Here is a 57,671-nt window from a genome sequence, read left to right on the forward strand (position 1 = left end):
ACTATGTAATGGTCAGGCTACAGGTTCAGCTACAATTGCAGTAACAGGTGGAACAGGTTCTTATACTTATCTATGGAGTAATGGAGCGACAACAAATACAATTACAGGTCTTTTAGCCGGTACTTATACTGTTGATGTAACCGATGCTAATGGATGTGTTTTATCAAACAGTTTTACAATTACTGAACCGATAGCACTTACAGCTACTGCTGATAGTCAAACCAATGTTTTATGCTACGGTAATACTACAGGTTCAGCTACTGTTGCTGTAACTGGTGGTACAGGTGCATATACCTATAGTTGGGATACTACTCCGGTACAGACAACTTCAACTATCTCAAACCTTTCAGCTGGCACTTATACGGTAACGGTTACTGACGCAAACGGTTGTACAACTACACAGTCATTTGTTATCACTCAGCCTGCTCAGCCTCTTGCATTGACACCAAATACAACTCAAACCGACGTACTGTGTAATGGTCAGGCTACAGGATCGGCAACTATTGCCGTGACTGGCGGTACAGGTGCTTATACTTATTTATGGAGTAATGGTGCGACAACAAATACTATTATCGGCCTGATAGCAGGTACTTATACTGTTGATGTAACCGATGCTAACGGATGTGTTTTATCAAATAGCTTTACAATTACAGAACCGGCATTAGCACTTACCGCTACCGCTGATACTCAAACAAATGTTTTATGTTATGGTAATGCTACAGGTTCAGCTACTGTTGCTGTAACTGGCGGTACAGGAGTTTATACCTACAGTTGGGATACTACTCCTGTACAAACTACTATTACAGCTACAAACCTTTCAGCGGGTACTTATACCGTAACGGTTACTGATGCGAATAGCTGTACAACCACACAGTCATTTGTTATCACAGAGCCTGCTCAACCACTTGCATTAACGCCAAACACAACACAGACGAACGTATTGTGTAATGGTCAGGCTACGGGATCGGCAACTATTGCCGTGAATGGCGGTACAGGTGCTTATACATATTTATGGAGTAACGGTGCGACAACAAGTACAATTACCGGTCTTGTAGCCGGAACTTATAGTGTTGATGTAACCGATGCTAACGGGTGTACTTTATCAAATACCTTTACAATAACTGAACCTTCGGCATTAGTGGCTATTCCAGCTGCTCAAACGAACGTTTTATGTTACGGTAATGCTACCGGGGAAGCTACAGTAGCAGTAACAGGTGGTACAGGCGCTTACAACTATAGCTGGGATACTACTCCGGTACAGACTACAGCTACAGCTACCGGATTAATAGCCGGTACATATATAGTAACAGTTACTGATGCTAATCAGTGTGTTACAACTCAATCTTTCACCATATCACAACCTTCTCAGCCTTTGAGTACAACTCCAAATACTGCACAAACAAATGTATCTTGTTTTGGAGGTTCCAATGGTTCAGCTTCCATTGCTGTCAATGGGGGTACTGCTCCTTATACGTATTTATGGAGCAATGCAGCAACAACAAGTATTGTTACAGGTTTAACAGCTGGTACATATACTGTTGATGTAACCGATGCAAACGGATGTACATTGTCTCAAAGCTTTACGATTACTGAACCTACATTACTTGTAGCTTCTCCAGCATCGCAAACTAACGTGTCTTGTTTTGGTGCAGCTAATGGTTCGGCTACTGTTACAGTAACAGGTGGTACAGGAACATATACTTATAGCTGGAATACTACTCCGGTACAAACTACAGCTACAGCTACAGCTTTAGCACCGGGCAACTACACTGTGACAGTTACAGATGCTAATCAGTGTCAGGCTACTCAGATGTTCACCATAACCGAACCACAACAGCTAACAGTAGCTATAAACAATTATACAGATATACTTTGTTACGGAGCTGCTACAGGTTCGGCAAGTGCAACTGTTTCTGGAGGTACCCAGCCATATACATACTTATGGAATACAGGACAAACTACTGCTGTAGCAAATAATCTTACTGCAGGTGCTTATACCGTAGTTGTGACAGATGCTAATGGTTGTCAGACCAATGCAAGTATAACACTTACACAACCAGCTTCACCATTACAACTTACTACTTCACAAGTAAATGTTGATTGTGCTTCAGACAGTGATGGAGCGATAACTATAAACGCTACAGGCGGAACTGGTCCTTATACATATACATGGTCACCGGCAGTAAGTACAACAAATATTGCTGAAAATTTAGCTGTTGGTAATTATGATGTTGTAGTTACAGATGCAAACGGATGTTGGGATATTAGATATCTTACTATTACAGCACCAACAGCAGTAACAGGATACTTTACAGTAACAAATGCAGATTGTTATACAACAGGATCGGCTGTACTGCATGCTTCAGGAGGTGTAGCTCCATATACCTATTTATGGTCTAATGGTAATACAACTGCTAATTTAGAAAATGTACTTCCGGGAACGTATACAGTTACTATTACTGATACAAATGGTTGTACCTATACATTGAGTACCACAATTTATGGTACAGCACCAATAATTGTTACTTCGGCTCCGCAATCGGTTACGGTTGATGGTGGTGCAACAGTAGTATTTACGGTACAAGCTCAAAACGTAATGTATTATCAGTGGCAGTTAAGTACTGATGGAGGACAGACCTTCTCAAATCTTAATGCAGGTGGATCTACGCCGGGATATAGTGGTGTTGCAACTTCAACGCTTACTATTACAAATGCATATCAGTCTCTGGATGGATATAAATACAGGGTAATATTAATGCAGCAAAATGGTTGTTATATATTATCAGAAGCGGCAACACTTAATGTTAATCCATTACCACCTGTTGTGGGAGTTGATGATATAAAACATTTAGAGATGAACATTTATCCTAACCCAGCCTCAACTGAAGTGTTTGTTGAGATTCCGAATTTAGATTTATTTCAGAACGTGAAATTAGATTTGTATGATCTGAACGGAAGACTTATCAAGTGGGATAATCACATCAAATCTGATGAGTACAGACTAGATGTTTCAGGATTAGAATCGGGTGTATATATTATAAGCATAACTGCTGATAATTACAAGACTGATAAAAAATTGATAGTCAACAAGAAATTTTAATTGAAAGCCGTCCCCTTAAAAGGACGGCTTTTTTATTTGTAGTGTAATTAGGTAATGTTTTTCAGCTGTTTGAATTGTACAATTATTGCTTTGTAAACCACAATAACAGAGGAGTACTCCGTCAATACCTTTGTCTTGTCAAATTAAAACAATTAATTAAAAATAAGACAATGAAAAATTCAGAACAAAATGTATGGTATGTTACAGGCGCCTCAAAAGGATTAGGGCTTAGTCTTGTAAAAAAACTACTTAATGAAGGCTACAAAGTAGCAGCAACATCAAGAAGCCTTGAGGATCTTGAAAAAGCTGTAGGTGTAAATACTAATTTTTTGCCTATTGCCGTTGATATACTTAATGAGCAAAGTGTTGCCGATTCTATTCAAAAAACGATTGACAAGTTTGGTAGTCTTGATGTAGTAGTTAACAATGCCGGTTATGGACTGGTAGGAGCCTTAGAAGAGTTAAGCGATGCTGAAAGCCGTCAGAATTTTGATGTAAATGTATTTGGATCCTTAAATGTTATTCGTCAGACATTGCCTCAAATGAGAAAACAACAGTCTGGCCACATTTTTAATGTGGCTTCCATAGGAGGATTTACCGGTAATTTTCCTGGTTTCGGAATTTATTGCGCTACTAAGTTTGCAGTACATGGTTTTACCGAATCGCTTTCTGCTGAGGTTGCACCTTTTGGTATAAATGCGACGATAGTGTCTCCGGGTTATTTTAGAACCAACTTTTTGGAAGGTACTTCGCTCGTAACACCAAATAATGAGATTACTGATTATAAAACAGTAAGAGAAGTACAAACGGTTCATGAGAATGATATTAACAATAACCAACCGGGTGATCCTGATAAAGCAGCAACAGCAATTATCAAAGTTGCTTTGATGCCACAGCCACCGGTACATTTATTCCTTGGTCCGGATGCATATAATCTGGCAGAAGTAAAAATCAAGGATGTTCAGAAAGATATGGAAGCAGTAAGAGCAATTGCTACTGCCACTAATTTTGATAACTAAAAAACAAATGATGGCTTTTCGGAGCCATCATTTCAATTAACCAATATTTATGAAACTTATATATAAAATATTAAGCGGGCTTATATTATCGCTAATAGTAACCTTTGCTATAGCAGGCTTAGTGTCTTTTAGTAAATTAGTAAAGCCTGAAGTGAAGTCTCAAACCTATAGATTAAGAAATCAGCATACACAAATAAATGTTGTACACAAAAAGAGTATATGTCATCATCAGATTGAACAGTCAGAAGACAATATTTTATATGGTATGTAAATTAAACATTTGCTTTTGCTAAAGCAGCATATATTTCGTTGCTTAAAAGTCCGCTGCCTCCACCATAGTGTTGTATTACGGGGCATTCCGGATTTATGGCAGCAAAAGTATCTCGTAATTGCTTTTCTTCATCTTCAGGGATACCGCAGCCCAGTAACACTATTGTAAAATTTATAGTAGTAAACAGGTTTATAGCTTCTTCATTGCTGGAAGCACCAAACCCATTCCAGTTTTCGTTCTGGTTAATAAGGCGTACAACCGTTTCAAGAATTTCAGGATGCCTGCCTGTATATAGGATGTTTATCTTGTTCATGATGTTTCGTTTTACAATACAAAGTTGTACTATAAGAAACACTTTTGCATTGAACTAAGACAAGAAAACAGCTTTAAAGTAAATTTTCAGAATCTCATAACAAAGTTACCACCGGCCTGATTACCATTATAGAAAGGTAAAAGCATGGCAGTTTTTTTCTCCTCCTTTGAACTGAATAACAAATTGTTTATTGGATCTAAAAGCCAGTAAGCTGCTTTTGTACTGAGGATTCCTATTCCGGCCCCGGCAACGATATCACTTACCCAATGCCTGTCGTTAGTTAGCCTCATTATGCCGGTAGCTGTAGCGACAGTATATCCGGCTACACCATACCAAACAGATACATCTTTATATTCCTGCCATAAAAACTCTGCACCTAAAAAAGCTGCCGTTGTATGACCTGACGGAAATGAGTTATCTACAAGTCCGTTTGGACGGGTAACATCTGTTGTAGATTTTAATGTTTTAACAGTAAGATTAGATAATAAAAATGCTGTAGCATAAACAATGGTACGGTCTTTAAAGTTGTGTTTACCTTTCACGCCAAAGGCATTAAGAGCATATACGGCTGCAGCCGGGGCATAAAGAGTAAACTGATCAATATCAGTATGAGTATTATGTTTTAGATCTTCACGAACGTCTTTATCGAAGTTATCTAGCGACTTGCTGTTCAGTGCTGCGAAGCCATACCCAATAAGAACACCGGGAATAATTAATTGTTTGTAACCAAACTCTCCTTTAGATGTATCGGGATGAGTTGCAAGGGTATCTTTAGTTGCCTGGATAAAATCATTTTCGTTAACCTGTGCATTCATTAGCATGGTGGCAGCAAGAAAAGTCAGGACACAGCTTAGGGGTTTAAGCAACATAATATACTTGGAGGTTATTGGTTAATACCCTGTAAAGATAGAATCATGGAATCGAATTCCAAATGGATGGCACATTTTTTCCTTATTTAATAGTTTAAGTTTAGTAGTGGTCATTGTGACAATATTGTATTGAATTTCCCCAAATTAAATTTTAATATGTAATTTTCGGACTTATTACTATTCCAAACTTACTATTCTAATGAATTCAATTTTAAGAAACATTTTTCTTGCTACAGTCTTCTTTATGGCACCTTTATCTGCTGAAGGGAAAGCAGTATTACCTTCTTTCTTTTCTAATAATATGGTTTTGCAACAAAAATCTAATGTACCTGTATGGGGAACTACTGCTGCGGGCGCTACAGTAAAAGTAATCTCGTCGTGGGACAAAAAATCATATACATCTAAAGCTGATAAGGAAGGGAATTGGTCAGTTACACTTAAAACACCTTCATATGGCGGGCCTTACAGTGTTTCTATAAACGATGGTGATTATTTAGTTCTTGAAAATATACTAATAGGTGAAGTATGGCTTTGTTCCGGACAAAGTAATATGGAAATGCCCCTTGATGGTTGGGGAAAAATTAATAATTATGAAGAGGAAATCCGTAATGCGGCTTATCCTCAGATTCGTTTACTTCAGGCTACACATACTACAAGTGCAACCCCTTTAAATGATTTAAAAATTGATACTGACGGATGGCAGGTATGCAGTCCTTCAACAATCAGCAATTTTTCATCTACGGCTTATTTTTTCGCTAAAAAGATATATGAAGAAAAACATATCCCTATAGGATTACTTCATAGTTCGTGGGGAGGTACTGTTATCGAAGCCTGGATAAGCAAAGGAGCATTGAAAGAGATTCATGATTTTGATATAGCGATAAAAGTACTGGAATCAGTTAGCGATAAAGAAGCCTTAAAAAAGCAGTTTGATGCTGACAGTAAGGTATGGAATGCAACGATGGAAAAAGCTGAAAGAGGTAATAATGGCAAATGGGAAACCAAAGAATTTGATTATAGTAACTGGAAAACAATGCAGCTCCCTCAATTTTGGGAAAATGATGCGCTGGTAGGTTTTGATGGTGTTGCCTGGTTTAAAAAAGAATTTAATCTTCCTACAGCAATGAAAGGGAAAGACCTGCAACTTAATTTTTATGCTGATGATGATGATAAATTATGGGTTAACGGAGTTTATATAGGTACTACAAGTGGTTATAATGTGCTTCGTAACTATACTATTCCGGCAAATGTACTTAAGGAATCCGGCAATGTTATTGCTATCCGTGTTACAGATAATACAGGTGGAGGCGGTATATATGGTAAGGAAACAGATCTTATCCTTAAAGGAGGAAATGAATCTTTTTCGCTGGCTGGCAAATGGTATTATGCTGTTGGGGTAGATTTTACAGAGCTTCCGGTAAGACCTTATCTGCCTGCGGATCAAAATCAGCCTACGGTTTTGTACAATGCAATGATACATCCACTAATTAAATTACCGATCGCCGGAGCTATATGGTACCAGGGGGAAAGCAATGCCGACAGGGCATATCAATATCAAACTTTGTTTCCAATGCTTATTTCGGATTGGCGTAACAAATTTGGAATAAAAGATATGCCGTTCTATTTTGTGCAACTCACAAACTATATGAAAGCTAAAGATGAACCAGGAGCATCAGCCTGGGCTGAGCTTAGAGAAGCACAGTTTAAAACGTTGCTAAATCTAAAGAATACAGGGATGGCAGTGATTACAGACATAGGCGATGCCGGTGATATACATCCTAAAAATAAACAGGATGTAGGGTATAGATTGGCTCGTATCGCATTATCGAAAATATATGGTATTCCAATGTCCTATTCGGGGCCTTTATATAAATCTTTTAATAAAAAGGGAAGTGATATAATAGTATCATTTACTTTTAATGAAACATTAAAATCAACGGATTGTAGATCACTAAAAGGTTTCTCTATTGCAGGAAAAGATAAAGTTTTTCATTGGGCAGAGGCTAAAGTGGTGGGTAACACTATTGTTGTTTCTTCTGAAAAAGTGAAAGACCCGGTTGCTGTTCGTTACAACTGGGCGGATAACCCAGATGGAAATCTTACTAATTCGTCTGGACTACCGGCTTCTTCATTTCGAACCGATGATTGGCAGGGCATTACTTTTGGCAATAAATAGAAAGGCCTGAAAATCGGATTAGTCATTCTTACGTTACTATACTAAAACAGCTTTAATAGGCTGTTTTTTTATGGGGTTGTAAAAAGTTGTAAGAAAATAAGTGAAAACCTATAAACTGATTTACAGGGTGATATTTTAACTTTGAAAAGTGACTATAAAAATACTAACTATACCTTTAGACATAACTAATTACAATAGCCTGCAGCTTTTTAGATACACTCTTAAAAAGTCAGGTTATATTTGCATGTATTGTATTAAGTATATTAATACATCTCGAAAAACTAATCCGTTATTGTTATTTCCGGATATTATATTTCCTAATTTTAAAACGCAATCTTTTTTTTTATTGCTTTATATTGAAACTAAACTAATGGCGGGTTTTAACATTAGTTATAAAACGCCTTTTGCATTATGATATTAATTGTAGATGATATACGGGCTAATATACTAGCATTAAAAAAAGTATTACAGTTACATGGCCTGGAAGCTGATAGTGCTGAATCGGGAGAAGAAGCTTTAAAGAAAATCCTGAAGAAAGATTATTCACTTATCATAATGGATGTACAAATGCCCGTTATGGATGGCTTTGAAGTGGTAGAGATACTGGCAGGAAGTAACAGAACAAAAGATATACCGGTAATTTTTCTGTCTGCGGTAAATAAAGAAAAGAGATTTATTTCAAGAGGATATGAAACTGGTGGGGTAGATTATATTACCAAACCTGTAGATCCGGATTTACTTATTCTTAAAGTGAAAAGTTTTCTTAGGCTTTATGAGCAGACTCATGAGCTAAAGAGCATGAAAGATCTTTTGTCTAAAGAAATTGAGATAAGAAAGGAAGCACAGGAAAACCTTGAGATCAAAGTTGCCGAACGTACTCAGGAGCTGGTTGCTAAAAATGAGGAGCTTGAGTTTAGTAATCATGAACTGCAACAATTTGCCTGGGTAGTATCACACGATCTTAAAGAACCTCTCCGTAAGATAGAAACATTTGTTAAGATAATTGATGAGCGTTATCTTCCGGATAATGAAACTGCAAAAGACTATGTAAGACGAACAATAAAATCTGCGGAAAGAATGTCGAATCTTATATCAGATCTTATTGATTATTCGCGACTTTCTTCCGATGTTGTTCCGCAACGATTAAATCTAAATGCCATCGTCGAAGAAGTGCTGGCAGACTTAGATTATATAGTTGATGAAAAAATGGCAGTTATAACTGTTAACCAGTTGCCATCTGTAATCGGCGTTTCCAGCCAGTTAAGGCAGCTTTTCCAGAATCTGGTGAGTAATTCACTTAAATTTTCTAAAGAAGGTTTGCCTCCGGAAATAAACATTACCGGAGAAATTATTAGTGAAAAAAGTTTTGACGGAGCACTTGATACTTCAGGTAAATATTGCAGGATAACGGTGAGTGATAACGGTATTGGTTTTAATGAGATATACCTTGATAAGATATTTAAGATCTTTCAGAGCCTTAACGACAGGAATGCATATGAAGGTACCGGGATAGGTCTGGCTATTGCAAAAAAAATTGTAGAAAAACATAATGGTATAATAACAGCGAAAAGTGATGTGGGCAATGGTGCCAGTTTTATAATTGTTTTACCTATTTAAATAAACCTTACACATATATATGGACGGAAGTTTTAAAAGAAATTTATTAATAAGCTCAGGTGTTTCAATATTGATACTACTTGTAAGCTCAACAGCCTCTTTTTTGAGTATAAGAAGCCTACTTGAAAGTAATTCACTAGTTAGGCACACTCAGGAAGTAATTTATAATATAAATGAAGCTACATCGGTAATGACCGATGCTCAGGGAGGTATGAGGGGATTTTTGGTAACAGGTAAACAGGATTTCCTTAAACGCTATGAAAATGCTGAAGAGGATACCGGCTTATATATAAATAAATTGGAGCAACTCACTACTGATAATCCATTACAGCAAACGAGTATTAAGGAATTACGTCCTTTGATTAATTCTTTTTATGATTATCTAGATGAAAGAGTCACTGATAAAATGCGCAATGGTGCCATTACTCCGGATGAGCTTGATAATGGAAGAAAGCTTATGGAGAGTATTCGTGGTTTGCTTAAGCGAATGGAAAATGAAGAGCAAAGACTGTTGGCCGAGCGTAATTCAGCATCAGAGAAATATGGCATGTATAGTTCAGTGCTTATAGTTATTGCAGCACTTTTAGCTTTATTAATAAGTGTTAGTTTCTTTGCACGAATACTTAGGGATTATAATGAACGTTTAAAATTACAGTTAAAACTTCAGGAAGCTGAAAAAGAAACAGCCGAAAGAATTCGTGTTATCAGTGGAATTGCAGGTGAAATATCATCCGGTAATTATGAAATAAGGGTAAATGATACGCAGAGTGATGCTTTAGGAAGTGTAGCCGGTTCATTGAACAATATGGCGGTTGAGCTTGATAAATCATTCAGGACGCTTTCGGATAATGAATGGCTTCAATCAGGATTGGCAAAGCTTAATGATGTAATGATTGGTGAAAAAGAAATTGGCCAGCTTACATCCGATATTATAGAACACCTGGCGGCTTATACCAATAGTAATGCTGCCGTATTGTATGTTGTAGACGGACAGGATTTGGTTGCTACGGCAGGATATAGCTATGTTGCGGATAAAAGTCGTATCCGTATTAAGGTAGGAGATGGCCTTAGTGGTCAGGCTGTAGCTTCGCGTTCTATAAAAGAGCTTAAGTCTGTTTCTGCCGATGATATCAAGATCTCGTACGCGTTGGGTGAGACAAAACCTGCACATATAATCGCAGTGCCACTTATTGATGATAAGGTAACGGGAGTTGTCGAATTGGCATCGGTTAAAGAATTTTCAAAACGTAGCATTGCTTTCCTTAATGCTGCGGCTAATAATGTTGGTATAGCTATAACTGCATCACAGAACAGAAAACGTCTCCAGGAATTGCTTGAAGAAACAGAATCTCAATCTGAAGAGTTAAGAATGCAGCATAGCGAGATGGAGAACATTAATGCCGAATTGGAAGCACAAACCCAAAAGCTACAGGCTTCAGAAGAGGAGTTAAGAGTACAGCAGGAAGAATTACAGCAAACTAACGAGGAGCTGGCAGAACGTAGTGTACTTCTTGAAGAACGAAATGTTGAGATTCAGAAAAAATCGGAAGATCTTGAGTTGAGTACACGCTATAAATCAGAATTCCTGGCAAATATGTCGCACGAACTACGAACTCCGCTTAATTCAATATTATTATTAAGCAGGCTGCTTTCAGAGAACAACGATAAAAATATGAACGATGAGCAAATAGAGTTTGCCAAGGTTATACAAAGTTCAGGAAATGGCTTGCTGGGATTGATTGATGAAATTCTTGACCTTTCCAAAATTGAGGCCGGAAAGATGGAGCTTGAATTTATAGATATTGCTACTAAAGAAATTACCGATGCACTTAAGGCTTTGTTTAATGAAGTTGCTAAACAGAAAGGAATCGAGCTGAATATAATTGATGACGAGGCTCCTTTAGTATTAAAAACGGATAAGGTTAGATTAGAGCAAATTCTTAAAAACCTGCTTTCCAATGCAATTAAGTTCACAGCTAAAGGATCGGTAACTCTTGAAATTAAAAAATGTCCTAAAAATGATAAGCTGGTTTACTTTACCGTAAAAGATACAGGTATAGGTATACCTTATGAAAAACAACCGCTTATTTTTGAAGCTTTCCAACAGGCTGATGGCTCCACTAAGCGTAAATATGGCGGTACCGGATTAGGATTGTCTATCAGCAGGGAGCTTGCTAAACTTCTAAAAGGGGAAATTACGCTGAAAAGCGAACCTAATGAAGGAAGTGAATTTACTCTTGTTATACCAATTTCAGGATCGGTAAGACATCAAACTGAAATTGTATACAGGGATGAGCCTCAAAAACCTGTAGATGATAAAGAGTCGGCAGATAAAGAAGAAAAGAATAAATTCTTAAGCCTTTCAATTCCTGACGATGTTCCTGATGACAGGGATATTATTAATGGAGACGATAAGGTAATCCTAATCGTAGAAGACGATACTAATTTTGCTAAATCTTTACTTGATTTTACACGTAAACGTGGTTATAGGGGAATTGTATCGGTAAGAGGAGATGAGGCATTTAACCTCGCTGTAATGTACAGACCGGTAGGAGTATTGCTTGATATCCAACTACCTGTAAAAAGTGGATGGGAAGTGATGGAAGAACTTAAAGGTAACTGGCAGACGAAACATATTCCGGTACATATGATGTCTTCACACAAAATGAAACAGGAGAGTCTTTTAAAAGGTGCAGTTAACTTCCTTGATAAGCCGGTAGCTTATGAGCAGATGCCTGAAATATTTAAACGTATAGAACATATTGTTAATAAGGAATCGCAAAAAGTTCTTATCATTGAGGATAATCCTAAACATGCTAAGGCACTAGCTTATTTTCTTGAGACTTATGACATCAATTCCGAAATTAAAAGTGATGTTACCGATGGTGTTGATGCCTTAAAAAAACAACATATAGACTGTGTAATTCTTGATATGGGGATACCCGATCAGCAGGCTTATGAGATTCTTGAAGGGGTTAAGAAAAATGAAGGACTTGAGAGCCTTCCTGTTATTGTATTTACAGGAAAGAGCCTTTCTATGAAAGAAGAGCTTAAGATTAAGAAATATGCCGATTCGATTGTGGTTAAAACCGCTCATTCATATCAGCGTATGCTTGATGAAGTTTCTTTATTCCTGCATTTAGTTGAAGAAAACAAAACAACAGAGAAAAAAGACACATACAAAAAATTAAGTCTGCTTAATAATGTGCTTAATGATAAAACTGTTCTTGTTGTTGATGATGATGTTAGAAACATTTACTCGCTTACTAAGGCTTTGGAAGTATTGAAAATGAATGTTATTACAGCCATTGATGGAAAAGAAGCTCTGAAAGCTCTTGAGGAGCACCCCGAAGTAGATGTAGTGCTATTGGATATGATGATGCCTAATATGGATGGCTATGAAACAGCTACACGTATAAGAGAAAATAGTAAATATAAAACGCTTCCTGTAATAGCGGTTACGGCTAAAGCTATGACAGGTGACAGAGAAAAGTGTATTAACGCTGGCGCTTCTGACTACATAACCAAGCCGGTTGATGTCGATCAACTATTATCACTATTGAGGGTTTGGTTATATGATCAGCAATAGCTTATAAACGACTAAAGATGGAAAGAAAAAAGATTTTAATTGTTGACGACGATTCCCGTAATATATTTGCGTTAACAGCTACATTAAAGGCCAGGTCGTTTGATTGTTTGTCCTGTCTTAGTGCTGAAGAGGCTTTGGAAGTACTGAGGAGTAATGAAAAGATTGATGCTGTACTCTTAGATATGATGATGCCCGAAATGGATGGTTATGAGGCTATACCATTGATTAAGCAACTACCCGGTAGAAATAAAATGCCTGTTATTGCTGTGACAGCGCAGGCAATGGTAGGAGATAGGGAGAAATGTATTGAGGCTGGAGCAGATGCCTATATCTCAAAGCCTATTGACGTTGACAAATTATTAGAGATACTTAGAACTATTTAAAAGTTATGATAAATGACCGTGAACTTGAGGTATTGATAAATGAAGTATTTGAATACCACGGTTTTGATTTTAGCGGATACTCCCGGGCTTCTTTAAAAAGGCGCGTTGAGCGTTTATACCAGTTAGATGGTTTTAATAATCTGGGAGAGATGCTTACAAAAATCAGGCTCGAACCCACATATTTTAAGCGTATGATAGAAGAGATCACGGTAAATGTGACAGAAATGTTTCGTGATCCTTTATTTTATAAGGTATTAAGGGAGGAAATTATACCTGTGTTGGCTACAAAACCTTTTATAAGGCTTTGGCATGCCGGTTGCGCCTCAGGTGAGGAAGTCTATTCAATGGCAATATTGCTTCAGGAAGCCAATTTGTTGCAAAAATCACTTATTTACGCAACAGATATTAATCCTGTAGTGTTAGATACTGCCAAAAAAGGAATTTTCCCTTTACAGATGATGAAGCAATATTCTGAGAATTATAGAATTTCCGGAGGAAAAAAAGACTTTTCTGATTATTACACTGCCAATTATGGTTTTGCAAAATTCAGTAGTGATCTGTCTGCTAAAATGGTATTTTCAGAACACAATCTTGTGTCTGATGGTTCGTTTAACGAATTTGATATTATACTTTGCCGAAATGTGCTGATTTATTTTGACAAAGAGTTACAAGAGCGTGCATTTACTCTGTTTGATAATAGCCTTGCTAAATTAGGTTATCTCGCTCTTGGAACTAAGGAAACACTTAAGTTTTCATCTTTACAAAAAAGATTTAAGCAGGTTAACAAAGACAAAATATGGAAAAAAGCAGAGTAATAGAAGGTTGTAAGGTACTTATAATAGGTGGTTCTGCCGGAAGTCTAGAAGTTCTTATGGAATTACTGCCTAAGCTAACATTTGTTCCTGATTTTGCCATAGTTTTAGTTTTGCATCGTAAAAGTGCGGAAGACTCAACCCTTGAAGAGCTTATCTCGTACAAAACCGATATTCCTTTGATGGATGTTGAAGATAAGACTCCTTTACGCAGCGGTTTTATTTACATAGCACCTTCGGATTATCACTTACTTTTTGAAACTAATGATGTTTTATCCCTTGATACATCTGAAAAAATAAATTACAGCAGGCCAAGCATCGATGTGTCATTTGAGTCGGCTGCGGAGGTATATGGCCCTGCACTTGTGGGTATACTATTGTCTGGAGCAAATTCCGATGGTACAGAGGGATTACTTGCTATAAAAAGGGGAGGAGGAGCTATTGTTGTCCAGATGCCTGAAAGTGCTCAAATGCCTTTCATGCCAATGAATGCTATTGAAAATACCAGTCCACATTATGTTCTTGATGTAAAAGGAATACTTAATTTTATACTTCATATCAATTCATAAAAATGTCGGATATTAAATGCTATTGTAATTCAGGCTTGTTGTTTTCGGAATGCTGTCAGCCCTATATACTTGGAATAAAAAAAGCACCAACAGCCGAAGCTTTGATGCGTTCGCGTTATAGTGCTTATGCTGTACATGATGCAGATTATCTATGGCAGACTACCGCACCAAAAGAACGTAGATATCATAGCAAACCTGATATGTTGCAATGGGCTAAAAGCAATCAATGGATTAAGCTGGAGATATTAAAAGCCACAGATTTCACTGTAGAATTTAAAGCTTATTACCTGGATTATCGCCTCAAGGCACAGGTTCATCATGAAAAATCATTTTTCATATTGGAAAATGAAAATTGGTATTATGAAAAAGGAGTATATCCGGAATAAAAATAGAAATTGTCTTTCTTTCTAATTGTGAGAATTTTTCCTGTTACTTTAAATTTATTCTGGAAGTACAGTGATTACTAAAGAAATGGGTAATAAAACATTAAGAGTTTTTTATCTTAAAATACTGGTTTTGTCAGTAAAAAAAGGTTAATTTTGTGGTAGTTAGATTAAGTTCCCCCTTTATCGGTTTAACCATAAATTAATTAACTATGACCTTACCAATCAAACAAAGCTGTATTAATTCTAATACAGATAAAATGTATTCTATAAACCGAAATTTAGAAACTATAAATTGTATTTATTACAGATTCTTTATTTCCTCTGGTCAGTGTTTTTTTAATAAACTGTAGAGGAAATAGGAGCTTACAATTTATTAATTTCTTTTAATTTCCGGGTTAATGACATTTTATGAATTCTTGTCACATTTTACGCTTTTGTGTCTTGGCATGCCATGTATCGGTTTTTTGCTGGGTATGCTCAATTATAAATCCTTAGATATTACGCATAAGGGAGTAAGCTGGTACTTACTGGCTATGGTTTTGGTAGATATTATGAGTAGAATTTTAGGCACTACAGGTAATAACTTAATAGGCCTGTTATTCTACAGCCTATTGGAAATGACAATGTTTACCTTTTTTTATTTTAGGTATTTTTTAAAAGCAAAACATCCATGGGTCTTATTTTTATTTTCATCGGCATTTATATATATAGTCTATGAGATACTAATATTCGACAGGAATAACATGGCTGGTTATCAATCTTATGCTAAGGTGGTAGACGATTTTGTAATTATCATTCTGGCTCTAACTTACATTCATGAAAAAGTAAATGTTTTTGAGGCTAAATGGGATAATTTTAGACTGAATGCTGTATTGATAGCTTTTTTTTCGATCAATCTCGTTTTCTTTCTCCCTTTTAATTTTATCATAAACAGATCATCAGGATACCAGTTCTATTTTTGGTTTGGCATATCAATAACCATATTAATGTTCTATTCCTATTTAACATACTCAATATGGAAAAATGGCAGGACCCAAAAGTTATTGCCCTTTGGATCTCAATAACGATAGCGCTAATTGCAACAATAGTATTTCTGGTTGTAAGAATATTGTATGCAGGCTATAAAGGCATGACTGAAGCTAATTTGCGTGAAAGGGAACTAAAACTGGAACATCATAAAAAACTGATGGAAGCAGGGTTGCAGGCACAGGAAAAAGAACGTGCACGAATTGCGGCAGATCTTCATGATAGTCTAATAGGGAAAGTGGCTGTAATTAAGATGAAAAACCAATTGAATGCTTCGGATTCTGAAATAAATCTGCTTTTAGAGGAAGTGATGAATGAAGCCAGGAGGATATCTCACGATTTAACACCTCCTTTATTAGAATTTACGGGTATTTCTGAATTGATTGATGGTGTTTTTTTACCATGGAGTAAAAGATATTCTATCAATTTTATTAATGATAACAGACGTGATGATGATTTACAACCCGGATTCAAAATACAGATTTTACGTGTAGCGCAGGAGTTGCTTATGAATGTTATTAAGCATTCTAAAGCAGACGCAATAGATGTACAGCTACGCTTGACGCAAACAAGCTTTGCTTTGACGCTGAGTGATAATGGGAGAGGTTTTGGTGTAAATGAACAGAAAATGGGAATAGGGTTAAGGAATCTTGAACTTAGGATTGAATATCTCAAAGCAACCTATAAAATAAAATCTGTTAAAGGAAAAGGAACGATTGTAATAGTTTTTGGAATTTTTAAATAAAAAGTGAGTATGGTAAATATTGCTATAACGGATGACGATGCACTAATCGTGGGTCTTTTACAAGATTATCTCAAATCCATTGAAGAATTTGATGTAATTTTTGTAGCTCATAGTGGTGAAGAGTTATTGCAAAAAATGACCGACACAAATGTTTTACCAGATATAGTATTGCTTGATTTGAAGATGACGGGGATGGATGGAATAGAAGCTACACATTTGATAAAAGAGAATTATAAGGATGTTAAGGTAATTATTATTTCTTCTCATTATCAGAAGTTCTTTATGGGATTTATGCTTAAAAGCGGAGTATCTGCTTTTTTACCCAAAGGTATTTCACCATTAGAGCTTGTAAACATTATACGTACGGTACACAAGCAGGGCTATTTCTTTAAAGAAGATCAATTGGCTGTTTTAAGGGATCAAATACCAGCTAAGGTACCCAAACCCTTGTTACAGGAGGATGAATTGTTATCTGAAAGAGAATTGGAAGTACTGAAATTAATATGCCAACAGAAAACGGCTAAAGAGATAGGAGATATGCTGCATATCACTCAACGAACTACTGAAGGTCATAAGAATAATCTCTTTGCTAAAACAGGAGCAAAAAATATTGCCGGATTGGTTATTTACGCAATCCAGCAGAGTATTATTAAAGTTGATGAATTGCCCATAATATAAGGGAGTACGTATAATTACCTGTTTTAATGCAACAGGTAATTTCTACCTGTTGTATGCTATATATTATTATGATCTTTGACTGTTCTTTATATAAGAAATTAATTATTAAATATAACCAAAAACAAGCAGGTTAGCAGTCATTTTTAGCCCCCCCATAAATAGTACTGTTTCGCCCCCAAAGGTGATATATCGCCTGCTTGTTGAGATATTGGAATCTGATTAAGTTGTCGGATTAATTAAATGAGAGCAGCGTGGTAGTAAGTCGCTGCTCTTTTTTTATATACTTTGGTTAGGTATAAAAGCAAAGGGAGATGTCATAAAAATGACAGCTCCCTTTTGTTTAAGTATAAATTAATTAACTTTTGTAAGTTAGAATTTTTTGTCAATAACAACTCTTCTTGTGGTCTCAGAAGTATCTGATGTAATTCTGAATAGGTAAATACCTGATTCAACACCAGTAATATCTACACTTTGCAGTTCTGAGGTTATAAAGTTTTGTTTGATTAATCTTCCATTTAGATCATGGATAGTTAATTTCATATTTCTATGATTTTCAAAACCAGGAATTTTAATAAACACAGTTGTTGTTGCAGGGTTAGGATATAAATTAAGTTCTAGTTTAGTAAGATCATCTAATCCGGAAATTCCAGTTACCACTACAACAGCTTCTGCAGTACTACAATTAGTTAAATCTGTACTGTCGCATATACTATAAGTAATAGTATAAGTTCCGATAGTTGAGTTTGATGGTACTATTAGGTTTCCATCACCATCAATGGTAACACCAATTAATCCGTCATTGTCAACAACACTTATCGTAACATCAGAGTCATTTACAGGTTGATTGTTAAACAAGTCATTTGCTGTAACGTCTCCTGCAATGCCACCTTCAGTCTGCAAGATTTCGTTTGCACTAAAATCATCATTAATAGCCTCAAGAACATTGTTAACAGTTAATGATGCATTATTAGTATACGTTGTACAGCCAGCGCCTGCACTTAAAGCTACTCTGTAAGTGTAACCATTGAAGTTATAAGGAACATCTGTTACAGTAAGCGTAGCAGTTGTAGCACCTGAATAAGTTGGGGTTGTTCCTCCATCTACTACGTTATTCCAGTCGGTTCCATTAGTACTGTATTGCCATTGATAGCCACTTGCATTTTGAGCAGCAGTCATATATGTAATTGTGTTGCCTGCTATGGTCGTCACGTTTTGTGGCTGAGTGGTTACTATCGTTTGGTCCGGTTGGGTTATCGTAAAGTTTTGAGTAGATATACATCCACTACCATCATAAATTGTAAAAGTATAGTCTCCCGCAGCAAGATATAGTGGGTCCGGGGATCCACCATTTGCTGAATCTAATCCAAAAATGTAAGGAGGTGTACCACCAGTTACCGATGTAACATCAACTGTACCGTTACTTGCGCCATAGCAGGTTACATTGTTTATGGCAAGTGTAAAGGTTATAGCTGAAGGCTGTGTAACTGAAAGATTTCTTACCGCTGTACATCCATTTGCGTCAGTAATTGTTACACTATAATTTCCTGCACTAAGTCCACTAACTGTTGGTGTAGTGCCTAATGAGGCCGGTGTCCATTGGTATGTATAAGGTCCAACACCTCCGGATACAGTTAAAGAAATTGCTCCATCATTATTGCTTGAACAAGATACATTCGTTTGAGTTACTACAACGTCAATAGCTTCAGGAGATGTAATAGTTACTGTATGGACAACAGAACATCCAAGCGCATCAGAAACTGTACAGGTATAAGTACCTGCGGCAAGTCCATTTACCGTTGGGCCTCCTGCGCCATTAGACCATGCATACATATAGTTTGGTACTCCACCAGTAGCAGATACTGTAGCAGTACCAGTTGTAGCTCCATGACAAAGTACATCTGTTTTTACAGAAGTGACTACTATCGGTGTTTGTTCGTATATAGTGAATGTACGTGTTTTCACACATCCATTAGCGTCAGTAACAGTTACAGTATAGTTTCCTCCGGATAGTCCGGTTACTGAAGGTGTAGTAGCACCTGAAGGGGCCCAAGAATATGTATAAGGAGCTGTACCTCCCGTTGGAGTTACTGTAGCAACACCATTTGAAGTACCATTACAACTTATGTTAGTTGATGTTCCATTAAGTACAAGTAATGTTGGTTGTGTAATTGTAAAACTTTGTGAGCCTGTACAACCATTACCATCTGTTACTGTTACTGAATAGTTTCCTGGAGCTAATCCTGTAGCTGTAGCTGCAGTACCGCCAGATGGAGACCATAAATATGTATATGTTCCTGTTCCCCCTGTTACCGCAACAGTTGCAGTACCATTAGTACCTCCATTACAAGAAACATTAGTCTGTGTTGGAGTAATTGTTAGTGCAGACGAACCTGTAATGGTAAAATTACGAGTCATTGTACAACTGTTAGCATCTGTAACAGTTACTGTATAGTTACCTGCGGATAATCCGGTAGCAGTGGCAGTAGTTTGTACCGGTGTTGTATTCCATGAGTAGGTATAAGTTCCTGTACCTCCGCTTACAATAACTGTAGCAGAACCATTATTAGCACCAAAACAAGAAACGTTAGTTTGCGTTGTAGTAGCAGTAAGTGCTGTAGGTTGTGTTATGGTAAAGCTCTGCATTGATGTACATCCGTTAGCATCGGTTACTGTTGCAACATATGTTCCGGCAGGTTTACCGGTAATAGTTGCCGAACTACCACTTGCAGGAACCCATGAGTAGGTGTATGGCATTGTACCTCCTGTAGCAGTAACTGTAGCCGATCCGTTTGATCCTCCGTTACAACTTACGTTTGTTTGAGATGATGCTGATGCAACTAAAACTGTAGGCTGTGTAATGGTAAAAGTTTGAGTTGTCTGGCAAAGATTTGCATCTTTAACGGTTACGGTATAGGTCCCTGCGGTTAATCCCGAAGCCGTAGCTGACGTTCCACCTGTAGGTGCCCATACATAAGTATAAGTTCCTGTACCACCGGTTACCGCTACCGTAGCAGACCCCGTAGCCCCTCCATTACAAGCGATATTAGTTTGTGCAAGAGGAGTGGCAACTAAAATAGATGGCTGTGTAATAGTAAAGCTTTGTGTAGTTTGGCAGTTATTTGCATCTTTAACTGTTACAGTATAAGTTCCTGCTACAAGTCCAGAAGCTGTTGCTGCAGTACCACCAACTGGAGACCATTGATAAGTATAAGTTCCTGTACCACCAGTCACGGCTACTGTGACCGATCCATTTGAGCCACCATTACAACTTACGTTTGTTTGTGCTCCAATACCAGCCACTAGGGCTGCAGGCTGAGTTATGGTAAAAGTTTGAGTTTTCTGGCAAAGGTTAGCATCTGTAACGGTAACAGTATAAGTACCTGCTGCTAAACCTGTAGCTGTAGCCGCAGTACCGCCTGTCGGAGTCCATGAATAAGTATAACCTCCTGTTCCACCTGTTGCGTTTACAGTAGCCGATCCATTTGACCCTCCGTTACAACTTACGTTTGTTTGTGCTCCCGCACTTGCTACTAGAGCAGTAGGTTGTGTTATAGTAAAGTTCTTAATTATAGAGCAGCCATTAGATGCTGTGATAAGAACACTATATGTACCAGCAGCCAGGTTAGTTGCTGTATCTGCATTTCCTCCTGATGGAGACCATGTATATGTGTATGGTCCCGGAGCTCCTGAAGGTATTACTCCCGCTGAACCTGTATTAGTACCATTACATAGTATATTAGTTTGGAACGTTGATGCTACTAAAGTATTTGTAGTAATTATCATAAAGTTTTTAGTAACAGTACATCCATTTGCATCGGTAATAACACAACTATGAGATCCGGCTGCTAAGCCAGTTGCGCTCGAAGTTGTAGCTCCTGATGGAGACCAAAGATATGTATAACCGGGAGTACCTCCAAATGGTGTTACAGAAGCGTCACCACCTGCTGAACAGGTTGCATTAGTTTGAGATGTAGTGGCACCCAATGCTGTAGGCTGGTTAATCGTAAAGTTTTTAGTTATAGAACATCCGTTGGCATCAGTAATAACACAACTATAGTTACCTACGGTGAGTCCTGTTGCTGTAGCAGCCGTACCTCCGCTTGGTGACCATACATAGGTATATGATGGTGTACCTCCTGATGCAGTTACAGTTGCAGTTCCTGTAGCACCACCATTACATAATACATCAGTTTTAGATGTAGTGGCAGTAATAACTGTTGGTTGTGTTATAGTAAAGCTTTGTGTAGTTTGGCAGTTATTAGCATCTTTAACTGTTACAGTATAAGTTCCTGCAACAAGTCCAGAAGCTGTTGCTGCAGTACCACCAACTGGAGACCATTGATAAGTATAAGTTCCTGTACCACCAGTCACGGCTACTGTGACCGATCCATTTGAGCCACCATTACAACTTACGTTTGTTTGTGCTCCAATACCAGCCACTAGGGCTGCAGGCTGAGTTATGGTAAAAGTTTGAGTTTTCTGGCAAAGGTTAGCATCTGTAACGGTAACAGTATAAGTACCTGCTGCTAAACCTGTAGCTGTAGCCGCAGTACCGCCTGTCGGAGTCCATGAATAAGTATAACCTCCTGTTCCTCCTGTTGCGTTTACAGTAGCCGATCCATTAGATCCTCCGTTACAACTTACGTTTGTTTGTGCTCCCGCACTTGCTACTAGAGCAGTAGGTTGTGTTATAGTAAAGTTTTTAGTTATAGAGCAGCCATTAGATGCTGTAATAAGAACACTATATGTACCTGCAGCCAGGTTAGTTGCTGTATCTGCATTTCCTCCTGATGGAGACCATATATATGTGTATGGTCCCGGAGCTCCTGAAGGTATTACTCCTGCAGAACCTGTATTAGTACCATTACATAATATATTAGTTTGGAACGTTGATGCTACTAAAGTATTTGTAGTACTAATCACAAAGTTTTTAGTAACAGTACATCCATTTGCATCGGTAATAACACAACTATGAGATCCGGCTGCTAAGCCAGTTGCACTCGAAGTTGTAGCTCCTGATGGAGACCAAAGATATGTATAACCGGGAGTACCTCCAAATGGTGTTACTGAAGCGTCACCACCTGCTGAACAGGTTGCATTAGTTTGAGATGTAGTGGCACCCAATGCTGTAGGCTGGTTAATCGTAAAGTTTTTAGTTATAGAACATCCGTTGGCATCAGTAATAACACAACTATAGTTACCTACGGTGAGTCCTGTTGCTGTAGCAGCCGTACCTCCGCTTGGTGACCATACATAGGTATATGATGGTGTACCTCCTGATGCAGTTACAGTTGCAGTTCCTGTAGCACCACCATTACATAATACATCAGTTTTAGATGTAGTGGCGGTAATAGCTGTAGGCTGTGTTATAGTGAAGCTTCTTGTTGCCTGGCAGTTATTAAAATCGGTCACTGTTACAGTATAAGTACCTGCTACAAGTCCTGATGCGGTTGCACCAGTACCACCTGTTGGTGCCCATGAATAAGTATATGGAAGAGTACCACCTGTTGGTGCTACAGTAGCGGATCCGTTAGAACCTCCATTGCACGAAACGTCAGTTTTATTCCCACCTGTAGCTGCATTAAGCGCTGCTGCCGGTTGGTCAATCGTAAACGATCTCGTAGCTTGACAGTTACTGGCATCTGTTACTGTTACAGTATATGTTCCAGCGGCAAGTCCTGTTGCTGTTGCAGTTGTCTGAACTGGTGTCGTATTCCATGAATATGTATAACCAGGTGTACCACCTGTCGGAGCTACAGTCGCAGTTCCGTTAGCGCCACCATTACAAGAAACATCGGTTTTTGATCCAATGGTACTAAGCGCTGTAGGCTGCGTAATTGTAAAAGATCTTGTAGCTTGACAGTTAGCGGCATCGGTTACAGTTACAGTATAATTGCCTGCTGTAAGCCCCATAGCTGTTGCTGTTGTTTGAACCGGTGTTGTATTCCATGAATAGGTATAACCAGGTGTACCACCGGTCGGAGCTACAGTCGCAGTTCCGTTAGCGCCACCATTACAAGAAACATCGCTTTTACCTCCACCTGTAGCAAGATTAAGCGATGTAGGTTGAGTGATTGTAACATTTACAGTTCCTGTACAGCTATTAGCGTCAGTAATAGTAACAGAATAATTTCCTGCTGCAAGGCCTGTTCTGTCTTCAGCAGTAAAGCCACCACCCCAGTTATAAGTATAAGGGCCTGTACCTCCTGTAGGTGTAAGGTTAATCGCTCCTGTAGTTCCGCCATTACATGCAACATTGGTTACAACGGTAGTTCCACTTACAGTTGAGGTCGGTTGAGTAACGGTAATCCCGCTTATCGTTCCTGTACATCCGTTGGCATCGGTAATTGTTACCGAATAGCTTCCCGCTGTAAGTGATGTCCTGTCTTCAGTAGTTGCACCACCTACCCAGTTATAAGTATAAGGTCCTGTACCTCCTGTAGGTGTAAGGTTAATCGTTCCATTGTTGCCACCAAAACAAGACACATTAGTTACTACAGTAGTTCCGCTTACTGCTGAAGACGGTTGAGTTATTGTTACGTTAATTACCTTTGTGCAGCTATTTGCATCGGTAATAGTTACCGAATAATTTCCTGCTGTAAGTCCTGTTCTGTCTTCAGTAGTAATTCCGCCACCCCAGTCATATGTATATGGTCCTGTTCCTCCTGTAGGAGTAAGGTTGATTGATCCGGTATTGCCACCAAAACATGCAATATTAGTTACAACTGTTGTCCCATTTAATGCCGGTGGTTGTGTTACTATTGGGTTTACTGTTCCTGTACAGCCATTAGCATCGGTAATAGTAACCGAATAAGCTCCTGCACTAAGTCCTGTTCTGTCTTCAGTAGTCACACCACCACCCCAGTTAAACGTATATGGTCCTGTTCCACCAGTAGGAGTAAGGTTAATTGCTCCTGTAGTACCTCCATTACACGCAACATTGGTTACAACGGTTGTACCACTTATGGTTGGTATTGTTAAGCCAGCACTGTTAGAGTTGTCTGAGCATGAGCCGTTTATCACTCTTGCTCTATATTGATAACCATTCATTCCAATAGTTGCTCCTGTTATTGTAAGAACAGAAGTTGTTGCCCCGGAATAAACACCACCATTACTAATATCAGTAAATCCTGCCCCTGTATTTACCTGCCACTGATACACTGTAGTATTAGATGCTGTAACAGTAAATGTTGTATTGGCTCCTGCACAAATTGATCTTGCCGGAGGATGTGCTGTAACATTAGGGAATGGTGTTATTGTACTGGTTACAGCGACATTTTTTTGTGTTGCTCCGGAAGATGTTAAGGTAACATTTCCAGTTGGATTGCCTGATGCAGATGAGCTTAACCTTACGTATATCGGGGTTGATGCTACTGTTCCACCGCTAGGTGTTAAAGTAACACTGGATCCAAAGCCGCTGACTGAAGATAATGAAACTTCATAACCGGTAGGTGCCGTAACAGTGATATTACCTGTTAGGGCAGCTCCCGATGCATTAAAACTTGCTGATGATGAAGATGCTCCTGAACATGAAGTGAAATTGCTAAGCGTACCGGATGTAGTTATGGTTGGGCCGGTTATTGTCTGCCATCTCATAGCATCCATACCAATATAATCTATTGTCCCGGTAGTGGTTACGGTAAACTCATTAATGTTTGTATTCGAGTTGTTAACACTGCCATTACCAAAATTTGTCATGTCTATTAGCCTGAAACCATTTGTCGAACCCACACCGGTTAAAAAACCGCTGGATGTTGTGGCAGTAAACTGACTCGCACCATTTAAAAAACCTTCAATAGTCAATGTTGATCCGCTTACATTAAAATTAGATCCGTCTGATCGTGTTAGATAGAGCCATAAACTTTTAAGAGTAAAAACTGCATTATTAGTAGTTTTAATCGAAAATTTTTTACCTCCTAAAGGAGTTACGGAGGAACTGTTGTCAATAAATATATCGTCTGGTGTACTTCCATTCCATCCATATCCTAAACCAAGATAGAAGGCCTGTATACTAAAAGTATAACCATTCATTCCTGTAATGGTAAAACTTTGGCCATTATCAGTAAAAGTTGTGGCACCGTCGACCGTTTCATCTTCAAAAGTCTCCGTTGTCTGTGCCATAAGGCTCGCAGTAGAGAAGAGAAGAAATAAAATTAGTAAGTAATATTTTTTCATTTGTAAGGGGTTAAGTTAATCGTTGTATATTGCGCAGAAATTTACTTAAAATTTAAAATATATGAATAGTTATATTCAAAAATGTGAATTTATTGTTAGTTCTATACTTGAAGCCCAAACACCCGAAGATTATATATCGTCAGCAGAGAGGCTATCAGATTTTTATGCTCAACTGGTAACTTCGAATGAGTATCTTACTCAGGATAATGAAGTAGCAGTTAAAGGCGGCGTTGCTTTATCAGGCCTTCATGCCGCAGCCTGCGTTGATGATTTTTTTCGAACTGTCGCTTTCATCAAAGGGGTTCATAAAGCTATAAATAAGCTTAGCGATGATTTCCCAACAAAAACTATTAATATACTATATGCAGGTACAGGGCCTTACGCCACTCTTATTCTGCCATTGCTGCCATTGTTTGATACAAATAGATTGTCCGTAATATTTCTGGACATCAATGCAGCTTCTATTGAATCAGTTCGTAATCTCACAGATATTTTAGGACTGAACGGCTATAGCCTGGATTATGCAATTGCCGATGCTACAACCTATGTTATACCAGAGCATTTTCCTGTAGATCTTGTTGTATCAGAGACCATGCATTATGGCCTTACTTTAGAACCACAGGTAGCTATAGTTAAAAACCTGTCTCCACAAATGCCGACTCATGCAATACTAATCCCGCAGGAAATACATATCGATTTTGGCTATTCGTTCTTTGCCTATGAGCCTTTTGTTAGCAAATTTGCGGATATACCAAAGGGCTACAATAAATTGCAGCCCTATGAATACCGTAAGATTATTGACAGATTATTTACAATAAATAAAGAACTGTTTGTTAATCAGGTTAATAATGATTCTAAAATTGTTAGTTCCTTTTATCCTTTACCGGCAGAATTCAGTAATCATCCTGACGTTTGTATTTATACCGGAGTAACAATCCTTGATGATATTAAATTAACAACAGCTGAATCATTGATTACTAATCCATACTGTATTGTGTCTTTGTTAAATCTGGCCGGCAATTCACATATTCAGCTTGTTTATGACTTTAGTGATATGCCGAAATGGTTATATAACCTTCAGGAGCAGTAATTAGTTACGCGAAGGAAAAATACCTTCAAGACAAATAATATAGTTCATAGCAAGATATGGCTGCATTATACTAAAAGGCTGATTTCCTCCTGTGGGTCCTACCGTTACAGAATTAGCAATATTAACATTTGGTGTTGCAGTTGTATATCCTAAACTGGCCACAAAGTCTCTTCCCTGAGTAGTTCCTGGTATTCCAAGTACAGTACCTGCTGTAGGTGTACCTGTATTTGAGTTTGTATTACTCACAAAAATTTGACCAGTATGGTTGTGAGATGGTATTTGTGATGTATTAAGAGTTACTGTAGGAGTTCCGGCTACTTGTCCGGGTACATAAGTTGTGCCTAATCTGCTTGTACCTGCGCCAATAGCTGTATTACCCTGTAAATTTGGCAAAGCAAAAGTACTTTGGCCATCACCGCCATAAGTTGTTCCTAAAATTGAGAATAAAGCTGTGTTTTGAGATATTGATAAAAGTTGTCCATTGCATAGAGCCCATCCTCTTGGAGCAAAGTTTCCTGCGAATAATTTTACGATTCCAATAAATTCTTCCATAATTCTTTGGTCTTTTATAAGTTAATAATTTTGGTTTAATTGTTTGTGGCTAAATTAGATAATGTGTTAAAGCTAAAACCGAGTAGATTTACCTGTTTTTTAATCAGAAAAAAGATGTTTTTTTGTACTATATCGATTATACGTAGGTTTTATAATTCAAAAAATAAAGAATCTTGCAAATAATTACTTAATAATTATTTTATCTTTGATAATCTAAGATTATTACTAAAAGCATTAATTTGCTGTTGAAATAAACAAAACCGAAGTTAGTTTTACACTATTGAAAACCAATTAAATAAATTATAATATGGCACAAACAAAATCAGACACAATTTCATTAGAAGATGCAATCCGTTATGCTAAAACATGGAGAGGAGTAGAAGGTACTTATAATGCGCATAAAGAACTTCACGCATTTTTAATCCCTGCTGATGATTTTTCGGGTATTCTTGCACAAGGTCCAATAGAATTTGTTAGAGGTTATTTAGGAGTTGACGATAATGGAGTTGAAAAGCTTATGTTCGTTGGTACTAAGTATGATGCAACTACAGATACTTATATAGATTTGTTACCAGGAACACCTGAAAATTATAGCATCTTTGATATGACAAGACCTTGTCCTAACGCTTGCGATAATAATAGTGTATTGAATAACGGGTAATAAATGTATTTATTAAAATTGTTATCATATGTAGGACATTGTATCCTGCTAATAAATACAATTGTTTATTCTATAGGCTTTTCCCAAAAAGGAAAAGCCTATAAAGCTTTTGTTGTATACCTTTTTTGTGTTTTTGTTATGCAAACTGTCACAGAGGTTTATGCAGCACAAAATTTGAATAATCATTTTATAGCCACATACTATTTATTTTTGCCACTTATATTATTGAGTTTATTTTTTTTCAGGCTTTTTTCAGATGTAAATTCCTGGAAGAGGTATATAGTTTTATATGCCAGTCCGATAGCTGTTGTAGGGTTTATTATTCAATACTGTTTTTTACCGGATCTATATTATGAGTTTAATTCTATAGGTTTGTTGGTTGCCACCTGCTTATTGGTGGTATATGCTGTAATGTATCTTTTTGAGCTTATTTCGAAACAACTCGAATTTCATTATGTAGTTATCGGTATATTCATTTATTCTATTAGTAGTTTACTGATATTTGTTTCGGCAGCTTCAGTGGTGTCGTTCAACCAAGAAATGAGTAACTTTATCTGGAATATAAATGCTTTATTATTTATTGTCTATCAATTGTTAATTTTGTGGGAATGGAAACAGACTTATTATCTAAGGCCAACCAGACGGGATTGATAATTATTACCGGTATCTTCCTAATGTTCTTTATGGGGACGATATTGTTGCTTTTTTTTCACTATTCAAAAAAGAAAATATTTCAAAAGGAACTTGAAAAGAAAGAACTCGAAAATGAATATCAAAAAGATCTTATTCTCGCTACCCTTGAAGTTCAGGAAACTGAACGCAAACGTATTGCCCAGGATTTGCATGATGACATAAGTTCTAAACTTAATATAGTTTCATTAAATAGCCATATGCTAACTACACCTGATCTTACCCATCAGGAAATTACGGAAATTACAGGTAATATTATAAATATGATAGGCAAGACTCTAAATAACTCCCGGAGGCTTGCACATGATCTTTTACCTCCTGTATTAGATAAGTTTGGACTTGATGCGGGTATCGAAGAGCTTTGTTTCGAGATTAACAGTACAAAATCTATTGAAGTTCAGTATGATAACAGGGTTAAGTTTAATGAAGAAGATAAAAATAAGCACCTTCACGTTTTTAGGATAATACAGGAATTAACCAACAACTCTATAAAACATGGTAATGCGTCATTAATATCATTAAAATTTGAAAGTGTGGAAAGTAAAACCGTTTGCACTTATTCTGATAATGGGAAAGGTTTTGACAGTAAGGCTGTAAGAAATAAAAAGACAGGCCTTGGAATGAAAAATATCGAAAGCCGTATAATTTTTCTTGGAGGGTCTATAAAAGTAAATTCGGCTGTTAACAAGGGAATTAACGTGGTATTTAATTTTTAGATTATGGAAAATATCAAAATTGCATTAGCAGATGACGAAGTCTTATTCAGAAAAGGAATTTCTTTTTTGTTGCAACGCAAAAAGAATATAGATATAATATTTGAAGCTTCAAACGGTGAAGAACTTGTTTCTTTTTTACGTGAGAATGCTGGAAATGGTACAAATCCTGACATAATAATAATTGATCTTAAAATGCCTGTCCTGAATGGGGTAGAGGCGACAAGGATAATACATGATGAGTTTCCTGATATTAAGATCATTGCACTTACCAGTTATAACACCCGTTCGTTTGTTGCTAATATGATAGAAGTTGGGGCAGCTTCATACCTGGTTAAAAATACCACGCCACAGGAATTAATGACTACCATTACTGAAGTATATGATAATGGTTTTTATTATAATGATGATGTACTTCAGGTAATCCATGAATATCTAATATCTCCAAAGAAAAAAACGAAGAGCAGGTATCTGGATGAGCAGCTTACTAACCGTGAAATAGAAGTGCTAAAACTTATTTGTAAGCAACATAGTGGTGCTGAAATAGCCGAGAAACTATTTTTAAGTGTGAGAACTGTTGAAGGTCACAGAAATAATTTACTACGCAAAACCGAATGTAAAAATATGATAGGACTCATTATTTATGCTATAAATAATGAATATGTTACACTAGAAAGCCTGTTGGACTAACATTTACCAGGGATAAGATTTTCTTTCTTAAAAAAAGAATCGCCAGAAGAATTTTCTCCTGACGATTCTGACCCAAATAAACTAACTCAACTTATTTTTTATTAAGCTTACGTAAATAGTTACGAGCTTTAATTCCACTTTCTTTAAGATCAGTTTCTTTCCACTTTCCATTAGAAGATGCTGAAGGTTTTAAGACACTGCATGTTTCATCTTTGTCGGAAACTGACCAGGTAACCCAGCTAATTCCCCTGGCTTCCATCCAGTCTATCCATTTTTGCCATTCTTCAGTATTTAAAGGACCATCTCCTGTTGCTTCCATACCGGCACATTCAGAGACGAAAACTGGCAGACCTTTCTTTATGGCTTCATCAGTTCTGTCACGTAATTCCTGTTTGTGTGTTGCAGCATAAAAATGAACTGTATACATTAAATTGTCATATCCTTTTATTGGGTCGGCAGCGGGTAAATTAATATCCTGATCCCAGTGAGGGCATCCGACAAGGATAATATTGTCCGGATCATTTTTCCTGATAACTTTTATAACAGCTTCGCTATATGCTTTTACTTCAGGCCACGTTTCGTCATCAGGTTCATTAAATACTTCATAAATAACATTTGGAAACTTTCCATACTCTTTAGATATTTCATCAAAGAATTTCTTAGCTTCTTCCAGATTGATGTTGTGACTATGCCAATCTACTATTACATAGATATCTTCTTTTATAGCTCCATCAATAACAGCTTTTATTTTTGCCTTTGAGTCTTCAGGATTTTCTTTATAAGTAAGTCCTTTAGATCCTGTTTCAATTCCCATCGCGGCCCTAACAATTGTAACATTCCAATCGTCTTTAAGCCACTTAACACTATTAGCATTATAAAAGCGCGGCCAAAAGCTGTGCCAGCCGTAACTCATACCTCTTAGGGTAATCTGCTTTCCATTTTTATCAGTAATCTGAGTTCCTTTTACACTTAGTTGACCGTGTTGTTTTACAGTTTGTGCAAAACATCCAAGGCTGATAAAAAGTACCGCAATTGTTGTTTTAATAATTTTTTTCATGCTTATTTCTTTTGGTAAGGCGAAGCGTAAGAATATCGTGTGCAGGTATATCTGCTTTTAGAGCCTTTTTAGTACTAGTTCCTTTATCTTTTTTATCCCAAAGGTTTTTAAAGGTGTATGTAGTAGAACTGAAAGCAGCGTCAAGTTTATTGATCTCATCATATACCTTTTGAGATGCCCAGTTGTAATCAATTTTTTTTGCGGTAGTGCTTCTGTTTAAAAAGGCAATTGCCCAGTCGCCATTAACAAGAGGTTTAGCCCATACTTCCAAACCATCTTCTTCAGATACTTTAAAACCCTGTATCCCCAATTTGTCCTGGTTTAAAGCAATAACTTCTTTGTTTGTTAATACTTCACGTGTCTCAGCAGACATATTTCTAAGGTCATTTCCTGCAATAAGAGGTGCCGCAATCATTGCCCACATTGTAAAATGCGCTCTGTCTTCACCAGGAGATAGCGCTCCGTTTCCTACTTCAAGCATGTCGGGGTCGTTCCAGTGTCCCGGGCCGGCATACTGACGTAATCCTTTTTGCATATCCAGAATTTGCATTACACCAAAAGCTTTCCATGTGCCATGATCCTTAATACAGTCGAAACAGTTATAAATATCTCCAGTTGTTCTCCATAAATGACCTACATTTTGTCCCCATTCCCATGGTTTATCAGTACCCCATTCACATATGCTTAAAACAATTGGACGTCCGGCTCTTTTAAGAGCAGCAGTAATTGTTTTATAAGCGCCTTCAGCTTTAAGACCTTCTGTATTACACCAATCATATTTAATATAATCGATACCCCATTGGGCATAGGTTAAGGCATCCTGAAATTCATATCCACGGCTTCCGGGTCTGCCTCCGCAGGTTTGAGATCCTGCATCAGAGTAGATTCCAAGTTTTAGTCCTTTACTGTGTACATAGTCAGCAAGCGCTTTCATTCCTGAGGGAAATCGGGTAGGGTCAGGGTGGATAAAACCTTTCTCGTCCCGATCGCCATGCCAGCAGTCGTCAATGTTTATATATGTATAACCGGCATCTTTCATACCGGTTGAAACCATAGCATCTGCCATTTCTTTGATCATATTTTCGTCGACATTACAGGCGAATTTGTTCCAGCTGTTCCAGCCCATAGGTGGTGTCATGGCCAGCCCCTGATATTTTGTATAGTCCTGAACGTAGTTGTTTCCTTGTGCAAGAGCAGCACCTGCCCAAGCAACGCATAATAGTGAATAGAATAATTTTTTCATGGAAATTTGATGGTAATGTTTATTGGTTTCTGTTCTTTATTAAAAAGCATTCCCCGAATTGACTCCGGGGAATGCTACAAAAAACAATTTATAAAATATTACTGGTCATTTTTAAAATAACCTATGTTGTCAAAATAATAGTTATGTTTTGAACCTGTGAATTCCTGGAAAGAAATGTTTTGAAGTGCTTGTGGCTGTCCTCCTAATTCTGCCCAAGTAAAGCGGTATTCTGTCCACTCGGTACTTGTGTTGAATGCGTGAGTGGCATCACCCCAAAACTGACCATTGAAAATGAACACAAGTTTACCGGCATCATCCGAACGAACAGCAATTCTAATACCGTCATATTGAGAAATGTTTTCATCCCAAGCCCAGTTACCCTGAATGTTATCCCATCCGTTGATCTCTTTTTTGATGAAGGTTGTCCCCTGGTAAGCATTAGCAAGGTCAGTTACATATACATGGTTATTCCAGTCTTCAATTGTCCAAGGAGAATAGAAAGCATCATCATAAATAGCAGTGCCTATAGCTGTATTCCATTCATTTTTACCTGAAATGGTTTTAACCTGAACATATTTTTGCTGAGAACCCGGAGGTAATATAGCAACGATTTGTGTTAATGAATTGGATACAATTTCTGCCTGAACTCCGCCAACAGTTACAATTGGGTCAAGAAAATAGTTACCATAAATAGTGATTTGCTCGCCATCTGCAGCATTTACCGGCTGAAAGCTTTTAACCTCTGGAGCAGGTGGAGCTACTATGAAATGATAAATTGCGGTTCCTTTAGGGGTTACAACTTTTAATTCATCACTGGCATTTTCATACGGCGTATGTTCGTCGATAGTAACAATGATCACCTCATCTGTAACTAGTGTTGAATTGAAATAAGTATCTGTTTCATTGAAGTAAATTTTCTGAGTATCAGTAAATCCTTTACCTCTGATGATATACATATTTTTGGCGTAACCCTGATCAACTAACGAATCGTTATAAGCATAACTTACACTCTCGATAGTTGGAGCTCCTGATTTTGCATCATCATCACTGCATGATGTAAGGCTTATAAATACTGCAACTATAGCAAGTATATATAGCGTAAAATTATTTTTTAAATTTTTCATAATTCTTTAATTAATTAAATTCATAAGGTACAGGAGGTTCTATTAATAGTGGATTTTTAGCCACATCATTATCAGGGTAAGGCAGGTAGAAATCGCTTTCAGAAGGAGTATAGAACTCTGCAGTCCACATGTTGCCTCTGTTTTGTGCTCCCATAATTGCAATAGCTTGTGCTCTTGGCATTCTTCCAAGGTCAAACCAATAATCACCCTCAAAACATAACTCTTTTCTTCTCTCAAGGAAGATATCGTCCTGAGTAATGCTTGTAACGCTCTCTAATCCGGCTCTGTTTCTTACAGCATTGAACGACTCAAGTGCTGCTGCATCAGAAGTACTTCCACCACCTGCAAGAACTGCCTCGGCATGGATTAGTAAAAGGTCTGCATAACGCATAATATATGTACAGTTTTGCATCATAGCCCATCCGTCTATGCTTCCTGTCTGGTCACCATTTTCAATACCGATACAGTACTTTTTGATAGCAACCCCAGAACCTTGTCCACCGATATCTTCAGCTGAAGGTACTGTGAATCCCATTTGCTCTGTTTTTCCTCCATTAACCAGTACTTTCATCGTAGGATAAGTATCTCCCGGGAACATTATGGTTTCATGTCTTCTTTTATCAAGAGGGTCATAAAGGTTAATAACATCCTGAGAAGGAGCAAATACACCACCGTAACTTGTATTTGAAGTAGTAAGTGCAGATGTACTGATACCAAACTGTGTATTACAGTTATTACCTGAACCATAATTACCATCATTTACCCACTGTAATGAGAAGATAGATTCTTCATTATTATTATTCGGGTAAGTAAACAGGTCACCAAAAGTTTTTCCGGGAAGTGAAGTACCTCCCAATAGTTTAAACTCACCGCTATTAATAACTTCTTCTGCCATTTGTTTAGCACCGGCATAGTTTTTCATATATAGGTAAGCTTTAGCAAGCATGGCTTTTGCAGAACCTTTAGAAACCCTTTTGTTTGTTACATAAGCATTGGTTCTTGTTTTGTCGTATAGCCTGTCTATAGCCTCTTTATAATCTTTTTCAATCAACGTGTAAACATCTTCAATTCTGTTTGTTGGGAATTCAGGTTGATTTACATAATCAAGACTATTTTCAATAATTGGCACAGGTCCCCATAATCTTACAAGGTAAAAGTATGCTGTAGCCCTCATAAAGTAAGCTTCCCCAAGAGTGTTTTGTACGACTGCAGGGTTTACACTGGGGTCAACACGCTCTTCAAGGAAATTAATAAGCGCATTTGCCTGTTGTATGTTTGACCATAAAGATCTCCATCCCTGAACCAGTTCCGGGTCACTTCCGTTTATTGCAAATGTACGCATTGCGTTTACATCCGATGAGTTTGTATACATATTACCTGAACCTACCTCAGAAACAGCATAAAAGAATTTATTATTAAACTGGAACCATGTTCTGGCATACATACCATTAGTCGCAGATTCCACTTGAGCATCTGTTTTATAATAGCTGTCAAGTGTAATCTGATCTTCAGGTGGCCTGTTAGCAAACTCTTCCGAGCAGGAAGCAACACCAAGGCTAAATACTGCTATCAGGCCTAATATTTTATATCCGTTAAGAAATCTTCTTTTCATTGTTACAGTTTTTAAAATTCTACATTAATACCTACAGAAATTGTTCTTGGGCTAGGGTATCTTCCGTTATCTATACCTGTTAGTAGTACATTTTGGTTAAACGACCCAACTTCAGGATCATAGCCATCATATTTAGTAAAGGTAACAAGGTTTTGTACAGAACCGTATAGTCTTACTCTGCTAATTTTCGATTGGTTTAGCATGTCAGACGGTAAAGAATAACCTAGAGTAAGGTTTTGAATTCTCATATAAGATCCGTCTTCTATGTAACGTGTAGAAATATTTAAGTTAGGGTTACTTGTACTGGCAATTGGTCTTGGTACGTCAGTATTGGTATTGTCAGGAGTCCAATAGTTTTGGGTTCCCTGTAAACCATTTTGATATAACTGTGCATTAGCCATTCCTGTTCTTTTAGTAAGGTTTAGGATATCATTCCCATAAGATCCTTGCAGGAATACAGACATATCCCAGTTTTTGTACTTAAAGTTATTTGTGAAACCAAAAGTAAATTTAGGGTGAGGATTACCAATAGCAGTTCTATCTTTAGTGTCTACGACACCGTCACCGTTTACGTCTTTATATTTAACATCTCCAAGTTGCGCTGCACCAGCATCTGTAGAACCGTTAACAGCTCCGAACTGGTTTGGAGAGTTTGTAAGTTGTTCTGTTGTCTGGAAAAGCCCTTCAGCTACATAACCATAGAACATACCGATTGGTGCACCGACCTGAGTATTTGTTACTACATAAGGCTGATAACCGTTAAGGTTTATCTCCTGTGTTAAAGGTAATGAGTTTACAATATCTGTTAACTTGTTTTTGTAGTGTGAAAAAACAAGAGTAGAGTTATATTGGAAATCTCCTGAGCCTTTAGTGTTATATCCTAAAGTAATATCATAACCTTGATTTTGCATTTCTCCAAGGTTAGAGTAAGGAGCACTAATACCTCCATATTGTGAACCTCCACCTGTTAATATGTCAGAAAGCGGCATCTGGAACAGGAAGCCATCAGATACTTTTTTGTACCAGTCAAAGCTAGCACTTAGTCTTGATCCAAACAAAGTGAAATCAATACCTAAGTTAGTTTGTTTCATTGATTCCCATGTTGTATTAGGATTTGGCATGTTTGAAAGAAGAAAGCCTGTTCCAATACCGGAGTTTTGTGGATTTAGATTAGCTGAATATGTTCCACCAGGTATTTGCTGGTTTCCGGTTTCACCGTAACCTGCTCTGAACTTGATATTGTCTACATATTTACGAGTGTTTTCCATAAAACTTTCATTAGAAAGTTTCCATCCAACAGCTACCGCAGGAAAATAAGCCCATTGTGCCTCAGCGATAGGGTCAAATTTTGAAGATTGATCAGCCCTGTATGATGCTGAAACACTATATCTGTTATCAAAATCATATAGTATACGTCCAAAAATAGAGTATAATGAAGCGCTACCCTGATATCCCGTAGTAACAGTTTGTTCAGGATCAGCAAGGTTGATAGTGTGGGGATCGTTAACTAAGAATCCTGTAGCATATATTGAAGTACCTTCCCAGTGTGTATCATTCGACTCCAGACCTCCCATTACTGTTACATGATGTTTACCAAATATATTATCATATGTTAAAAGGTTCTTTAAGTTGGTAGAGTACCAGTTCTGATCCCTTTGATAAAGGTCAGCAGTTATGTTTGTCTGTACTCCCCAGTAGTAAGTAGGAAGGAAATCTTTCTGGTTAGAGAATTCCGTATTTGCACCAAGCTCAAGTCTGTATTTTAAGCCTTTAGCAAGGTTAGCTTCTGCGTATAAATTCCCTAAGAAGTTTTTTCTAACCAGTTTATTGTCTCTAACAAGAGCCTCAGCTACAGGGTTAAAATAAGTAGAGTTTTGATCGTTGCTTTGGGGACCTGCAAAACTTCCGTCAGGATTTCTTACAGGTATGTCCGGAGCCTGAAGAAGCGTGTTGCTAATGATTCCGCTGTAACTTTGGTTTACAGTTAGTTTTTCATTAGTAATTCCCATATTAACATTAGTTCCTACTTTTAACCAGCTCTTAACCTGAGAATCAACATTTACACGGAAATTGTATCTTTTGTACCCAGAACCTAATAGAGTACCTTCCTGGTTAAGGAAACCTCCTGAAAGATAATATGATGTTCCGTCTTTAGCTCCTGAAAATGAAAGCTGATGGCTTGCTGATTGTGCAGTCTGGAAAACTTCATCTTGCCAGTCTGTACCTTCTCCAAGTAGTTCAGGGTGCATAAATTCCGGACGGAATTGTGAAATATCGTTTCCATACGCAAGGTATAGGTCTTTTTGCCATTGAGCATACTCGCGAAGGTTAAGTACATCCAGTTTTTTGTAAACTGACTGAATAGAAGTATAACCTTCATAAGTAAGTTTTCCATCACCTTTTTTACCTGATTTAGTAGTAATGATAATAACACCATTAGCACCTCTCGAACCATAAATAGCAGTTGCAGAGGCGTCTTTAAGGATATCGATAGACTGGATATCGTTAGGGTTAATCATAGAAAGCGGGCTTACAGCGTTATTACCGGCACCACCGCTCGACGAAAAATCATTACCTGAAATAGGTCTTCCGCTCATTGATTTACCTGTTGCATCACCCGAAACTGGTACGCCATCAATTATATATAATGGTTCGTTAGTTCCTGAAATTGAGGTAGTACCGCGAACTCTTATTGAAGCCGCACTTCCCGGTTGACCTGAGTTGTTGGTTACTGATACCCCCGCAGCTTTACCCTGAAGCATCTGATCTACAGTAGTTTGTTTTAGGTTTTCGATATCTTTTGCACGTACAGATGAAACAGCACTGTTGATATCGTCTTTTTTCTGTGTACCGTATCCTATAACTACTACTTCCTCAAGAACTTTTGCGTCTTCTTTTAGTGTTACATTAATTTGTTTTTTTCCTTTTACGGCTACTTCCTGAGCTGCATACCCAATGAAGCTGTAAACAAGTGTACCGTCTGCAGGAACATCGATAGAGTATTCTCCATCAAGATTTGTAGCTACGCTGGTTGTACCTCCTTTTACCGATACGTTTGCCCCCGGAATAGTCATTCCGGTAGGGTCTTTTACAACACCGCTAACGATGTTTTGAGCCTGCAAGGAGCCCAGGGTACAAAATAGTAACATCATAAGGGACAGCGCTTTGCCCTTGGTGTACCATTTTGTTAGATAATGTAAAGTGTTACCCATAATTTGTTTGTGTTAGGTTAGTTACTGACTTTCTAATAAATAAACAGTTTAATTTCGCTTTCAGCAATTTAAGGGTTCATTTATTGACAAAAACAAATTTATGGGAGTTGTTAAGCGTTTGTTAATATTATTTTATCATTTAGTGATAATATTTTCTCTAACGTTTGCGTAAAATAGGTTTGATAATATATTTGTAAAAAAAATATTAATATTAATTAATTGACTGTCAATATTTTGATTGTTTTTATGCCTTTGCTTTGTTAAGCTGTAATAGTTGTATTTTTTAATCAAAAGAGGCTTACAAAAAGCGTTTCATGCCATAAAATTCTTCGCGGTACTGGCTTGGAGTAGTATTTTTTATGCTCTTAAAAATACGGTTAAAGTTAGCTATATTATTAAATCCTGATTTGAAAGCGATTTCGGAAATACTTAAATCTTTTTCAACAAGCCATCTTGCTGCATACCCCACACGGATGTCATTTAAATAATTGACAAAGGTCTTATTAGTACGTTTTTTTATAAAACGGTTAAAAGATACCGGGCTCATGCTTGCGATGTCGGATACATCATCGAGTGTAATTTTATTAGAGAAGTTCTTTTGGATGTATTCATAAACCAGTTTCATCTTGTCATCATCTTCAAAAGTATCATAATCTACTGTAAAAGTTGATAACAAACGCTGATTACGCGAATTAGCCATATCATGCAATATGGATATTATCTCAAGAAAATAATCCATTCCGTCTAGTTTGGATATCTTAACGATTCTGTCGGCAAGCTCCATGCCGGTTTTTTTTGAAAACAGGATGCCGTGGTTAGAACGGTTAAACATATCTTTTATGGGCATCATTATTCGACGATCTAATAACGATTCACTAAAAAGATCATTATGGAATTGTATCGTGATTTCGTGAATACCTTTGTTTTTACATTTGTTCAATTCCCATCCGTGATACAGGTTTGGGCCAACAAGTACAAGTTCTACGTCGTCAATCTCTTCAATGTGGTCGCCAACTATCCTTTTGACACCTTTTCCGTTAAGGATAAAATTAATTTCATACTCGGGGTGATAGTGTATCGGGAAGTCAAAAGTATCCTTTAACCTGTCAAAAACAAGAAAGCTATCTCCTTTGGTAAGAGGAGGAATTTCCCTGTGAAATTTTTGGTTGTCCATTTCGTAGTTTTTATTTGCAATTATATGATATAATATTGATAAAATAATATTAACTTAAATTTATGACTAAAATTATCTTTGGCATTATCAAAAAACCGACTTTAAAATTGCTTTCTTATAAATATTTGATAAAATTATTTGTGAATTTATCAATCTTAGCAATTCATTTTTAAGTAGATATACATAGATGAAAAACAAAATCATTATAATGCTTGCAGTTTCACTTACAATTTCATGTAAGAGTGTTTCTCAAACTGCAGGTACCCCAATTGACAAAAAAGCTACTAAAGAGACGGTTGCTTTATACAAGAATCTTTTTAGGCTGAAAGAAAAAGGTTATATGTTCGGGCATCAGGATGCACTTGCTTATGGTGTTGAGTGGAAATATGAGGAGGGAAGAAGTGATATTAAAGATGTTACCGGAGATTATCCTGCTGTTTATGGCTGGGACCTGGGAAGGATAGAAAACCAATCGGATAAAGATCTTGATGGTGTTCCTTTCGATAAAATGCGTGAGTTTATCAAACAAGTTTATGACAGGGGAGGTGTTAACACTTTCAGCTGGCACGTAAATAATCCGTTAAGTGGTAAAGATGCATGGGATAATCCGGAGGGTACTGTTGCTTCTGTATTGCCGGGAGGTTCACAGCATGAAAAGTTTAAAGGCTGGATGGATAATGCAGCAGAGTTTTTACTCACTTTAAAAGGTAGTGACGGAAAACCGGTGCCTATTTTATTCAGACCATACCATGAATTTACCGGAGACTGGTTCTGGTGGTGTAAAAATACTACCAGTGCAGAGCAATTTAAAGCTTTGTGGAAATTCACAGTTCAATATTTTGAGTCTAAAGGGCTTCATAACCTGATATATGTTTATAATACTTCGGATGCTAATGTTCAGACGGAAGCTGATTTTATGGAGTATTATCCCGGTGATGAATGGGTTGATGTTGTGAGCTTTGATATTTATCAGGGTGGTGATGGAGAAAAACAGGACAAATTTGTTGCTGATACCAAAAGGCTGGTAACCATTATAGATAAGGTTGCTAAAGAACATAATAAGTTGTCTGCTATTGCAGAGACCGGTTATGAGGCAATTCCATATTCAAAATGGTGGACAGAAACGTTAACCAATGCCATTGGTGACAAAAAAATATCATATGTGCTTTTATGGAGAAATCACGGCTGGAATGAGCATATGAATCCGCCAAGGATGCATTACTATGCTCCTTATCCAAAGAATGTGTCTGCTGATGACTTTAAGCTATATTATAAAAAGAGCAACACATTGTTCCAGAAAGACGTAACCAAATTTAAACTTTACAAATAATATTGGGTGTAAAAGCCTTTACGATATGAGATTAACTGCCATAGATTTAACAATAATAGCCCTTTATTTTATCATGATGATCATTATAGGGATCGTCATGAAAAACAGAGCAAAGCGAAGTAAAGACAGCTACCTGATGGGAGGTAAAAAACTTCCGTGGTATATGCTTGGACTTAGTGATGCCAGTGATATGTTCGATATTAGTGGTACCATGCTTTTAGTGAGTATGGCGTTTTTATATGGATTTAAAAGTGTTTGGATTCCGTGGATGTGGCCTGTGTTCAATCAGGTATTTTTAATGGTTTTCCTGAGTAAATGGCTTAGAAGAAGTAACGCAACAACAGGAGCGGAGTGGCTTGGAACACGTTTTGGACTTACTGATAAAGGAGTGAAGCAGAGCCATGCAATAGTTGTTGTATTTGCGCTAATGCTTTGTATCGGTTATATGGCTTATGCTTTTGTTGGAGTTGGTGAGTTTTTAGAGATATTCATTCCTTATGAAAGTATTAAAGAAGTTGTTCCTTTCCTTGATCAGAATTTAGAGCAGTATACTGCAGGTTCAGAAGCATATACAACAGCTTTATATGCAGCTAAACACACAACTGCCCAGTTTTATGGTGTTAGTATATGTCTGGTAGCTACATTTTATAGTATTGTTGGAGGTATGCACGGAATTGTATTGGCGGATTTCATCAAATATATGATCATGATTGTTTGTTCATTATTTGTAGGAACGATTGCCATGATCCATCTGGCAGATTCAGGAATAATATTTACAGATAAAATGCCTTTGGGCTGGGATAGTCCATTCTTTGGAGCAGAACTGGGGCTCGACTGGCAGAATATACTGGCAGATGCACAGGTAAAGCTTGAAAAAGATGGTTATAAATTATTTTCTGCAGTTGTAGCAATGATGTTCTTTTCAGGAGTACTGAAAAGTCTTGCGGGTCCTGCACCGAACTATGATTGCCAAAAGATATTAAGTACAAAATCACCGGAAGAAGCAAGTAAAATGAGTGGATTTATTTCAATCATTCTATTGCCTATACGATATTTTATGACAATGGGTCTGTGTATTTTGGGAGTTCTTTATTTTAAAGATCTTACACTGAGCCATACAGCTGATGGGGTTAATTTTGAGAGTATCATGCCGGCGGTAATTAACAAGTATCTTCCTGTTGGGTTGGTAGGTCTTGTTTTGGCCGGTTTCCTAGGTGCTTTCATGAGTAATTTCTCGGGTACTCTTAACGCCGGACAAGCTTATATCGTAAATGATATTTACCTTAAGTACTTTAAACCGGAAGCCGACAGAAAACAAATTATCAGTATGGGATACCTTTCCGGAGCTGTAATGGTAATTCTTGGTGTTGGTCTTGGCTTATTCATTAAGGACGTGAATATGATATTTAATATCATAACTGCCGGATTATATGGTGGTTTTGTATGCGCCAATGTTTTAAAATGGTATTGGTGGAGATTTAATGCAAGTGGTTTCTTCTGGGGAATGTTTGCGGGTATAGTTGCCAGCGCAATACCACCGGCGTTATCGGTAACAGGTGTAACGACTTACTTTGATGGTACACGTATGTTATACTACTTCCCAGTTTTCATTATCATTCAGCTTATAGCTTGCGTATTGGGATCTTATGCTGCACCGCCGACAGATGAGGCTACGCTTAAAAATTTCTACAAAACAGTAAGGCCATGGGGCTTCTGGAAACCTGTGCGTGAAGCTATTCAGGCAGAAGATCCTACAATCGAGAGAAACAAAAACTTCAAAATCAATATGTTTAACGTAGGTATGGGTATTGCAGGACAAATATTACTGACACTACTCCCTATGTATTTTATATTATCAAAATGGAATGGCCTTTTCGTAGTGCTTGGCCTTTTAGCAGTGATATTTATTGTTATGAGAAAAACGTGGTGGAACAGGTTAAGTGATTTTTAAAAAAGAAAGTAAAATTTAAAGTTAATATTCGAAATGGGTAATGCAACAACTGATAAGCTGGTTTTAATACCAAACTATGATGCACTTTTAAAAGAGCACAATCAGCTTGTCGAAAAGAAAAACGAACCGGTAGCAAACGGCAACGGAGTATATACACGTTATAAAAATCCTGTAATTACTCCGGCACATACTCCTTTAACCTGGAGATATGATCTTAATTCAGCTACTAATCCGTTCGGTATGGAACGTATAGGAATCAATGCTGCCTTTAATGCCGGTGCTATTAAATGGAATGGCAAATACATAATGTGTGTACGTGTTGAAGGTGTAGACAGAAAATCTTTCTTTGCTATTGCTGAGAGCCCTAACGGAGTGGATAACTTTAAATTCTGGGATAAACCATGTGTTATCCCTCAACTTGAAGACCATGATACCAATGTGTATGACATGAGGCTTACTCTTCATGAAGATGGATGGATTTATGGTATTTTCTGTACAGAAAGAAAAGACCCGAATGCACCCGCAGGTGATACAAGTTCTGCTGTGGCTAATGCGGGTATTGTGCGTACTAAAGATCTTGTGAACTTTGAAAGACTTCCTGATCTTGTATCAAACACTGGTCAACAACGGAACGTGGTTATTCATCCGGAATTTGTAAATGGGAAATATGCACTTTACACCCGTCCTCAGGATGGTTTTATCGATGTTGGTAACGGAGGAGGTATTGGCCTTGGTTATGTTGACAATATGGAAAATCCTGTTGTAAAAGATGAAGAGATTATATTTGGAAAAGTATACCATACTATATATGAGCTTAAAAACGGACAGGGACCTGCACCAATAAAAACTTCTAAAGGATGGCTTCATCTTGCTCATGGTGTTCGTAATACTGCAGCGGGTTTACGATATACATTGTATATGTTTATGACTGATCTGAATGATATTACTAAAGTAACGCATACACCGGCAGGATACTTTATGGCTCCTGAAAATGAAGAAAGAGTAGGAGACGTTTCTAACGTACTATTTACAAACGGTTGGATTGCGGATGAAGATGGTACTGTATATGTTTATTATGCTTCATCAGATACCCGTATGCATGTAGCGGTTTCTTCGATTGATAAACTGGTTGATTATGTTATCAATACTCCGGAAGATACTTTTACTTCAGCAGGTTCAGTAAATACAATTATCAAATTAGTAGACAGTAACAGCAAATTTTTATAATGGCCAACCTAAAAGCAGAAATGTACAATGAATTGCTCTCTATTTTAGATTATTGGAGTAGTAATTCAGTTGATGATAAAAATGGTGGTTTTATAGGTACAATAGATTTTGCTGAAAATAAAGATTTTGAAGCTGAGAAAGGTTCAGTATTAAATGCCCGTATTTTATGGGCATTTTCTGCTTCTTATCCTGTTACCAAAGATGAAAACCATTTCAAATTAGCCAAAAGGGCTTTTGAATACATATATCAGCATTTTTATGATACTGAAAATGGGGGGATTTACTGGAGTGTGAATTTTGATGGTACTCCTAAAGATACTAAAAACCAAATTTATGCACTGGCTTTCGTGATTTATGGGTTATCTGAATATTACCATATGTCTAAAAATGCTAAAGCTTTGGAGCTGGCTATAAAACTGTACAATGTTATAGAACAGTATAGCTATGACCGTATTCATAAAGGCTATTTTGAGGCCTTTACCCAAAACTGGCAACCCATAGACGATTTGCGTCTTAGCGATAAAGACGCTAATGAGAAGAAGACAATGAATACGCATTTGCACATTGTAGAAGGGTATGCAAATTTATATAGGGTTTGGAAAGATGAAGGTTTAAAAGCCAAGATATCCGAATTGCTTCATACTATAAATGATCACTTTATGAACGAAGAAACCGGGCATTTGCATCTTTTCTTTAATGAAGAATGGATAGAAAAACCTGATGTTATCTCATACGGGCATGATATTGAAGCAGCCTGGCTCTTATTGTGGTGTGCTGAGATGATTGAAGATACTTCGCTTATAGATATTTATAAAAAGCATGCCGTTATTATGGCTGATGCTACTGTAGAAGGGATAGATGCTGATGGAGGACTTTGGTATGAATATGACCCTCACCAAAGAAAACTGATAGCTGAAAAGCATTGGTGGCCGCAATCAGAATTGTGGATAGGCATGATAAATGCATGGCAGCTAACGGGAGATAAGAAGTATTTTGATATTGCCAATACCAACTGGCAATTTGTAAAGAAACATATACTCGATACTAAAAACGGTGAGTGGATTTGGGGTGTAAATGCTGACTATTCTCTTATCGAAAAGGATAAAGCCGGTTTTTGGAAATGTCCCTATCATAATTCCAGGGCTTGTATAGAACTTATTAAAAGATTACCGGGATAATTCGTGGTAGTTGTGTAAATAGTATGTTTTTTTGACAAAAAAGCAGTAGTCCGAAAACGTTTGAAGTGGTAATTTAACATTATGTTTAAATAGCATTTTAATGCATTTATTCTGAATTTAGTAGTGCTGTGTTGGCACATTTAATAGCCGGCAATAACACAATTATTGCCGGCAAATTTTACCATTTATTAATGAAAAATAAACTTTTTATACTCAGTCTTGCATTATCAATGCTGACAGTTTTGGGCTGCTCTGATGATAATGGCTATGTAGGGATGTCGCCAACAAATCCAGTAGAGGAAACTCCGGATTTGATTACTGTTGCCAATGTGCGCTCTTATATGTCTGACCCCAATGCTACTCAGGAAACTGTAGCTTTGTTCTATAATCTTAAAAAACTTTCTAAAACACAATACCTTGTAGGTCAACAGGATGCATTTAATGGATTTTATAATAATGTTTCCGGTAGTTCTGATATTAAAAAAGCAACAGGTAATGATCCGGCATTATTAGGCTCAGACTTTATGTTTATTACTGATAAGCAAAATAACGGGCAACCTGACAACTGGTTCTATCAGCAGGAACTAAAAATTACATCGGATGTAAAAGAGGCTTACTCAAAGGGTATGGTAAATATTTTTTGCTGGCATTTGAGGGAACCTTATAATCAGGATACATTTTATGCCGACGATATAACTGATCCTCTACAAAAGGCTAATGCTTTTAAGAGCATATTGCCGGGGGGAGAAAATCATGAACTTTATAAATCGAAGCTTGATAAAGTTGCTGATGTATTTAATCATCTGACTGACAATACAGGTAAACTGATACCGGTAATTTTCAGGCCATTTCATGAATTTGACGGTAACTGGTTTTGGTGGGGAGCAGCATATTGCGCTCCTGATGAATATAAACAGGTTTGGAAATTTACAGTTGAATACCTGAGGGATACTAAAAATGTACACAATGTATTGTATGCTTTTTCTCCGGATAATAGTTACTCCACTGCATCTCAATACCTGAGCCGTTATCCCGGAGACGCTTATGTTGATTTGTTGGGAATTGACAACTATGGCGATTTTGGTAACGGAAGCGCTTCCGGCGTTACTACTGCTAACAATAAACTTAAGATGATATCTGATCTTGCAAAAGAAAAGGTAAAGATTGCTGCCATGACCGAAACAGGCTACAGGGTAACGATGTCAACAGCTCCGATTAATAATTTTTTTTCGAACAATATTTATACTGCAATGACAGCAAATAGTGTAGAGCTGGCTTTTGTGATGTTTTGGGCAAATAACCAGGATGGTTATTATGTTCCGCCATCAGGGCAAAGCAACACTCAGGATTTTAGGGATTTTACGCTAAAAGGAGAATCTGTTCTTCAAAATACAATTCCTCAAATGTATGTATTGCCATCTAATTAAAACTTTCCAATAAACAATTATACTAATTTAAGTAATCCCCGGCTAAAGCCGGGGTTTAGCATTAAACCATGAAAAATACTCTTAAAAAGTTATTATCTACAGCTATAGTACCATTAGTACTTTCCTGTACAGCAGAAAAGCAGGTTCAGCCACAGATTACCGTCAAAGGCACGGAATTTTACAAAGGTGAAAAACCGTATCATTATATCGGAACAAACTATTGGTATGGAGCTTTGTTGGCAGCCAAAGATGGTGGTAACAGGGAACGTTTGGCAGAAGAGCTGGATCAGCTAAAAGCTAACGGTATTGATAACCTTCGAATTTTGGTTGGTGCCGAGGGCGGAACACAGGACTTCACAGTAACACCTGCTTTACAATCGAAACAGGGTGAGTATAATCAGAATCTTTTAGATGGATTGGATTATCTGCTGAATGAGATGGGCAAAAGAGGCATGTATGCGGTATTGTACCTTAATAACAACTGGGAGTGGAGCGGAGGTATGTCGCAATATCTAGAGTGGAATGGATATGGCCCACTTCCGAATCCTAATATTAAACCCAATACGTGGCCTCAGTTTATGGAGTATACAAAACAGTTTCATAAATGTGAACCTTGTATAAAGGCATTTGATGATCATATTAAATACATCTTAGGGCGTACAAATTCTTATTCTAAAAAGAAGTATACTGAAGACACTACTATCATGGCCTGGCAGGTTGCAAATGAACCACGTGTATTTACAGCAGATAACGAAGTGGCATTCACCAAATGGGTTAATGGTGTAGTGGATCTTATTGACAGTCTGGATAAAAATCATTTGATTTGTACAGGATCGGAGGGTAAAGCCGGTTCGGCTGATGATGCAGCTATTTTTGAACGCACACATAATAATTCAAAAATAGATTACCTGACAATGCATACATGGCCTAAAAACTGGGGATGGTATGACCACGCTAAACCTAAAGAAACATTACCACCTACAATAGATAAAACAATGGCTTATATTGATGAGCATATTGCTATTGCTAAGCGTTTAAGTAAGCCTATTGTATTAGAAGAGTTTGGTTTGCCAAGAGAAGGTGAAAGTCTGTCAAAACAAGCATCAACTGCCGACAGGGATGCGTTTTATAAAGCCATCTTTGAAAGGCTTGAAAAAAGCATTAAAAACAAGGAAACCTTTACTGCTCTAAACTTTTGGGGTTATGGTGGAACAGGAAAAAATAATCCGGATAACGGCAAATGGAAAAAAGGAGATGATTTTACTGCTGACCCTCCACAAGAACCGCAGGGATTAAATTCAGTGTTTAGTACTGATACTTCTACCCTGAACCTGATAAAAGAATATAATAAGAAAATTAAGTAATAAGAGAGCCGAAAGGCTCTTTTTTTATGGGTATATTTGATTCAAAGTAATTCAATATGAATAATAAACATCCTTATGAAAGACGATTATGGTGGCGAATAAGACTCCCATGGTTTTTAATAAATATAGGTATTGCTGATAAGGGTAAAAACTGTGAAGAAGTTAATGCGCAGCATAAATGGTATGCTATTGACAATATTTCCAGCGGATGCTATTATTGTAAAGTTATTGCTAAAGGCCAAAAATGGAAGGCTAATGTGTAAAGTGATACTGAAAAATTTATCACGCTATAATAAAAACGCCGCTTAAAGCGGCGTTTTTATTATAATATTATTTCAATTCAAATTCAGTTTCCTGAACATTGTCAGAGCTTGTTCCTACAAAAACTTTAAATGTTCCCGGCTCAACAAGATATTCGCCTTCATTATTAAAGAAGCCTAATTCTTTGTCGGTTAAAGTAAAGGTAACAGTCTTTGTTTCGCCTTTTTTAAGCGATATCAATTCGAAACCTTTAAGTTCCTTAACCGGACGTGAAAGACTAGCTGCAATATCCCTTATATATAACTGAGCGACTTCTTTACCGTCATAATTACCTGTATTGGTAATGTCTACTGATACTTTTACTGCTTCACCTTTAGTGTAAGAGCTCTTATCTAATTTTGGAGCACTGTATTTAAAGGTAGTATAACTAAGGCCGTGTCCAAAAGCAAACTGAGGTGTTTTCTCCACATCTGTATAATGCGACCAGAATACATTGTTGTCACTGTTAGTAGGTCTTCCTGTGCTATGCTGATTGTAATAAATAGGCACCTGACCTACATTACGAGGGAAACTCATAGGCAGCTTTCCGCTTGGATTATAATCACCATACAATACCTGAGCAACAGCATTACCGGTTTGTGTACCAAGATGCCAAGCCTCAACAATGGTAGGAATGTGTTCTGCGGCCCATGTCAATGCCAACGGACGTCCATTGTTAAGAACTAAAACAACATTAGGATTTACCTTGTAGATTTCTTCAAGTAATTCCTGTTGAAGTCCGGGAAGGTCAAGATTAGTTCGGCTGCGGCCTTCACCACTCTGGAATCCGTGTTCGCCCAATACCATTACTACTACATCGGCAGATGCGGCAGCTTTTTTAGCAGCCTCAAACCCGTTGCGGTCAGTAGTGTTAAAAACAACTTCATCAAGGAAAGTGGTCTTACCAACCGTAAGGTCGGCACCTTTTTCAAAAGTAAGTGTGTTACCTTTATATTGTTGCATACCTTCAAGCACCGATACAGCCGTGTTATCATCAGATGCAATTCTCCAGCTACCAAGCGGGCTGTTCTTATCATTAGCCAATGCACCTATCAGCGCTATTTTTTGCCCGTTTTTCTTAAGAGGCAGCAGGTTCTTTTCGTTCTTTAAAAGCACGATAGATTTTTTTGCCATATCCAATACGGCTTCATGATTAGCCTTACTGTTTATTACTTCTTTTTCCCTTTTTTCGTTGCAATAACGGTATGGATCGTCAAATAAGCCAAGTTCGTATTTAACTCTTAAGATCCTTCTGACAGCATCATCAACAAGTTTTATATCTACTTTACCTTCGTTTACAAGTTTAACAAGCTGAGCAACATATAAATGCGATTCCATATCCATGTCTGCACCTGCTTTTACAGCTTTTACAGTAGCTTCGGCACCGTCTTTAGCATAACCGTGTGCAATCATTTCGCGGATTGAAGCCCAATCGGTAATGATAAATCCGTCAAAACCCCATTTACCTTTCAGGATATCTCTTTGCAGGAAGCTACTGCCGGTTGCAGGTACTCCGTTAAGAATGTTGAAAGAGTTCATGAAGGTACGAACACCTGCATCTTTAGCGGCTTTGAATGGTGGAAGTACAGTATTATAAAGCGTTGCATTACCAATATCTACAGTATTGTAATCCCTGCCGGATTCTGCAAAACCATAGGCGGCAAAGTGTTTGGCGCAGGCAGCAATTGTATTAGGCGCAGAAAGGTCATCTCCCTGAAAACCTTTTACTCTTGCAGTAGCTACACGGCTCCCCAGGAACGGATCTTCACCGGCACCTTCCATTACACGTCCCCAACGGGCATCACGGCTGATATCTACATTTGGACCAAAAGTCCAGTTGATACCCGAAGCCGAAGCCTCGTCTGCAGCAACCTGAGCCGATTTTTTAATAGCTTCCATATCCCAGCTGGCAGCTTCTGCCAAAGGAATTGGACTAAGTGTTTTATATCCGTGAATAACGTCAAAACCTATGATCAACGGAATACCCAGGCGTGTTTCTTCCACAGCGATTTTTTGTACTGCACGTACCTGATCTACTCCGCGTACAGTAAGCATTGAACCTACCCATCCTTTACGAAGGTGCTCATATTTTATAGCAGCATTTCCTTCTTTAGGCGACGGTCCGGTTACGTCCCAAAATCCGTTATATTGGTTCATTTGGCCCACTTTTTCTTCAAGCGTCATTTTGGCCAGTAGTTGCTCTACTTTTTGTTCAATTTCCTGTTTCTTATCCATAGGTTTCTTTTTTTGCGCGTGAGCTGTCCCTAAGGAAAACAGCGCAAGCAGCAAGAGTGTTTGTGATTTTTTCATTTATGTTTGTTTGTATTGGAAAGCTTTAAGCATTAATTTCCGAGCAGGGTTTGCAGGTATGGAGCCAGTTGGGCTGCCATTAGTTTATCATCTTCTATTTCCGGATGATATCCACATCCATGCGGCGTAACCGATTTGTAAATAAACACGCTTACCGGCTTATGTTTCTTTTCGCCGTTAATGGTGTCTTTGATACGGTTAAGGCATTTTGCAAAAGTCTGGCTTTTCTCACCATTTACCATTGGACTGTCTAATAATACGATTTGTGTATCGGGCGAATGCTTGTAAACAGTATTTATGAAGTTTATATAGTTGGCTATATACTTTTCTTCATTAAAAGGCAGTCTTTCTTTTTTACCATCACCCTGAGAAAAGTCATTAGTACCTAATGCGATACATGTAATATCCGGATTGAATCCGAACGCATATGGTTTTGAATTATCTTTATTCAAATAAAGGTTCTCATATACGTCAGGCATTATAGCCTCTTTATCATGCTCATCATTCCAGTTACGGTATATGCCAATTCCTGATACAGAGCTTAGCACGAAATCTGTATTTAACGCTCGTGCTGTAATCGGTGCATAAGAGTAATAAGCATTATGCTGATCATACCATTCGCCTTTACCACAAGGTATGGCAATGGTGTCATTACCCATTCCACAGGTGATAGAATCGCCAATGAATTCTATTTTTTTCTTCTTGTTCTTTTTCGCTTTAAAAAGCTGGCCTTTTGCTCCGGTAAAAATTATATTGCCATTTGCAGCTTCCGTAGCTTTATAAATGGTAACGATATGGTCGCCATTGGTGTTGGCCTTAACAGGTATAGTGTTTTGAGAAGCCTGTATTTGCTGCCTGCCGATGTATTTACCATCAACTTCGATTACGATGTAATTATGATGATCTTCGGCCTTTACAAAAATGGTACATTCTTGTCCTTTGAAACCAAAAGTAACTGAAGATGCGGAACCGATAAGCGTTATGTTATTGTCTTTAAGAATTTCTACACGTCCACTGGTACTAAATATACTTTTGCTTTTTTGTGGAGTATGGGCGTTGCAAATGATAGATAAAAGAAAAGTAGTAAAAAACAGGATGATTTTTTGCTCAATACGCATAACTAACAGGTTTAAAAATCGTAAAAATAGCGAATTATCTATTTTTAGACTTGTACTAAAATGTCAAAAACCTATAGATTTTAAGACCTGTAAAAAAGGGGAGGGTATTAACAAATCAGCTTATAGCCATACCCACGGCTGTTGATTATCTGGACATTTTTATCCTTGTCGAGCTTTTTTCGAAGTTTGGTAATAAAAACATCAAGGCTTCGTCCATTAAAAAAATCATCATCACCCCATATCTCTTTTAAAATATGAGATCTTGTAACCATTTCGTTCTTAGTACTGTAAAGGTGTTTCAATACCTCGGCTTCACGGTAAGTTAATACTTCGGTGTTTCCATCATAGGTAAGTGACTGTTTAGCGTAGTCAAATATATATCCGCCAATATGGGTCAGTCCGTCATCACTACCCTGGTTGTTTTCAACTCTGTTTAACAATGCATGAATCCTTACGATAAGCTCTTCCATACTGAAAGGCTTTTTCAGGTAATCGTTTCCTCCGTGTTTAAAGCCATCTACCACATCCTGGGTTTGCGATTTGGCAGTTAGAAAAATGATAGGTATTCTTTTATCTTGTTTTCTTATTTGTTCAGCTACGGTAAAACCATCTTTTTTAGGCATCATAACGTCAAGAACCAGTAGCTCGGGTTTTTCTGAAATGTAGGCATTGTAGGCCTGGTCACCATCTTCGGTTACAATAACCTCAAAATTCCTGGTTTCGAGGCTTTCTTTTATTATAAGTGCAAGTGAAGGTTCATCTTCAGCTAAAACTATTTTGATTTTCTCAGACATAAGGAATAGTTATTTTAAATACTGTATACTTATCATCATCTTCAAGGGTAAGTTTACCGTTATGCTTCTCAATTATGCTTTTAGAATAGTACAGGCCAATACCATACCCCTTTACATCGTGCCTGTTTTGTGTTGATATCCTGTAAAATTTGTGAAAAATTTTACTGCGCTGCGATTTATCAATAGGCTTACCATCATCAGAAAATGTTATTATGGCATGCTTATGAGCCGGAGCTACTTTAACAGTTATTATATTACCGCCATATTTAATAGCATTTTCTATAATATTGTTAACTACGTTCTCAAAATGAAATGCATCGATGTTAGCCAGCAAAATTTTGGTTTCCGGCATAAATGATATTACTTTCTGTGTGTTGAGAAGATGTTTTTCTACCACATTATTGATGATGGGAACTATGTCTGTCATTTCTTTTTGTAACGCTATCCTGTCACTGTCTAAAGATGCTGTATCCAATATTTTCTCTACCATCACATTCAGCTTTTGAAGTTGCTGTGAGGCTATACCCATATATTTATCGGTCTTGTCTTTGTCGTCAGCTGCGTTGAAATGCTGGATTGCTTCCAATGCACTAAGCGATGTTGCTATTGGTGTTTTAAGTTCGTGGGATATATTGCTTATAAAATCGTTCTTGCTTAAAACAATCTGCTTTTGCTGTCTTATAATCCTTAAAAGGTAAATCAGGCTGGTAATAATAGCTATAGTAAACAGTAATGATAAAAGTATTCCTGCCAAACCCTCTTTAAGGGCTATAAGATTGATATTAGGATAATACATCTTAACATATGTACCAGAAGGTAAGTAGGCTGATTTTGAATCAACTGATAATTCATATTCAGAATTTTTTACATCACCATAATTTACAGGTTTGCCATCTTCTTTAATATGTGATAGTGCATAGTTAAAATTCAGGTCTTTTCTTTTAAGTTCATCTTTAAGGTATTTGTTCAGGCTTTTAAAATCAAGCTCATCTAATGATAGTGATATTATAATTTTTGTTGCCAGATTGTTTAACCCTTTTATTGAATCTAAATGCATCGATTCAATTGTACCTGTGGCCGTAACTGATCCGGGCCTGTTTTTGATTTTAAGCATCTGCGCTACTTCCGGAGGCAGGCTGTTTCCGTTTGAATCTATGGTTGTTACATTAATTATAGCGCCTGTTTTTAAATCCTGAGAAATCATTCCTGTAGATTTCGGCGCAGTTTTAATCAGGCTGTCTATGAGTAGCTCTATATTTTTCGGTATTTTTTGATTTTCAGGTAATTCATCCTCAATTATGGTGGACTTGATGTCAGATTTAGCCAGGTTAGTGTAATAGCTATCCACACTATTGTTAAGTGCTGCCATTACCTCGTTGTTTACAGTAATTTTATTTGCTTCGTAATTCTTAATGTTCCAGTAGGCCTGTATAAACAGGGTCACCAGAATTACTATTGCAATTACATAGACTATATTTTTGTGCAGCCACTTTTTCATATCTCAAAAATATAAACAAAAAAAGGTTTGTCGGGTCGGTTAACATACGTTAACTTTCAAAGTTTAAGTGCCTTATATAGGCAATATAATCAAATTTAGATAAAAGGAAGTAACCATTGTTACTTCCTTTTATTGGTTGTTATTTACCGTTGATTTGTGTTTCTATGGAAGCCGTTTCAAGTATATTGAACTCCTGTATCTTTTTCTCTTTGTTGAAAAGGAAATTAGCCGGATATTCATAACCTGATTTGCTTTCAGTTAATAAGATATTTATTCTTGTACCTTCTTTTTCTTCAGATTGGCTAACAAGTTTGTAGCCGTCAAAACGGGGAAGTTGTGGTAATACCTGTGGAAGTACCTGTTCTTCAGCTCCGGGAAAAATCCCTGCGATAGTGTAGTTTTCTGCAAGTACTGGATTGATTACATCTGCATTTTTTGTCGTGAATAGTTTTACAACAGTATTTAGCTGAGTGTCAAATTTGCCTTTATCCTGCCCATAACCTGTAAGGGTTACTATCAGGGCGAATATTAAAATGATTTTTGTTTTCATGATGTGTATTGTTTAAAATTTATAGTACAAACTTACCATCACATCATCATTTTAATGGTTAACCAAAATTATTGTATGTTATTTAATGTTAACGCTCCTTTTTCGAATAGTAAAGCCCGTTTTGATACGGGCTTTACTATAATTGAGAGTCAATTTATTTTCTGAATTTTATGTGATTACCAAAAGTATAGGTAACAGCGAGAGATGGTCCGTTGTAACCCCAGTCAAAACTACCATTAACTCTTTTCTTTGTAATTTCAACGTCTATGTCAAGACCGCTGTAACCGGCTGTGAGACTAAGGTTTTGAAATACATTATACAAAAGGGAAACATTATAGCTAAGTATCTGGCCATCGATGTTATCTACTTTGGCAGACAGGTAATTAGCGTTAACATATAATCCTAGTTTTCTTGTAATAACAACCTCGCTCCATATACCTAAATCAGGCAGGGGAGCGGTGACCTTAAATTTGTCGCTGACTCCCACACTTCCTACGTTAGTGTTAAGTCCCATTCCAAGGTCTATGAACATTAAATGTGTTCCAATTAATAAACCGACTTCATATTTTGGTTTGCACAGAATAGCATAGCCATAGGCAAATCGTGTAATTGTAGTGTTAAAATGAGCATTTACACTGGCGTTTACAGGATAAGTATGATCGTTAAAAGTTATTTCCTTTTCAAGTGTTTTACTTGATTCCCTGTTTAGATAGAAGTATTCAAGCTCAAATCTCGATCTTTTAGAGGCTCTCCACATTGCATTTGCATAAAAAGAGGTGGTGTTATCCTGAAAACCCAAATCATCCTCAAGATCAATTTCTGTAGCAATATTACCGTTGTTACCGGCAACTTTTACAGTTGTATTATTAATCGGAAAAAAAGTTCCCACCATAAGCCGGAAGCGTCTGGCATGCCAGGGAAGAGTTGCGGCATCATCATCGGTAAAGGATTTGTGATCCTCTTTTATTGTTTCGGTAGCAGTTGGTATGCTATCCTGAGCAAATGCTGGAATATAAAAGACAGCAAACAATAGTAATGTGGCAAGTTGTCTCATAAGTTTTTGTTTTGGGTTGTTCTGTTGCTAATAAAAGGTGTATGGATTATTAAAACTGCTATTTAAATACATCGTCAATCCAGTTCCCAGCCAAAGGTGGTTTGTATTATATAATCATCTTTTGAAGCTCCCTCAACCGGCTTACTATCAAAATTATAGGTTATTCCTAATTTAAGGAAAAAATCAAGAGGGAGATCATATTTAAAATCGGTGCTAAAATCAGTTCTTATACGGTTGCTTTCCGTCAGGCTGGGATAAGCTGTAACTTTTGACAGTAGGCTGATGTCCTCAAAATCGAAAAGATTCAGTTCTAATCCTATAAAGGCTTCCAAACTGTTCCTGTTAGTTTGGAGAGAGTCATTAAAGCGTTCGTTGTTCCAGGCAAGTCCGGTACCGGCTCCAAAATACTTTTTATTCGTATAAACAAAATATTTACCAATACCGCCTTTGAGGGTCGTTCTTAATTTAAGTTTTTGTTCTTCGTTTGAGAGAAAATCGGCTGAGGCTAAAGCATACCAGTTTTTTTTCAGATAATCTTTAAAAGTAATATTACCATCGCTCCGCTGAAGTTCTTCAACATTGGTTTGCTTACTGCGTACAGAGTTATATGCACCACTGAGGCTCCAGTTATTTGCTGTATATTCCATAGTACTTCGTACAGTAAACTGACTCAGGTTCTGGCTTTTTGTAAAGTTGTAGCCTACAGATAATGAGGCTTTAAAACGGGAAAAAAAGTTGTCCTTTGCTGCTGTCTTTATAAAGGTGACCTCGGCTAATGCTAGCTGAACCTCCTTGCCATTATTATTAATTGTTACCTGTGCAGAATCTTTTGGGTTAGCAATGAAAGTGCTGTTAAGACGCTCTCCGTTTGACAATGTTATTAAAAAATTGCGGTCACTTATAATTTGTTTGATATTAAGCCACTCAATTTTAAAATCACTGTCACTATAAGAGGTTTCAACTGTTAATACCCCTTTTGTTAGATCTTTTATTTCACCGATAACCCTGTCCTTATTTTTAAGTATAATGGTGTCATTTTGGGCGAATGAGATAATAGGGAAAAAAACTAATGCCATAAATATCATTAGTTTAAATACATATCTATGACATTTAATTTTTTTCATTTTTTACGTTCTTAAGATCTATTTATCTTTTACACATCTAAATCCTAAATGTTCCTGCCCGCTGTCTATGGAGGTAGCCATTCTTGCATTTGGACGGTAGTTAGAGCAGTATTGTTCGCTACATAAAAATGATCCTCCTTTAATTACCCTTTTTGTACCATAAGGGTCGTTAGGGTCATAACTGTCTTTAGGTCCTTTTGGGCTATGGCATTCTCTCATACCGTCTGTTTTATATTTGGCATAAGTATCAGGTCTGTAATAATCAGTTGTCCATTCCCAAACGTTTCCTATAACTTCATACAAACGAAATTTGTTAGGAGGGAAGCTCTTTACGGGTGCAAGCCTTTCGTAACCGTCTTCGTGAGTATTCTTATAAGGAAATTCACCCTGAAAGAAGTTAGCCATATACTTACCCTGAGGATTGAGTTCGTTACCCCAGGCAAATTTGCTGTTATTGTTGCCTGCCTGAGCTGCATATTCCCATTCCGCTTCAGTTGGAAGTCGTTTACCGGCCCATTTTGCATACGCTTCAGCATCTTCATAAGCTACATGAACTACAGGATAATTATCTTTCTCCTTAATATCTGAACCAGGGCCTTGCGGATGTTTCCAGTTTGCGCCTTTAGTCCAAGACCACCATCTGGAGTAATCCTCAAGGGTAACAGCATGATTTGGTGGAGTAAAAACTAATGATCCGGGTTCAAGGTCAGCATCATCGGGTTTTGGTGTACCGGGAGGCAATTGTGTTTTTAAGAATTCCCAGTCAACAGGACGCTCGGCAACAGTTATATATTTTGTAGCGTCTACAAATTTTTTAAACTGAGCGTTTGTTACTTCAGTTTCATCTATATAAAATCCATCAATTGTTGCTTCAATAGCAGGTGATTCTATTTGAAGTGC

General features: G+C 37.4%; 42 protein-coding genes (2 of these 42 cut by a window edge). 24 read left to right on the plus strand and 18 right to left on the minus strand.

The genetic code is table 11. From position 1 onward, the window contains the following. The 3 genes from ACFSR3_RS15240 to ACFSR3_RS15250 all read left to right on the plus strand — a co-directional run. Nucleotides 1-3,100: the 3' portion of a T9SS type A sorting domain-containing protein gene (locus tag ACFSR3_RS15240; RefSeq protein WP_379822203.1), read on the plus strand. It extends 2,117 nt beyond the left edge of the window; the window shows 3,100 of its 5,217 coding nt (coding positions 2,118-5,217); the start codon falls outside the window, past its left edge; it ends in the stop codon at nucleotides 3,098-3,100. A gap of 170 nt (nucleotides 3,101-3,270) precedes the next feature. Beyond that, entirely contained in the window at nucleotides 3,271-4,119 is an 849-nt protein-coding gene (locus ACFSR3_RS15245) for an SDR family oxidoreductase (RefSeq protein ID WP_379822205.1), read from the plus strand. Nucleotides 4,120-4,168: 49 nt separating this feature from the next. Beyond that, nucleotides 4,169-4,390, plus strand: a complete 222-nt coding sequence (locus ACFSR3_RS15250) for a hypothetical protein (protein WP_379822206.1) — start codon at nucleotides 4,169-4,171, stop codon at nucleotides 4,388-4,390. Between the two features lies 1 nt (nucleotide 4,391). Here ACFSR3_RS15250 and ACFSR3_RS15255 read toward each other — a convergent pair whose 3' ends face one another. After that, entirely contained in the window at nucleotides 4,392-4,703 is a 312-nt protein-coding gene (locus ACFSR3_RS15255) for a hypothetical protein (RefSeq protein WP_379822208.1), read from the minus strand. Nucleotides 4,704-4,789: 86 nt separating this feature from the next. Continuing rightward, complete coding sequence (locus ACFSR3_RS15260) at nucleotides 4,790-5,572, minus strand: phosphatase PAP2 family protein (protein WP_379822210.1); 783 nt, start codon at nucleotides 5,570-5,572, stop codon at nucleotides 4,790-4,792. 199 nt (nucleotides 5,573-5,771) lie between these two features. On the opposite strand from ACFSR3_RS15260, the gene ACFSR3_RS15265 reads away from it, so the two are divergent. From ACFSR3_RS15265 to ACFSR3_RS15310, 10 genes are all read left to right on the plus strand, one after another. After that, nucleotides 5,772-7,748, plus strand: coding sequence for a sialate O-acetylesterase (locus ACFSR3_RS15265; protein ID WP_379822211.1), 1,977 nt, complete (start codon nucleotides 5,772-5,774; stop codon nucleotides 7,746-7,748). A gap of 411 nt (nucleotides 7,749-8,159) precedes the next feature. Next, complete coding sequence (locus ACFSR3_RS15270) at nucleotides 8,160-9,365, plus strand: hybrid sensor histidine kinase/response regulator (RefSeq protein ID WP_379822213.1); 1,206 nt, start codon at nucleotides 8,160-8,162, stop codon at nucleotides 9,363-9,365. 19 nt (nucleotides 9,366-9,384) lie between these two features. Continuing rightward, the gene (locus tag ACFSR3_RS15275; protein ID WP_379822214.1) at nucleotides 9,385-12,954 is read left to right on the plus strand and encodes a response regulator; all 3,570 of its coding nucleotides are present in this window, start codon (nucleotides 9,385-9,387) and stop codon (nucleotides 12,952-12,954) included. A 17-nt stretch (nucleotides 12,955-12,971) separates the two neighbouring features. Next, nucleotides 12,972-13,337: a response regulator gene (locus ACFSR3_RS15280; protein ID WP_379822216.1), complete on the plus strand. Its 366-nt coding sequence runs from the start codon at nucleotides 12,972-12,974 to the stop codon at nucleotides 13,335-13,337. Between the two features lie 5 nt (nucleotides 13,338-13,342). Beyond that, complete coding sequence (locus ACFSR3_RS15285; protein ID WP_379822217.1) at nucleotides 13,343-14,152, plus strand: CheR family methyltransferase; 810 nt, start codon at nucleotides 13,343-13,345, stop codon at nucleotides 14,150-14,152. Next, nucleotides 14,134-14,718, plus strand: a complete 585-nt coding sequence (locus ACFSR3_RS15290; protein ID WP_379822218.1) for a chemotaxis protein CheB — start codon at nucleotides 14,134-14,136, stop codon at nucleotides 14,716-14,718. The genes ACFSR3_RS15285 and ACFSR3_RS15290 overlap by 19 nt, the downstream gene beginning before the upstream one ends. Before the next feature lie 2 nt (nucleotides 14,719-14,720). After that, nucleotides 14,721-15,104: a YchJ family protein gene (locus ACFSR3_RS15295; RefSeq protein WP_379822219.1), complete on the plus strand. Its 384-nt coding sequence runs from the start codon at nucleotides 14,721-14,723 to the stop codon at nucleotides 15,102-15,104. Nucleotides 15,105-15,502: 398 nt separating this feature from the next. After that, complete coding sequence (locus ACFSR3_RS15300; RefSeq protein ID WP_379822220.1) at nucleotides 15,503-16,168, plus strand: hypothetical protein; 666 nt, start codon at nucleotides 15,503-15,505, stop codon at nucleotides 16,166-16,168. Continuing rightward, complete coding sequence (locus tag ACFSR3_RS15305; RefSeq protein WP_379822221.1) at nucleotides 16,120-16,875, plus strand: sensor histidine kinase; 756 nt, start codon at nucleotides 16,120-16,122, stop codon at nucleotides 16,873-16,875. Before ACFSR3_RS15300 ends, ACFSR3_RS15305 begins: the two co-directional genes overlap by 49 nt. Nucleotides 16,876-16,884: 9 nt before the next feature. Beyond that, nucleotides 16,885-17,553 (plus strand): response regulator transcription factor, encoded by a 669-nt coding sequence (locus ACFSR3_RS15310; protein WP_233506612.1) that lies wholly within the window; start codon nucleotides 16,885-16,887, stop codon nucleotides 17,551-17,553. A gap of 369 nt (nucleotides 17,554-17,922) precedes the next feature. On the opposite strand, the gene ACFSR3_RS15315 is transcribed toward ACFSR3_RS15310, so the two are convergent. Further along, on the minus strand, nucleotides 17,923-25,728 hold the full coding sequence (locus tag ACFSR3_RS15315; RefSeq protein ID WP_379822223.1) for a T9SS type A sorting domain-containing protein: 7,806 nt from the start codon (nucleotides 25,726-25,728) through the stop codon (nucleotides 17,923-17,925). 61 nt (nucleotides 25,729-25,789) lie between these two features. On the opposite strand from ACFSR3_RS15315, the gene ACFSR3_RS15320 reads away from it, so the two are divergent. Continuing rightward, complete coding sequence (locus tag ACFSR3_RS15320; protein ID WP_379822224.1) at nucleotides 25,790-26,818, plus strand: hypothetical protein; 1,029 nt, start codon at nucleotides 25,790-25,792, stop codon at nucleotides 26,816-26,818. Here ACFSR3_RS15320 and ACFSR3_RS15325 read toward each other — a convergent pair whose 3' ends face one another. Beyond that, nucleotides 26,819-27,370 (minus strand): phage tail protein, encoded by a 552-nt coding sequence (locus ACFSR3_RS15325; protein ID WP_379822226.1) that lies wholly within the window; start codon nucleotides 27,368-27,370, stop codon nucleotides 26,819-26,821. It abuts the gene before it with no gap. A gap of 307 nt (nucleotides 27,371-27,677) precedes the next feature. Between ACFSR3_RS15325 and ACFSR3_RS15330 the strand changes: the two genes are divergently transcribed. The 3 genes from ACFSR3_RS15330 (at nucleotide 27,678) to ACFSR3_RS15340 (ending at nucleotide 30,124) form a co-directional block, all read left to right on the plus strand. After that, nucleotides 27,678-28,031, plus strand: a complete 354-nt coding sequence (locus ACFSR3_RS15330; protein WP_114756890.1) for a hypothetical protein — start codon at nucleotides 27,678-27,680, stop codon at nucleotides 28,029-28,031. Between the two features lie 608 nt (nucleotides 28,032-28,639). Beyond that, a complete protein-coding gene (locus ACFSR3_RS15335) occupies nucleotides 28,640-29,437 on the plus strand; it encodes a sensor histidine kinase (protein WP_379822228.1) in 798 nt (265 codons plus the stop codon). A 3-nt stretch (nucleotides 29,438-29,440) separates the two neighbouring features. Next, nucleotides 29,441-30,124: a response regulator transcription factor gene (locus tag ACFSR3_RS15340; protein WP_379822229.1), complete on the plus strand. Its 684-nt coding sequence runs from the start codon at nucleotides 29,441-29,443 to the stop codon at nucleotides 30,122-30,124. Between the two features lie 91 nt (nucleotides 30,125-30,215). Here ACFSR3_RS15340 and ACFSR3_RS15345 read toward each other — a convergent pair whose 3' ends face one another. From ACFSR3_RS15345 to ACFSR3_RS15370, 6 genes are all read right to left on the minus strand, one after another. Continuing rightward, on the minus strand, nucleotides 30,216-31,181 hold the full coding sequence (locus ACFSR3_RS15345) for a glycoside hydrolase family 5 protein (protein WP_379822230.1): 966 nt from the start codon (nucleotides 31,179-31,181) through the stop codon (nucleotides 30,216-30,218). Next, nucleotides 31,165-32,424: a glycoside hydrolase family 27 protein gene (locus ACFSR3_RS15350; protein ID WP_379822232.1), complete on the minus strand. Its 1,260-nt coding sequence runs from the start codon at nucleotides 32,422-32,424 to the stop codon at nucleotides 31,165-31,167. Before ACFSR3_RS15350 ends, ACFSR3_RS15345 begins: the two co-directional genes overlap by 17 nt. Nucleotides 32,425-32,522: 98 nt before the next feature. Then, the gene (locus tag ACFSR3_RS15355; protein ID WP_379822233.1) at nucleotides 32,523-33,548 is read right to left on the minus strand and encodes an IPT/TIG domain-containing protein; all 1,026 of its coding nucleotides are present in this window, start codon (nucleotides 33,546-33,548) and stop codon (nucleotides 32,523-32,525) included. Nucleotides 33,549-33,558: 10 nt separating this feature from the next. Further along, a complete protein-coding gene (locus ACFSR3_RS15360; RefSeq protein WP_379822235.1) occupies nucleotides 33,559-35,160 on the minus strand; it encodes a RagB/SusD family nutrient uptake outer membrane protein in 1,602 nt (533 codons plus the stop codon). An 11-nt stretch (nucleotides 35,161-35,171) separates the two neighbouring features. Continuing rightward, a complete protein-coding gene (locus ACFSR3_RS15365; protein ID WP_379822236.1) occupies nucleotides 35,172-38,312 on the minus strand; it encodes a SusC/RagA family TonB-linked outer membrane protein in 3,141 nt (1,046 codons plus the stop codon). 358 nt (nucleotides 38,313-38,670) lie between these two features. Next, on the minus strand, nucleotides 38,671-39,546 hold the full coding sequence (locus ACFSR3_RS15370; RefSeq protein ID WP_114756882.1) for an AraC family transcriptional regulator: 876 nt from the start codon (nucleotides 39,544-39,546) through the stop codon (nucleotides 38,671-38,673). A gap of 187 nt (nucleotides 39,547-39,733) precedes the next feature. Between ACFSR3_RS15370 and ACFSR3_RS15375 the strand changes: the two genes are divergently transcribed. The 7 genes from ACFSR3_RS15375 (at nucleotide 39,734) to ACFSR3_RS15405 (ending at nucleotide 48,286) form a co-directional block, all read left to right on the plus strand. Then, complete coding sequence (locus tag ACFSR3_RS15375) at nucleotides 39,734-40,876, plus strand: glycoside hydrolase family 26 protein (RefSeq protein WP_379822238.1); 1,143 nt, start codon at nucleotides 39,734-39,736, stop codon at nucleotides 40,874-40,876. Between the two features lie 25 nt (nucleotides 40,877-40,901). Beyond that, nucleotides 40,902-42,827 carry a sodium:solute symporter family protein gene (locus ACFSR3_RS15380; RefSeq protein WP_379822240.1) on the plus strand — a complete coding sequence of 642 codons (1,926 nt, stop codon included), beginning with the start codon at nucleotides 40,902-40,904 and terminating at the stop codon, nucleotides 42,825-42,827. Nucleotides 42,828-42,860: 33 nt separating this feature from the next. Continuing rightward, a complete protein-coding gene (locus ACFSR3_RS15385) occupies nucleotides 42,861-44,054 on the plus strand; it encodes a glycoside hydrolase family 130 protein (protein ID WP_379822241.1) in 1,194 nt (397 codons plus the stop codon). Further along, a complete protein-coding gene (locus ACFSR3_RS15390; protein WP_379822242.1) occupies nucleotides 44,054-45,232 on the plus strand; it encodes an AGE family epimerase/isomerase in 1,179 nt (392 codons plus the stop codon). Before ACFSR3_RS15385 ends, ACFSR3_RS15390 begins: the two co-directional genes overlap by 1 nt. 191 nt (nucleotides 45,233-45,423) lie before the next feature. After that, nucleotides 45,424-46,659 carry a glycoside hydrolase family 26 protein gene (locus ACFSR3_RS15395; RefSeq protein WP_379822243.1) on the plus strand — a complete coding sequence of 412 codons (1,236 nt, stop codon included), beginning with the start codon at nucleotides 45,424-45,426 and terminating at the stop codon, nucleotides 46,657-46,659. A gap of 68 nt (nucleotides 46,660-46,727) precedes the next feature. Further along, nucleotides 46,728-48,023 (plus strand): glycoside hydrolase 5 family protein, encoded by a 1,296-nt coding sequence (locus ACFSR3_RS15400; protein WP_379822244.1) that lies wholly within the window; start codon nucleotides 46,728-46,730, stop codon nucleotides 48,021-48,023. Nucleotides 48,024-48,079: 56 nt separating this feature from the next. Continuing rightward, nucleotides 48,080-48,286, plus strand: coding sequence for a hypothetical protein (locus ACFSR3_RS15405; RefSeq protein WP_379822245.1), 207 nt, complete (start codon nucleotides 48,080-48,082; stop codon nucleotides 48,284-48,286). Nucleotides 48,287-48,353: 67 nt separating this feature from the next. On the opposite strand, the gene bglX is transcribed toward ACFSR3_RS15405, so the two are convergent. From bglX to ACFSR3_RS15445, 8 genes are all read right to left on the minus strand, one after another. After that, on the minus strand, nucleotides 48,354-50,633 hold the full coding sequence (gene bglX / locus ACFSR3_RS15410) for a beta-glucosidase BglX (RefSeq protein ID WP_379822247.1): 2,280 nt from the start codon (nucleotides 50,631-50,633) through the stop codon (nucleotides 48,354-48,356). Nucleotides 50,634-50,665: 32 nt separating this feature from the next. Beyond that, nucleotides 50,666-51,751 carry an SGNH/GDSL hydrolase family protein gene (locus ACFSR3_RS15415; RefSeq protein ID WP_379822248.1) on the minus strand — a complete coding sequence of 362 codons (1,086 nt, stop codon included), beginning with the start codon at nucleotides 51,749-51,751 and terminating at the stop codon, nucleotides 50,666-50,668. 107 nt (nucleotides 51,752-51,858) lie between these two features. Then, entirely contained in the window at nucleotides 51,859-52,545 is a 687-nt protein-coding gene (locus ACFSR3_RS15420) for a response regulator transcription factor (RefSeq protein WP_379822249.1), read from the minus strand. After that, nucleotides 52,538-54,043, minus strand: a complete 1,506-nt coding sequence (locus tag ACFSR3_RS15425; RefSeq protein ID WP_379822250.1) for a sensor histidine kinase — start codon at nucleotides 54,041-54,043, stop codon at nucleotides 52,538-52,540. Before ACFSR3_RS15425 ends, ACFSR3_RS15420 begins: the two co-directional genes overlap by 8 nt. A gap of 139 nt (nucleotides 54,044-54,182) precedes the next feature. Then, complete coding sequence (locus tag ACFSR3_RS15430; RefSeq protein WP_379822252.1) at nucleotides 54,183-54,593, minus strand: hypothetical protein; 411 nt, start codon at nucleotides 54,591-54,593, stop codon at nucleotides 54,183-54,185. Between the two features lie 154 nt (nucleotides 54,594-54,747). Next, nucleotides 54,748-55,647 carry a hypothetical protein gene (locus tag ACFSR3_RS15435; RefSeq protein ID WP_379822254.1) on the minus strand — a complete coding sequence of 300 codons (900 nt, stop codon included), beginning with the start codon at nucleotides 55,645-55,647 and terminating at the stop codon, nucleotides 54,748-54,750. Nucleotides 55,648-55,721: 74 nt separating this feature from the next. Further along, nucleotides 55,722-56,723 carry a DUF481 domain-containing protein gene (locus ACFSR3_RS15440; protein WP_379822255.1) on the minus strand — a complete coding sequence of 334 codons (1,002 nt, stop codon included), beginning with the start codon at nucleotides 56,721-56,723 and terminating at the stop codon, nucleotides 55,722-55,724. Nucleotides 56,724-56,789: 66 nt separating this feature from the next. Further along, on the minus strand, nucleotides 56,790-57,671 hold the 3' portion of the coding sequence (locus ACFSR3_RS15445) for a formylglycine-generating enzyme family protein (RefSeq protein WP_379822256.1). The gene runs 51 nt beyond the window's last position; 882 of the gene's 933 nt are visible here — the last part of the coding sequence; the start codon falls outside the window, past its right edge; its stop codon occupies nucleotides 56,790-56,792.

The sequence above is a fragment of the Flavobacterium suzhouense genome (genome assembly GCF_042684765.1).
Classification (GTDB): domain Bacteria; phylum Bacteroidota; class Bacteroidia; order Flavobacteriales; family Flavobacteriaceae; genus Flavobacterium; species Flavobacterium suzhouense.

Bases quoted from the DNA above. Each gene is read 5' to 3' on its own strand.
- ACFSR3_RS15435 (WP_379822254.1), bottom strand. From the start codon at position 55,647: ATGAGACAACTTGCCACATTACTATTGTTTGCTGTCTTTTATATTCCA.
- ACFSR3_RS15345 (WP_379822230.1), bottom strand. From the start codon at position 31,181: ATGAAAAAAATTATTAAAACAACAATTGCGGTACTTTTTATCAGCCTT.
- ACFSR3_RS15400 (WP_379822244.1), top strand. From the start codon at position 46,728: ATGAAAAATACTCTTAAAAAGTTATTATCTACAGCTATAGTACCATTA.
- ACFSR3_RS15350 (WP_379822232.1), bottom strand. From the start codon at position 32,424: ATGAAAAAATTATTCTATTCACTATTATGCGTTGCTTGGGCAGGTGCT.
- ACFSR3_RS15420 (WP_379822249.1), bottom strand. From the start codon at position 52,545: ATGTCTGAGAAAATCAAAATAGTTTTAGCTGAAGATGAACCTTCACTT.
- ACFSR3_RS15265 (WP_379822211.1), top strand. From the start codon at position 5,772: ATGAATTCAATTTTAAGAAACATTTTTCTTGCTACAGTCTTCTTTATG.
- ACFSR3_RS15315 (WP_379822223.1), bottom strand. From the start codon at position 25,728: ATGAAAAAATATTACTTACTAATTTTATTTCTTCTCTTCTCTACTGCG.
- ACFSR3_RS15440 (WP_379822255.1), bottom strand. From the start codon at position 56,723: ATGGCATTAGTTTTTTTCCCTATTATCTCATTCGCCCAAAATGACACC.
- ACFSR3_RS15365 (WP_379822236.1), bottom strand. From the start codon at position 38,312: ATGATGTTACTATTTTGTACCCTGGGCTCCTTGCAGGCTCAAAACATC.
- ACFSR3_RS15285 (WP_379822217.1), top strand. From the start codon at position 13,343: ATGATAAATGACCGTGAACTTGAGGTATTGATAAATGAAGTATTTGAA.
- bglX (WP_379822247.1), bottom strand. From the start codon at position 50,633: ATGAAAAAATCACAAACACTCTTGCTGCTTGCGCTGTTTTCCTTAGGG.
- ACFSR3_RS15320 (WP_379822224.1), top strand. From the start codon at position 25,790: ATGAATAGTTATATTCAAAAATGTGAATTTATTGTTAGTTCTATACTT.
- ACFSR3_RS15250 (WP_379822206.1), top strand. From the start codon at position 4,169: ATGAAACTTATATATAAAATATTAAGCGGGCTTATATTATCGCTAATA.
- ACFSR3_RS15360 (WP_379822235.1), bottom strand. From the start codon at position 35,160: ATGAAAAGAAGATTTCTTAACGGATATAAAATATTAGGCCTGATAGCA.
- ACFSR3_RS15325 (WP_379822226.1), bottom strand. From the start codon at position 27,370: ATGGAAGAATTTATTGGAATCGTAAAATTATTCGCAGGAAACTTTGCT.
- ACFSR3_RS15385 (WP_379822241.1), top strand. From the start codon at position 42,861: ATGGGTAATGCAACAACTGATAAGCTGGTTTTAATACCAAACTATGAT.
- ACFSR3_RS15275 (WP_379822214.1), top strand. From the start codon at position 9,385: ATGGACGGAAGTTTTAAAAGAAATTTATTAATAAGCTCAGGTGTTTCA.
- ACFSR3_RS15395 (WP_379822243.1), top strand. From the start codon at position 45,424: ATGAAAAATAAACTTTTTATACTCAGTCTTGCATTATCAATGCTGACA.
- ACFSR3_RS15405 (WP_379822245.1), top strand. From the start codon at position 48,080: ATGAATAATAAACATCCTTATGAAAGACGATTATGGTGGCGAATAAGA.
- ACFSR3_RS15370 (WP_114756882.1), bottom strand. From the start codon at position 39,546: ATGGACAACCAAAAATTTCACAGGGAAATTCCTCCTCTTACCAAAGGA.
- ACFSR3_RS15380 (WP_379822240.1), top strand. From the start codon at position 40,902: ATGAGATTAACTGCCATAGATTTAACAATAATAGCCCTTTATTTTATC.
- ACFSR3_RS15335 (WP_379822228.1), top strand. From the start codon at position 28,640: ATGGAAACAGACTTATTATCTAAGGCCAACCAGACGGGATTGATAATT.
- ACFSR3_RS15340 (WP_379822229.1), top strand. From the start codon at position 29,441: ATGGAAAATATCAAAATTGCATTAGCAGATGACGAAGTCTTATTCAGA.
- ACFSR3_RS15310 (WP_233506612.1), top strand. From the start codon at position 16,885: ATGGTAAATATTGCTATAACGGATGACGATGCACTAATCGTGGGTCTT.
- ACFSR3_RS15375 (WP_379822238.1), top strand. From the start codon at position 39,734: ATGAAAAACAAAATCATTATAATGCTTGCAGTTTCACTTACAATTTCA.
- ACFSR3_RS15280 (WP_379822216.1), top strand. From the start codon at position 12,972: ATGGAAAGAAAAAAGATTTTAATTGTTGACGACGATTCCCGTAATATA.
- ACFSR3_RS15430 (WP_379822252.1), bottom strand. From the start codon at position 54,593: ATGAAAACAAAAATCATTTTAATATTCGCCCTGATAGTAACCCTTACA.
- ACFSR3_RS15295 (WP_379822219.1), top strand. From the start codon at position 14,721: ATGTCGGATATTAAATGCTATTGTAATTCAGGCTTGTTGTTTTCGGAA.
- ACFSR3_RS15290 (WP_379822218.1), top strand. From the start codon at position 14,134: ATGGAAAAAAGCAGAGTAATAGAAGGTTGTAAGGTACTTATAATAGGT.
- ACFSR3_RS15270 (WP_379822213.1), top strand. From the start codon at position 8,160: ATGATATTAATTGTAGATGATATACGGGCTAATATACTAGCATTAAAA.
- ACFSR3_RS15390 (WP_379822242.1), top strand. From the start codon at position 44,054: ATGGCCAACCTAAAAGCAGAAATGTACAATGAATTGCTCTCTATTTTA.
- ACFSR3_RS15330 (WP_114756890.1), top strand. From the start codon at position 27,678: ATGGCACAAACAAAATCAGACACAATTTCATTAGAAGATGCAATCCGT.
- ACFSR3_RS15415 (WP_379822248.1), bottom strand. From the start codon at position 51,751: ATGCGTATTGAGCAAAAAATCATCCTGTTTTTTACTACTTTTCTTTTA.
- ACFSR3_RS15260 (WP_379822210.1), bottom strand. From the start codon at position 5,572: ATGTTGCTTAAACCCCTAAGCTGTGTCCTGACTTTTCTTGCTGCCACC.
- ACFSR3_RS15300 (WP_379822220.1), top strand. From the start codon at position 15,503: ATGACATTTTATGAATTCTTGTCACATTTTACGCTTTTGTGTCTTGGC.
- ACFSR3_RS15305 (WP_379822221.1), top strand. From the start codon at position 16,120: ATGGAAAAATGGCAGGACCCAAAAGTTATTGCCCTTTGGATCTCAATA.
- ACFSR3_RS15425 (WP_379822250.1), bottom strand. From the start codon at position 54,043: ATGAAAAAGTGGCTGCACAAAAATATAGTCTATGTAATTGCAATAGTA.
- ACFSR3_RS15255 (WP_379822208.1), bottom strand. From the start codon at position 4,703: ATGAACAAGATAAACATCCTATATACAGGCAGGCATCCTGAAATTCTT.
- ACFSR3_RS15245 (WP_379822205.1), top strand. From the start codon at position 3,271: ATGAAAAATTCAGAACAAAATGTATGGTATGTTACAGGCGCCTCAAAA.
- ACFSR3_RS15355 (WP_379822233.1), bottom strand. From the start codon at position 33,548: ATGAAAAATTTAAAAAATAATTTTACGCTATATATACTTGCTATAGTT.